General features: G+C 58.2%; 54 protein-coding genes, 2 pseudogenes and 1 other annotated feature (2 of these 57 cut by a window edge). Of the genes and pseudogenes, 32 read left to right on the plus strand and 24 right to left on the minus strand.

From position 1 onward, the window contains the following. From ABLV76_RS23885 to ABLV76_RS23900, 4 genes and pseudogenes are all read left to right on the plus strand, one after another. Positions 1 to 790, plus strand: a pseudogene (locus ABLV76_RS23885) (RecT family recombinase); it begins 370 nt to the left of the window's first position. A gap of 34 nt (positions 791 to 824) precedes the next feature. Then, the gene (locus tag ABLV76_RS23890) at positions 825 to 1,475 is read left to right on the plus strand and encodes a morphogenetic protein (protein ID WP_110549825.1); all 651 of its coding nucleotides are present in this window, start codon (positions 825 to 827) and stop codon (positions 1,473 to 1,475) included. Continuing rightward, positions 1,472 to 1,780 (plus strand): hypothetical protein, encoded by a 309-nt coding sequence (locus ABLV76_RS23895; RefSeq protein WP_040221864.1) that lies wholly within the window; start codon positions 1,472 to 1,474, stop codon positions 1,778 to 1,780. Before ABLV76_RS23890 ends, ABLV76_RS23895 begins: the two co-directional genes overlap by 4 nt. 7 nt (positions 1,781 to 1,787) lie before the next feature. After that, a complete protein-coding gene (locus tag ABLV76_RS23900) occupies positions 1,788 to 2,027 on the plus strand; it encodes a DUF4060 family protein (RefSeq protein ID WP_004892750.1) in 240 nt (79 codons plus the stop codon). Positions 2,028 to 2,247: 220 nt separating this feature from the next. Here ABLV76_RS23900 and ABLV76_RS23905 read toward each other — a convergent pair whose 3' ends face one another. Beyond that, complete coding sequence (locus ABLV76_RS23905) at positions 2,248 to 3,465, minus strand: site-specific integrase (protein WP_080935364.1); 1,218 nt, start codon at positions 3,463 to 3,465, stop codon at positions 2,248 to 2,250. 146 nt (positions 3,466 to 3,611) lie between these two features. Between ABLV76_RS23905 and sapC the strand changes: the two genes are divergently transcribed. From sapC to sapF, 3 genes are read left to right on the plus strand one after another with little or no spacing between them, the layout of a single operon-like run. Continuing rightward, a complete protein-coding gene (gene sapC / locus ABLV76_RS23910; RefSeq protein ID WP_348878514.1) occupies positions 3,612 to 4,502 on the plus strand; it encodes a putrescine export ABC transporter permease SapC in 891 nt (296 codons plus the stop codon). Next, positions 4,502 to 5,494 carry a putrescine export ABC transporter ATP-binding protein SapD gene (gene sapD / locus ABLV76_RS23915; protein ID WP_004203899.1) on the plus strand — a complete coding sequence of 331 codons (993 nt, stop codon included), beginning with the start codon at positions 4,502 to 4,504 and terminating at the stop codon, positions 5,492 to 5,494. The genes sapC and sapD overlap by 1 nt, the downstream gene beginning before the upstream one ends. 1 nt (position 5,495) lies before the next feature. Beyond that, complete coding sequence (gene sapF, locus ABLV76_RS23920; protein ID WP_004203898.1) at positions 5,496 to 6,305, plus strand: putrescine export ABC transporter ATP-binding protein SapF; 810 nt, start codon at positions 5,496 to 5,498, stop codon at positions 6,303 to 6,305. Between the two features lie 29 nt (positions 6,306 to 6,334). Here sapF and hutH read toward each other — a convergent pair whose 3' ends face one another. Genes hutH through ABLV76_RS23945 form a run of 5 tightly spaced genes read right to left on the minus strand, consistent with a single transcriptional unit; the run spans position 6,335 to position 10,944 of the window. Then, the gene (hutH, locus tag ABLV76_RS23925; RefSeq protein WP_080846584.1) at positions 6,335 to 7,834 is read right to left on the minus strand and encodes a histidine ammonia-lyase; all 1,500 of its coding nucleotides are present in this window, start codon (positions 7,832 to 7,834) and stop codon (positions 6,335 to 6,337) included. Further along, the gene (locus tag ABLV76_RS23930; protein ID WP_060657071.1) at positions 7,831 to 8,625 is read right to left on the minus strand and encodes an ATP-binding cassette domain-containing protein; all 795 of its coding nucleotides are present in this window, start codon (positions 8,623 to 8,625) and stop codon (positions 7,831 to 7,833) included. Before ABLV76_RS23930 ends, hutH begins: the two co-directional genes overlap by 4 nt. Before the next feature lies 1 nt (position 8,626). After that, entirely contained in the window at positions 8,627 to 9,358 is a 732-nt protein-coding gene (locus ABLV76_RS23935) for an ABC transporter permease subunit (protein ID WP_004203893.1), read from the minus strand. A 9-nt stretch (positions 9,359 to 9,367) separates the two neighbouring features. Beyond that, positions 9,368 to 10,087, minus strand: a complete 720-nt coding sequence (locus ABLV76_RS23940) for an ABC transporter permease subunit (protein WP_004203892.1) — start codon at positions 10,085 to 10,087, stop codon at positions 9,368 to 9,370. Between the two features lie 11 nt (positions 10,088 to 10,098). Next, positions 10,099 to 10,944: a transporter substrate-binding domain-containing protein gene (locus ABLV76_RS23945; RefSeq protein ID WP_348878515.1), complete on the minus strand. Its 846-nt coding sequence runs from the start codon at positions 10,942 to 10,944 to the stop codon at positions 10,099 to 10,101. A 209-nt stretch (positions 10,945 to 11,153) separates the two neighbouring features. Here ABLV76_RS23945 and ABLV76_RS23950 point away from each other — a divergent pair, with 209 nt between their 5' ends. The 7 genes from ABLV76_RS23950 (at position 11,154) to osmB (ending at position 17,700) form a co-directional block, all read left to right on the plus strand. Further along, entirely contained in the window at positions 11,154 to 11,696 is a 543-nt protein-coding gene (locus tag ABLV76_RS23950) for a HutD family protein (RefSeq protein ID WP_062913813.1), read from the plus strand. Between the two features lie 198 nt (positions 11,697 to 11,894). Next, the gene (gene fabI, locus ABLV76_RS23955; RefSeq protein WP_064189265.1) at positions 11,895 to 12,683 is read left to right on the plus strand and encodes an enoyl-ACP reductase FabI; all 789 of its coding nucleotides are present in this window, start codon (positions 11,895 to 11,897) and stop codon (positions 12,681 to 12,683) included. 188 nt (positions 12,684 to 12,871) lie between these two features. Continuing rightward, on the plus strand, positions 12,872 to 14,029 hold the full coding sequence (locus tag ABLV76_RS23960; protein WP_004203887.1) for a carboxymuconolactone decarboxylase family protein: 1,158 nt from the start codon (positions 12,872 to 12,874) through the stop codon (positions 14,027 to 14,029). Positions 14,030 to 14,110: 81 nt separating this feature from the next. After that, entirely contained in the window at positions 14,111 to 16,045 is a 1,935-nt protein-coding gene (locus ABLV76_RS23965) for an exoribonuclease II (protein ID WP_004203886.1), read from the plus strand. 158 nt (positions 16,046 to 16,203) lie between these two features. Then, positions 16,204 to 16,383 (plus strand): hypothetical protein, encoded by a 180-nt coding sequence (locus ABLV76_RS23970; RefSeq protein ID WP_004203883.1) that lies wholly within the window; start codon positions 16,204 to 16,206, stop codon positions 16,381 to 16,383. Between the two features lie 73 nt (positions 16,384 to 16,456). Further along, a complete protein-coding gene (locus ABLV76_RS23975; protein WP_004203882.1) occupies positions 16,457 to 17,206 on the plus strand; it encodes a DNA-binding transcriptional regulator YciT in 750 nt (249 codons plus the stop codon). A 275-nt stretch (positions 17,207 to 17,481) separates the two neighbouring features. Next, on the plus strand, positions 17,482 to 17,700 hold the full coding sequence (osmB, locus tag ABLV76_RS23980) for an osmotically-inducible lipoprotein OsmB (RefSeq protein WP_002901783.1): 219 nt from the start codon (positions 17,482 to 17,484) through the stop codon (positions 17,698 to 17,700). 129 nt (positions 17,701 to 17,829) lie between these two features. On the opposite strand, the gene yciH is transcribed toward osmB, so the two are convergent. The 5 genes from yciH to pgpB all read right to left on the minus strand — a co-directional run bounded on the left by yciH (position 17,830) and on the right by pgpB (position 21,471). Then, positions 17,830 to 18,156 carry a stress response translation initiation inhibitor YciH gene (gene yciH, locus ABLV76_RS23985; protein ID WP_004203881.1) on the minus strand — a complete coding sequence of 109 codons (327 nt, stop codon included), beginning with the start codon at positions 18,154 to 18,156 and terminating at the stop codon, positions 17,830 to 17,832. Continuing rightward, the gene (gene pyrF, locus ABLV76_RS23990) at positions 18,156 to 18,893 is read right to left on the minus strand and encodes an orotidine-5'-phosphate decarboxylase (protein WP_069135680.1); all 738 of its coding nucleotides are present in this window, start codon (positions 18,891 to 18,893) and stop codon (positions 18,156 to 18,158) included. Before pyrF ends, yciH begins: the two co-directional genes overlap by 1 nt. Positions 18,894 to 19,083: 190 nt before the next feature. Further along, on the minus strand, positions 19,084 to 20,253 hold the full coding sequence (lapB, locus tag ABLV76_RS23995; RefSeq protein WP_004203879.1) for a lipopolysaccharide assembly protein LapB: 1,170 nt from the start codon (positions 20,251 to 20,253) through the stop codon (positions 19,084 to 19,086). Between the two features lie 6 nt (positions 20,254 to 20,259). Next, positions 20,260 to 20,568, minus strand: a complete 309-nt coding sequence (locus ABLV76_RS24000) for a LapA family protein (RefSeq protein WP_002901780.1) — start codon at positions 20,566 to 20,568, stop codon at positions 20,260 to 20,262. Positions 20,569 to 20,703: 135 nt separating this feature from the next. Then, positions 20,704 to 21,471 carry a phosphatidylglycerophosphatase B gene (pgpB, locus tag ABLV76_RS24005; protein WP_348878516.1) on the minus strand — a complete coding sequence of 256 codons (768 nt, stop codon included), beginning with the start codon at positions 21,469 to 21,471 and terminating at the stop codon, positions 20,704 to 20,706. A gap of 163 nt (positions 21,472 to 21,634) precedes the next feature. Here pgpB and ribA point away from each other — a divergent pair, with 163 nt between their 5' ends. Continuing rightward, a complete protein-coding gene (ribA, locus tag ABLV76_RS24010) occupies positions 21,635 to 22,237 on the plus strand; it encodes a GTP cyclohydrolase II (RefSeq protein ID WP_004203877.1) in 603 nt (200 codons plus the stop codon). Between the two features lie 47 nt (positions 22,238 to 22,284). Here ribA and acnA read toward each other — a convergent pair whose 3' ends face one another. The 4 genes from acnA to topA all read right to left on the minus strand — a co-directional run bounded on the left by acnA (position 22,285) and on the right by topA (position 29,675). Continuing rightward, positions 22,285 to 24,957, minus strand: a complete 2,673-nt coding sequence (gene acnA / locus ABLV76_RS24015) for an aconitate hydratase AcnA (protein WP_048323907.1) — start codon at positions 24,955 to 24,957, stop codon at positions 22,285 to 22,287. A gap of 389 nt (positions 24,958 to 25,346) precedes the next feature. After that, positions 25,347 to 25,514, minus strand: coding sequence for a YmiA family putative membrane protein (locus ABLV76_RS24020; RefSeq protein WP_017898677.1), 168 nt, complete (start codon positions 25,512 to 25,514; stop codon positions 25,347 to 25,349). 245 nt (positions 25,515 to 25,759) lie between these two features. After that, a complete protein-coding gene (gene cysB, locus ABLV76_RS24025; RefSeq protein ID WP_004203875.1) occupies positions 25,760 to 26,734 on the minus strand; it encodes an HTH-type transcriptional regulator CysB in 975 nt (324 codons plus the stop codon). Positions 26,735 to 27,077: 343 nt separating this feature from the next. Continuing rightward, entirely contained in the window at positions 27,078 to 29,675 is a 2,598-nt protein-coding gene (gene topA / locus ABLV76_RS24030; protein ID WP_043521232.1) for a type I DNA topoisomerase, read from the minus strand. 406 nt (positions 29,676 to 30,081) lie between these two features. Between topA and ABLV76_RS24035 the strand changes: the two genes are divergently transcribed. Next, positions 30,082 to 30,333 carry a YciN family protein gene (locus tag ABLV76_RS24035; protein ID WP_002901761.1) on the plus strand — a complete coding sequence of 84 codons (252 nt, stop codon included), beginning with the start codon at positions 30,082 to 30,084 and terminating at the stop codon, positions 30,331 to 30,333. A gap of 62 nt (positions 30,334 to 30,395) precedes the next feature. Here ABLV76_RS24035 and sohB read toward each other — a convergent pair whose 3' ends face one another. Next, positions 30,396 to 31,442 carry a protease SohB gene (gene sohB, locus ABLV76_RS24040; RefSeq protein ID WP_004203873.1) on the minus strand — a complete coding sequence of 349 codons (1,047 nt, stop codon included), beginning with the start codon at positions 31,440 to 31,442 and terminating at the stop codon, positions 30,396 to 30,398. Between the two features lie 254 nt (positions 31,443 to 31,696). Between sohB and ABLV76_RS24045 the strand changes: the two genes are divergently transcribed. Then, the gene (locus ABLV76_RS24045) at positions 31,697 to 32,458 is read left to right on the plus strand and encodes a YciK family oxidoreductase (RefSeq protein WP_064183098.1); all 762 of its coding nucleotides are present in this window, start codon (positions 31,697 to 31,699) and stop codon (positions 32,456 to 32,458) included. Then, positions 32,455 to 33,045 (plus strand): cob(I)yrinic acid a,c-diamide adenosyltransferase, encoded by a 591-nt coding sequence (gene cobO / locus ABLV76_RS24050; RefSeq protein WP_064183097.1) that lies wholly within the window; start codon positions 32,455 to 32,457, stop codon positions 33,043 to 33,045. The genes ABLV76_RS24045 and cobO overlap by 4 nt, the downstream gene beginning before the upstream one ends. 60 nt (positions 33,046 to 33,105) lie before the next feature. On the opposite strand, the gene rluB is transcribed toward cobO, so the two are convergent. Together rluB and gcvA are read right to left on the minus strand one after the other, a co-directional pair. Beyond that, positions 33,106 to 34,008 carry a 23S rRNA pseudouridine(2605) synthase RluB gene (gene rluB / locus ABLV76_RS24055; RefSeq protein ID WP_004203870.1) on the minus strand — a complete coding sequence of 301 codons (903 nt, stop codon included), beginning with the start codon at positions 34,006 to 34,008 and terminating at the stop codon, positions 33,106 to 33,108. Between the two features lie 287 nt (positions 34,009 to 34,295). Continuing rightward, on the minus strand, positions 34,296 to 35,192 hold the full coding sequence (gene gcvA, locus ABLV76_RS24060) for a transcriptional regulator GcvA (protein WP_348878517.1): 897 nt from the start codon (positions 35,190 to 35,192) through the stop codon (positions 34,296 to 34,298). Between the two features lie 111 nt (positions 35,193 to 35,303). Between gcvA and ABLV76_RS24065 the strand changes: the two genes are divergently transcribed. After that, positions 35,304 to 36,212 (plus strand): DMT family transporter, encoded by a 909-nt coding sequence (locus tag ABLV76_RS24065; RefSeq protein ID WP_064183095.1) that lies wholly within the window; start codon positions 35,304 to 35,306, stop codon positions 36,210 to 36,212. Between the two features lie 21 nt (positions 36,213 to 36,233). Here ABLV76_RS24065 and ABLV76_RS24070 read toward each other — a convergent pair whose 3' ends face one another. Together ABLV76_RS24070 and rnm are read right to left on the minus strand one after the other, a co-directional pair. Next, positions 36,234 to 36,854, minus strand: coding sequence for an L-threonylcarbamoyladenylate synthase (locus tag ABLV76_RS24070; protein WP_002901738.1), 621 nt, complete (start codon positions 36,852 to 36,854; stop codon positions 36,234 to 36,236). A 16-nt stretch (positions 36,855 to 36,870) separates the two neighbouring features. Continuing rightward, positions 36,871 to 37,734, minus strand: a complete 864-nt coding sequence (gene rnm, locus ABLV76_RS24075; RefSeq protein ID WP_004203866.1) for an RNase AM — start codon at positions 37,732 to 37,734, stop codon at positions 36,871 to 36,873. A gap of 159 nt (positions 37,735 to 37,893) precedes the next feature. After that, positions 37,894 to 37,989 (plus strand) — a sequence feature (Trp leader region). Between the two features lie 33 nt (positions 37,990 to 38,022). On the opposite strand from rnm, the gene ABLV76_RS24080 reads away from it, so the two are divergent. The 5 genes from ABLV76_RS24080 to trpA are packed head-to-tail and all read left to right on the plus strand — an operon-like array spanning position 38,023 to position 44,554. Further along, on the plus strand, positions 38,023 to 39,585 hold the full coding sequence (locus tag ABLV76_RS24080) for an anthranilate synthase component 1 (protein ID WP_004203864.1): 1,563 nt from the start codon (positions 38,023 to 38,025) through the stop codon (positions 39,583 to 39,585). Then, positions 39,585 to 41,180, plus strand: a complete 1,596-nt coding sequence (gene trpD, locus ABLV76_RS24085; protein ID WP_135683090.1) for a bifunctional anthranilate synthase glutamate amidotransferase component TrpG/anthranilate phosphoribosyltransferase TrpD — start codon at positions 39,585 to 39,587, stop codon at positions 41,178 to 41,180. Before ABLV76_RS24080 ends, trpD begins: the two co-directional genes overlap by 1 nt. 3 nt (positions 41,181 to 41,183) lie before the next feature. Beyond that, positions 41,184 to 42,542 carry a bifunctional indole-3-glycerol-phosphate synthase TrpC/phosphoribosylanthranilate isomerase TrpF gene (trpCF, locus tag ABLV76_RS24090; protein WP_040026099.1) on the plus strand — a complete coding sequence of 453 codons (1,359 nt, stop codon included), beginning with the start codon at positions 41,184 to 41,186 and terminating at the stop codon, positions 42,540 to 42,542. Positions 42,543 to 42,551: 9 nt separating this feature from the next. Continuing rightward, positions 42,552 to 43,745 (plus strand): tryptophan synthase subunit beta, encoded by a 1,194-nt coding sequence (gene trpB, locus ABLV76_RS24095; protein ID WP_004203860.1) that lies wholly within the window; start codon positions 42,552 to 42,554, stop codon positions 43,743 to 43,745. Beyond that, positions 43,745 to 44,554, plus strand: coding sequence for a tryptophan synthase subunit alpha (gene trpA / locus ABLV76_RS24100; RefSeq protein WP_004203859.1), 810 nt, complete (start codon positions 43,745 to 43,747; stop codon positions 44,552 to 44,554). Before trpB ends, trpA begins: the two co-directional genes overlap by 1 nt. A 3-nt stretch (positions 44,555 to 44,557) precedes the next feature. Here trpA and ABLV76_RS24105 read toward each other — a convergent pair whose 3' ends face one another. After that, a complete protein-coding gene (locus ABLV76_RS24105) occupies positions 44,558 to 45,040 on the minus strand; it encodes a MarR family winged helix-turn-helix transcriptional regulator (protein ID WP_348878518.1) in 483 nt (160 codons plus the stop codon). 74 nt (positions 45,041 to 45,114) lie between these two features. On the opposite strand from ABLV76_RS24105, the gene ABLV76_RS24110 reads away from it, so the two are divergent. Then, on the plus strand, positions 45,115 to 46,062 hold the full coding sequence (locus tag ABLV76_RS24110) for a zinc-binding alcohol dehydrogenase family protein (protein WP_117131704.1): 948 nt from the start codon (positions 45,115 to 45,117) through the stop codon (positions 46,060 to 46,062). Between the two features lie 154 nt (positions 46,063 to 46,216). Here the strand turns inward: ABLV76_RS24110 and ABLV76_RS24115 are convergent. Then, positions 46,217 to 46,749 (minus strand): annotated as a pseudogene (locus tag ABLV76_RS24115) (LysR family transcriptional regulator); the annotation flags it as partial. A 364-nt stretch (positions 46,750 to 47,113) separates the two neighbouring features. Here ABLV76_RS24115 and ABLV76_RS24120 point away from each other — a divergent pair. After that, a complete protein-coding gene (locus tag ABLV76_RS24120; RefSeq protein ID WP_348878519.1) occupies positions 47,114 to 49,399 on the plus strand; it encodes a catecholate siderophore receptor Fiu in 2,286 nt (761 codons plus the stop codon). Between the two features lie 48 nt (positions 49,400 to 49,447). Beyond that, the gene (gene ybiX / locus ABLV76_RS24125) at positions 49,448 to 50,125 is read left to right on the plus strand and encodes a PKHD-type hydroxylase YbiX (protein ID WP_048294545.1); all 678 of its coding nucleotides are present in this window, start codon (positions 49,448 to 49,450) and stop codon (positions 50,123 to 50,125) included. Positions 50,126 to 50,203: 78 nt separating this feature from the next. On the opposite strand, the gene ompW is transcribed toward ybiX, so the two are convergent. Then, entirely contained in the window at positions 50,204 to 50,842 is a 639-nt protein-coding gene (gene ompW / locus ABLV76_RS24130; protein ID WP_004203849.1) for an outer membrane protein OmpW, read from the minus strand. 269 nt (positions 50,843 to 51,111) lie between these two features. Here ompW and ABLV76_RS24135 point away from each other — a divergent pair, with 269 nt between their 5' ends. The 5 genes from ABLV76_RS24135 to yciA all read left to right on the plus strand — a co-directional run bounded on the left by ABLV76_RS24135 (position 51,112) and on the right by yciA (position 55,839). Then, positions 51,112 to 51,525 carry a YkgJ family cysteine cluster protein gene (locus tag ABLV76_RS24135; protein ID WP_004203847.1) on the plus strand — a complete coding sequence of 138 codons (414 nt, stop codon included), beginning with the start codon at positions 51,112 to 51,114 and terminating at the stop codon, positions 51,523 to 51,525. Between the two features lie 25 nt (positions 51,526 to 51,550). After that, the gene (locus ABLV76_RS24140) at positions 51,551 to 52,294 is read left to right on the plus strand and encodes a YciC family protein (RefSeq protein ID WP_004203845.1); all 744 of its coding nucleotides are present in this window, start codon (positions 51,551 to 51,553) and stop codon (positions 52,292 to 52,294) included. Positions 52,295 to 52,348: 54 nt separating this feature from the next. Then, positions 52,349 to 52,888: a septation protein A gene (locus tag ABLV76_RS24145; protein ID WP_004203842.1), complete on the plus strand. Its 540-nt coding sequence runs from the start codon at positions 52,349 to 52,351 to the stop codon at positions 52,886 to 52,888. Positions 52,889 to 53,158: 270 nt separating this feature from the next. Beyond that, a complete protein-coding gene (locus ABLV76_RS24150; RefSeq protein WP_048295791.1) occupies positions 53,159 to 55,342 on the plus strand; it encodes a TonB-dependent siderophore receptor in 2,184 nt (727 codons plus the stop codon). Between the two features lie 98 nt (positions 55,343 to 55,440). Continuing rightward, on the plus strand, positions 55,441 to 55,839 hold the full coding sequence (yciA, locus tag ABLV76_RS24155; protein ID WP_002901629.1) for an acyl-CoA thioester hydrolase YciA: 399 nt from the start codon (positions 55,441 to 55,443) through the stop codon (positions 55,837 to 55,839). Between the two features lie 29 nt (positions 55,840 to 55,868). Here yciA and ABLV76_RS24160 read toward each other — a convergent pair whose 3' ends face one another. Next, positions 55,869 to 55,997: the 3' portion of a YniB family protein gene (locus tag ABLV76_RS24160; RefSeq protein WP_348878520.1), read on the minus strand. It continues 408 nt past the right edge of the window; only the last 129 of its 537 coding nucleotides appear in the window; the start codon falls outside the window, past its right edge; it ends in the stop codon at positions 55,869 to 55,871.

Here is a 55,997-nt window from a genome sequence, read left to right on the forward strand (position 1 = left end):
TTATCGCTACGGCGGCAACTGGGAACGTTGCACAAGGACGCAGGAAATTACCAGGGAAAAACACGGTAAAAATGGGAAATACAGCGTTACAGAACGGGTGCGCGGCTGGACTGATGAAGACGAAATCGGGTTATTCGTCCAGGTCGGCGCGATTCTGCGCGGTGAATCAGAAATCACCTGGGGGGAGCCACTTTATCTCTCTGGAGTCGTCACACGTAATTCTCCTTTGTGGGTTTCTAACCCGAAACAGCAGATCGCTTATCTGGGCGTCAAATACTGGGCACGGCTGTATTGCCCGGAAGTCATCCTGGGTGTTTACAGCCCGGATGAAGTTGAACAAAGGACCGAGCGAGAAATAAACCCGGCGCCGGCGCAAAGAATGTCTGTCGCAGAGATCACCAGCGGAACAGACATCACCACCAGCGCGCAGGATTCAGCTCTCAATATTGATTCCCTGGCAGATGATTTCCGTGACCGCATTGAGCGCGCCGAATCGGTCGATGCAGCAAAAGCCATCAGGGCGGATCTGGATAAAGAGAAAGCTGTGTTGGGCACTGTTCTTTTCACCGAACTGAAAGGTAAAGCCGTGCAGCGTTATTTCATGGTAGACGCCCGAAACAAAGTTGAGGCCGCCATAAATTCACTCCCTAATCCGGGGGATCCGGAAGCAGAAGCATTATTCGCGAAGGCAGAAAGCACCTTGACCTCATCGCGCCGCCACCTCGGTGATGAACTGTATGACCAGTTCCGCATCACCCTGGACGACATGAAACCAGAATACGTGGGCTAAGGGAGGCGGGAGGGCTCGCCCTCCCGGTAACGATATGACGAAAATTACTGAACGCGGAATGATTTTTAACGCTGAGATGGTGCGGGCGCTGCTGAGCGGCAGGAAGACGCAGACCCGGCGAATCATCAAGCCGCAGCCAGAGGCAACATTAAGCGGAAGTTTATCCGGTAAGTGGTTAAGCAGACCTCTTAACGGACTGTTGTTGCCGAAAATTGAAGATATCGCAATCCATTGTCCGTTCGGTGTCGTCGGTGATCGCATCTGGGTGCGAGAGACGTTTCAGGGGCCACTGTTCGACTACGACCTAATGGATAGCTATTGCAAAGACCCCACTCCGTTTGAGAAGCCTGAATTCTGCGTTTACAAGGCTGATGGAGTGCCAGCGCCAGAGTTTTACGATGCAGATGATGAACTGCATTGCTGCTGGCGACCATCTATCCACATGCCGCGCTGGGCCAGCCGCATTCTTCTGGAAATCACCAACGTGCGGGTTGAACGACTGAAGAGCATCAGTGACGGCGATGCGATACGCGAAGGGTGCAGTACCGCCGACATGAAGAGTGGCGACTGTGTAGCTGATGTGTTCGCGCGCCTGTGGGCGTCAATCTACGGCGACGAATCCTGGAATTCCAATCCGTGGGTTTGGGTTATTGATTTCAAACGAATTGAGGAGCTGACAGCATGAGTCTTAAACATCGATTACCTGAGCTGGAAGCCAGCATCGACCCGGCAGCATTGCGCGCTGCCGCCGATGAATATTCGGATCTGCTTCTGACTTTGTGCTTGTGCATGAAGATGGCCGGCCCCACCCGGGCTAACGTGCGCGCCTGCGCCAGCGAGCTTAAAAAGCGCATGACAACTTGGCACAGCCATAAAGAGCTCAATGCAATTCTGTCCAGTTGGGATCCCGTTGGCTATGTTCTCGGCCTCCGCCGTGAAGCGAACGACAACGCGCGCGCAGCTGGCGATCCAGTTGATGTTTTTGTGTGAGGTGAATATGCGACTGATTAACCGAAGCAAGCAATCACCGCTGGGCCGCCAGGCTTGTGATGCCGCACTGGCAAAACATGTTGAGCTTTATGGCGCCTACGGGCGACAGAAAACGAAGAGAACTTATACGGTGGTGGTTCAAGGCTCAAAGATCACTGTAGAAGTTGTAAACAGAAAAAGTAGCTATGTGGCCACAGCCATGAGCTGCGCGCGCCGGCTACACCATCTGCCTGGACAATGTAACTAAGAGGTTTTTATGACTAATACATCTCATAAATCAGATGAAATTTTGATAACCGATGACGTTCTGTCCAGATACAAAATTTCGCGCAGCACACTCTATTTCTGGAGCACCCCATCCCGGATGCCCTCTTACTTTGCTCAGCCATTCCCGCAGCCTAAAATAAATGGCAGCCCTAAAAGGTGGAGACTTTCAGACCTGCTGGCCTGGGAAGATAACGTGGGGATCAAACCAGAGGCTGACCAACCAGCTTCTCAAGGTGATCCTGCCAAACAGCAAGCCAGTGACGCTGATCATCCAGATAATCATGCAGGTTATAACGTGCCATGACACCTGCCATATGATGGCCAAGCAGTTTTTCCACAACATGTGGCGGCGCACCTAATTCAGAAAGGCGTGTCGCCACTGTTCGCCTGAGGTCATGGAGAGACCAGGGTTTCATGCCTGTTTTAGCTATAATCTGAGCAGAAAACAGAGCGATGTTTGGTTGTAGTGGCGGTCTGTCATCTTCTGGCCCTCTGTAGCGTGACAGTGTCACAACGTGTTTTGAAACTGACGTTTCCTTCTCTGCTAACATCATTCTTACTACTGCCTCGGGAAGTGCCCTTCTGACCGATTTCCCGGTTTTATAATCGCTTGCCGGAATGGTCCACGTTTGCTCATGGAAATCGAACCACTCCCATCTTGCTGTCCTGATCTCTGTACTCCGGCAGCCAGTCATGATGAGAAACTTCATTATCAGCTGTTGTCTGTACTTCAATTCAGGAAGGATATTCCAAACTGTTTTGATTTCCTCATCACTCAATCTGCGATCTTTTACGGATGCTGTGAGACCTACGTCAGAGCGCCTAAGGCTCTCAATTGGGTTCACATTAATTACCCCTCGATTGGAGCAAAAACGGAACGTACGCTGCATCAGCCCAAGCATCTGACCAGTGACAACTCTTCGCCCCATGCCATCAAAAAGGTTAAGCCAGTGCGCTTTAGTGGTCTGATCAACAATCATGTTCCCCAGCACAGGCGCTATATGGTTATTGAAGTCCCGTCGGTTAACCTTGATTTTCACAAGACCTTCAGGGATGCAGTAATACTTTTCCCAGTAATCGAAAGCCTCTTTAACGGTGAGTGCTTCGACTTTTTTCTGTTTCTCCAGAACTGTTTGCCGTCTCGGATCGAGTCCTTCTGTCAACCAGGCCCTGAACTGCTGTCTACGTTCGCGAGCTTGAGATAAGGAGGTGGTGGGATAATCGCCAATCGTTAGCTGAGCGGCTTTCCCGTTCCATCTGTAGCGGTAAAAGAATGTTATACTGCCGGAAGTAGACAACCGGACATTCAGACCATGAGCGTCCGATATGACCTCGATCTGGTCTCTCTTTTTGCCAAGAGCTTTTCTTAACTTTGTGTCGGTAAGCAATGTGTACACTCCGGAAGACGATATACACATCAGTGTACACATTTTACTTAAATTGATAACCTTCAAATCAATGCAGAACACACAAAATTAAAGCACTCTATGCTGGCAAGGTGTTGGTATTAGCGGAATTTTTGAAAAGACTTAAAGCATGACTAACAAACTTAAAACGGATTCATATGCCCTACGATAGCGTTTATCTGGAAAAGCGTCCGCCCGGCGCGCTGCGCACCGTATGGCGTAAATTCTATGGCGACACCACGGCGATGATCGGCCTGTACGGCTGCGCGGGGCTGCTGCTGCTCTGCGTCTTCGGCGGCTGGTTCGCCCCCTACGGCATCGACCAGCAGTTCCTCGGCTACCAGCTGCTGCCGCCATCGTGGTCGCGCTATGGCGAAGTCTCTTTCTTCCTCGGGACCGATGACCTGGGGCGCGATGTGCTCAGCCGGCTACTGAGCGGCGCGGCGCCGACCGTCGGCGGCGCTTTTGTCGTCACCCTCGGCGCCACGCTGTTTGGCCTGGTGCTGGGCGTCATTGCCGGATCGACCCACGGCCTGCGCTCGGCGGTGATGAACCATATCCTCGATACCCTGCTCTCCATCCCCTCGCTACTGCTGGCCATCATCGTCGTCGCCTTTGCCGGGCCGCACCTCAGCCATGCGATGTTTGCCGTCTGGCTGGCGCTGCTGCCGCGGATGGTGCGTTCCGTCTACAGCATGGTCCACGATGAGCTGGAGAAAGAGTACATCATCGCCGCCCGCCTCGACGGGGCGTCGACGCTGAATATTCTGTTGTTCGCCATTCTGCCCAATATCGCCTCCGTCCTGGTGACCGAGATCACCCGCGCCCTGTCGATGGCTATTCTGGATATCGCCGCGCTGGGCTTTCTTGACCTCGGCGCTCAGCTGCCTTCGCCGGAATGGGGAGCGATGCTGGGCGATGCGCTGGAGCTTATCTATGTTGCGCCGTGGACCGTGATGCTGCCCGGGGCCGCGATTATGCTCAGCGTACTGCTGGTCAACCTGCTGGGCGACGGTATTCGCCGGGCGATCATTGCCGGGGTAGAATAATGCCGTTACTCGATATTCGTCACTTAACCATCGAATTTAAAACCAACGAAGGCTGGGTGAAAGCCGTCGATCGCGTCAGCCTGACCCTGACCGAAGGCGAAATCCGTGGCCTGGTCGGGGAATCCGGCTCCGGGAAGAGCCTGATCGCCAAAGCTATCTGCGGCGTGACAAAGGACAACTGGCGGGTCACGGCCGACCGCATGCGCTTCGACGACATCGACCTGCTGCGGCTGTCGAACCGCGAACGCCGAAAACTGATCGGCCACAACGTGTCGATGATATTCCAGGAGCCGCAGTCGTGCCTCGATCCCTCTGAGCGCATCGGCCAGCAGCTGATCCAGAGTATCCCCGGCTGGACCTACAAAGGGCGCTGGTGGCAGCGGCTGGGCTGGCGCAAGCGTCGGGCCATCGAGCTGTTGCACCGCGTCGGGATTAAAGATCACAAAGACGCCATGCGCAGCTTCCCCTATCAGCTGACCGAGGGCGAGTGCCAGAAGGTGATGATTGCCATCGCCCTGGCCAACCAGCCGCGCCTGCTGATCGCCGATGAACCGACCAACGCCATGGAGCCAACGACTCAGGCGCAGATTATCCGCCTGCTGACGCGGCTCAACCAGAACAACAACACCACCATTTTGCTGATCAGCCACGACCTGCAGATGCTCAGCAAATGGGCGGATAAAATCAACGTCATGTACTGCGGGCAGACGGTGGAGAGCGGGCCCAGCGAAGAGCTGATCACCCTGCCGCATCACCCCTACACCCAGGCGTTAATCCGCGCGATCCCGGATTTTGGCAGCGCCATGCCGCATAAAAGCCGCCTCAACACCCTGCCGGGGGCGATCCCGCTGCTGGAGCAGCTGCCCATCGGCTGCCGGCTGGGGCCCCGCTGCCCGTACGCCCAGCGCGAGTGTATTGAAACGCCGCGTCTTACCGGGGTGCGCAATCACCTGTACGCCTGTCATTTCCCGCTGAACATGGAGAAAGAGTGAAATGGTCGAAACATTGCTGGAAGTGCGCCAACTCAGTAAGACCTTTCGCTACCGCACCGGCTGGTTTCACCGCCAGACGGTGGAGGCGGTTAAGCCGCTGAGTTTTACCCTGCGCGAACGGCAGACGCTGGCGATTATCGGCGAGAATGGCTCCGGAAAATCCACCCTCGCGAAGATGCTGGCGGGCATGGTGGAGCCCACCAGCGGCGAGGTGCTGATCGACGACCATCCGTTGACCTTCGGGGATTACTCCTACCGCAGCCAGAAAATTCGCATGATCTTTCAGGATCCGTCGACGTCGCTAAACCCGCGCCAGCGCATCTCGCAGATCCTCGATTTTCCGCTGCGGCTGAATACCGATCTCGACGCCGAAGCGCGACAGAAGCAGATCATCGACACCCTGCGCATGGTCGGCCTGCTGCCGGACCACGTCAGCTACTATCCCCATATGCTGGCCCCGGGTCAGAAGCAGCGTCTTGGCCTCGCCCGGGCGCTGATCCTGCGCCCGAAGGTCATCGTCTGCGATGAGGCGCTGGCCTCGCTGGATATGTCGATGCGCTCCCAGCTCATCAACCTGATGCTGGAGCTGCAGGAGAAACAGGGCATCTCCTACATCTATGTCACCCAGCATCTGGGCATGATGAAGCACATCAGCGATCAGGTGCTGGTGATGCATAACGGGGAAGTGGTTGAGCGCGGCAGCACCGCCGATGTGCTGGCCTCACCGCTGCACGACCTGACCCGACGTCTGATTGCCGGCCACTTTGGTGAGGCTCTCACCGCCGACGCCTGGCGCAAAGACGGCAAATAGCGTCGTCTCATTCACCTCGCCCGCTGACCTCACGCCGGCGCGTGGCCAGCGGTTCGCTTAAGGATGGCCACCGCGCTGGCAATGTCCGGCGCCAGCCAACGATCGTCCTCCCAGCCAGGCACGCTTTCGCGCAGCAGGTCTCGCGCCCGGCGCGTGCCCGCGGCCAGCTTCTGCGGCTCGTGAAAATCGAGCCCCTGGGCAGCGAGTAAATATTCGATGCCGAGGATCTGATAGAGGTTGCCCAGCAGGCGCTGCAGTTTCAGCGCAGCGCTGGTGCCCAGACTTAAATGATCCTCCTGCAACGCCGAGGTAACAAAATTATCCAGCACCGCTGGCTGCGCCAGCTGCTTGTTTTCCGCGCACAACGACGCGGCGACGTACTGGGCAATCATCATCCCTGAATTCACGCCCGGTCGGGCGACCAGGAACGCCGGCAGCCCGCTCACCAGAGGATTCACCAGCCGGTCAAGGCGTCGTTCAGCGATAGCGCCCAGCTCTGCCATGGCAATGGCCAGCAAATCGCAGGCCATTGCCACTGATTCGCCGTGCGGATGCGCCTGGGAGACCACCCGCCACTGCTCAACGGTCCCCAGGATCAGCGGATTATCGGTACAGGCGTTGAGTTCGATATTTATCTGCGTCTGCGCGTGGCTAAACTGATCCCGGCAAGCGCCATGCACCTGAGGCATCGAGCGAAGGCTTAGCGCATCCTGGGTGCGAAGTCCTTGACTTTCGGCCAGCAGAGGGCTGTCCGCCAGCAGCTCACGCAGCCGCTGGCCGCTGGTCTGGATACCGGGGCTGGCTTTCAGCGCCAGGATCTCGGCATCGAATGCCACAAGCTGGCCGCGCAGCGCTTCAAAGCTCATCGCGCCGGTTACATCGGCCCAGTCCATTAAGCGCTCGGCGTCGTCTAACGCCAGACAGGCCAGACCGGTCATGCACGGCGTACCGTTGACCAGACTCAGCCCCTCTTTCGCTCCCGGCGCGATGGGCTGCAGATTCAGCTGCGACAGGACCTCTGCCGCAGGCCACGTTCGCCCCTGCCACAGCACATCGCCAACCCCCATCAGGGCCAGGCCAATATGCGCCATATGCGTTAAATAGCCAACTGACCCCTGGGAGGGCACCTGAGGGGTGACGCCATGCTGCAAAAACGCCAACAGCTGCTGCACTATCCCGGCGGAGATCCCGGATTTACCGTGGCTGAAATTGGCCACCGCGGCGCACATAATTGCCCGGGTTGGGGCGACCGCCAGCAACGGTCCCACCCCGCAGGCATGGCTGAGCAACGTATTGCGCGACAGCTGGTGCAGCTGTGCTTCCGGCAGCGTAATATTGCACAGCGCCCCCAGCCCGGTATTGATCCCATAGGCTACCTGGCCGGCTTTAACGATATGCTGGACGATCGCCCGTCCTTGCGCGATACGCGCCCAGGCGCTGTCGCTGAGGCTCAAGGTCGCCTCGCCCCGGGCGACGCAAGCCACCTCCTGCCAGCGTATCGGCGCATCGCCCCACTGGATCATTTTCATACGACCTGTCCTGGCTGTTGATGGCTGGAGATAAATTGCTTAAAGCGCGCGGATCCCTTGCTGCCAAACAGCGCCTCAGGCGCGCCGTCGCAGTCAATCGTCCCCTGGTGCATAAAGACCACCCGGTTGGAGACATGGCGGGCGAATCCCAGCTCGTGGGTGACCACCAGCATCGTCCGTCCCTCCTCCGCCAGGCTGCGCATCACCTTTAGCACCTCGCCGACCAGTTCAGGATCCAGCGCTGAGGTGGGTTCATCAAAGAGCATGACGTCCGGCTCCATCGCCAGCGCGCGGGCTATCGCCACGCGCTGCTGCTGGCCGCCGGAGAGCTGCGCCGGATAAAAATCCTTTCGGTTCAACATCCCCACCCGCTCCAGCAGCTGCTCGGCCTGTTCAATGCAGGTCCGTTTATCGCGTTTGAGCACATAATGCGGCCCCTCAATGACATTCTGCAGAACCGTCATATGCGACCACAGGTTAAAACTTTGGAAGACCATCCCCAGCCGCGAGCGCAGGCGTTCTATCTGCCGGGGATTCGCCGCCAGCCGATGCCCGCGAGCGTGGTGTTTCATTTCAATCGTCTCCCCGCCGACGCTGACCACTCCGGCATCGGGCGTTTCCAGCAGGTTAATGCAGCGCAGCAGCGTACTTTTACCGGAACCGCTGGCGCCAAGGATCGAAATAACATCGCCCTGCTGCGCCTGGATGGTGATCCCCTTCAGGACATCCAGGGAGCCAAAGGACTTATGAATATCGCTGACCGATAAGGTCACCGGACGTGAATCGAGCATCTTACTCTCCTTTGGTTATCGGCTTGAGCGACACGGTCGCAGGATTTGGCCTGGTATGCGGGGTTAAACGCCGTTCAAGCAGGGCGTACAATTGCACAATGATGAAATTGAGCAGCAGGTAGATGGCCGCCGCGCAGAGAAATACCTCCATCGTCCGGTAGGTACGCTGAATAATCTGTTGGGCCACCCCCGTGACGTCCCAGACGGTCACCAGGCTTGCCAGCGCCGTCGACTTGACCAACAAAATGGCCTCCGTGGAGTAGGCTGGCAGCGCATAGCGCAGCATCACCGGGGCAATGATCCGCCGCAGCAGCAGCCAGCGCGACATACCGCAAGCCTGGCCGGCTTCAATCTGGCCCGGCGGTATCGCCAGCAACCCGCCGCGCAGAATTTCCGCGGTATAGGCCGCCGTACAGAGCGCCAGCGCCAGAACGGCGCAGATGAAGGGTTCACGCAGCAGCGGCCACAGGAAACTGTGGCGGATCACCCCAAACTGACCCAGCCCGTAATAAATGAGAAACAACTGGATCAGCAATGGCGAGCCGCGAAAGATCAGGATATAGCCTTTGGCGAAGCCGCTTGCCAGCGGCCAGCGGCTCATTCGCAGCGCCAGAACGCCAAGGGCCAGCACGCCGCCAAGCATAAAAGAGCAGATAAAGAGCCCCAGCGTCACCGGCAGCGCCGCGCCGAGCTTCAACAACGTCTCACCGAGGAAGGCAAAATCGATAATCATACGGGCTCCTTACGCCTGCGCGGCGCTGCGACGCAGCCAGGCGCGGTTCAGATGGCTCTCCGCCCGGGTAAACGCGCGGTTAGAGAGCAGCGTCAGGATCAAATAGCAACCGCCGCCGATGAGATAGAACAGGAAATAATCGCGGGTAGAGCCAGCGGCAATCTGGCTGGCGCGCATCAATTCAACCATCCCGGTCACTGATACCAGCGCCGAATCTTTGAGGCTCATCTGCCAGACGTTGGACAACCCCGGCAGCGAATAACGGACAATCTGCGGCAGCAGGATGCGCTGCAGGATCCGCCAGCGCGGCATGCCAATGGCGGTAGCTGCCTCCACTTCACCGGGCATCAACGCCAGGCGAGCAGCACGGTAGACTTCCGCCTGATACGAGGAGGAGATCAAACCAATCGCCAGGGCGCCAATCAGAAATGGCGGCACCTCAATAAAGCCGTCTGCGCCAAACAGGCGACCCAGCCATGAAATCATCCCTGAGCCGCCAAAATAGAACAGATAGATCACCAGTAATTCAGGGATACCGCGGAATACCACCGACCAGGCGGCGCCGAACCAGCGCGCTGGCGCGTGCCGGGACAATTTCGCGGCGGCGATGACGCCGCCTACGCCCGCACCGACGGCCAGCGCTGCAAGCGACAGCAGCAACGTGGTCAGCGTTGCGCTGAGGATCAGCGTCCCCCACCCGTTTTCACCCAAACTCAGAAGATTTAACATGGTTGCCTCGCTCAGGGAGTCACGTCGCTTTTAAACCATTTCTCACTCAGTTTTTTTACCGTCCCATCGGCCAGCGCCGCCTGAATGGCGCTATCCAGTTTCGCTTTGAGATCGGTATCGGTAAGGCGCACACCCATCGCCTCACCGCCTCCCCAGATTGAGCCGCTCATCAGCGGACCGCTCAATGCCAGATTGCTATTCTCCGGACGCGACAGGGTGGTGTTGGCAAAGGTAATATCATCAAACACCGCATCGATGCGCTCAGCCTGCAGGTCGAGGATCGCATCCGCTGAGTTGTTATATTCCCGGACGTCAGCGATATCCTTGAAATACTTATCAATAAACGGGGTGTAGACGGTGCCGGAAGCGATGCCGATGGTTTTCCCTTTCAACGCCGCGCGCAGAGGCGCAATCGCCGCCTGAATCTCTTTCTCATCATCATGAAGTTTGACCGCCGGGGACGGCGGTAGCAGCGACCCTTTTACCGCAATGAAAGAGGCCGGCGTGGCAGCGTATGCCTGGGTAAACGCCACTACTTTCGAACGCTCTGGGGTGACGACGATAGCATCCATGATCACGTCATATTTTCCGGCGTTAAGTCCGGCAATCATGCCATCCCAGTTCTGCACCACCAGTTTGCATTCGATCTGCATTCGCTGGCATAAATTCGCCATTAGCTCGGGCTCGAAGCCGCTGAGTTTCCCTCCGGGAAGCGTCAGATTCCAGGGCTCATAGCCGCCTTCCGTAGCGATGGTGATCGATTTCCACTCTTTAGCGTATGTTGAGCCACCAGACAGCAGTAGCCCCGAAAACAGGGTGACCAGGCAGGCCTGGCGGAAAGTAATACGCTGTTGCATTTTCATTCTCCCGATCGCGTTTTGTCATGATGGCTCTGGTCACGGCGATAAGATAATTCGCAGATGACTGCTCATGTATATACAAGCATTGACAAACCCGCACACGCGCTCAATGATGGATTTGTGAGCCCTGTTGTAAATAATTTGTAAGCACATTGAGACAAGCGTGTAACAAATACTATCCACTCCAGATTTCCGCCGAGCAAACTATGATCACGTATTTTGATTACGCTACTTTACCCGTCACGCCGTGGAAGAACGGTGCCGGCGCCACGCGCGAAATTATCGCCGTTCCTTCCGTAGATGCCCCTTTTCTCTGGCGCGCGAGCATTGCCACCCTGCAGGCCGATGGCCCTTTCTCCCCCTTCCCCGGGGTCGACCGGACGATCGTCTTGCTGGCGGGGCGACCGCTACGGCTGCGCGGGGAGGAGATCGACCATCCGCTGGCGCTCTGGCAGCCGTGGGCATTCCCCGGCGAATGGGAGCTGTCCAGCGTCGGGATCGTTGAGCCTGGACTGGACTTCAATGTCATGACCCAGCGGGGTCGAGCCTCAGCGAAGGTTGAAGTGGTGAGCGACCGGCAGCGAGCGGCCACCGAAGGCGTCGCTTATGTGCTGCAGGGGGAGTGGGATCTGGCCGGGCGGCGCTGCGCCGCCGGCAGCGGTCTCTGCTGGCGCGGCAACGCCCCGGGCGAGCTGCGGCCTCTCGGTGCCGATGGGCGCCTCCTGCTGGCAACGATTGCGCTCAAATAATCAGCTGAGAAAAGGGTATACTTGAGCCATCACGATCGGCTTTTGCCCCGCGCGGCGCGGGCCGGCTGAAAAATATCGTGACACAAGGGGTCGTCAGTGGGATATAATTCCTGGCTAAATTTGAGTTATTTTGAAATAACAATGTTAACGTTATGATTGTTAAAGTAAAAATAAGCAATAACGATAAGGATTAAAGCTATGGGTTTTCTTTCCGGTAAGCGCATTTTGATCACTGGCGTCGCCAGCAAACTGTCCATCGCCTACGGTATTGCGCAGGCAATGCACCGCGAAGGCGCGGAACTGGCATTCACCTATCAGAATGAAAAACTGAAAGGTCGCGTTGAAGAGTTTGCTGCCGCGCTGGGTTCTAACATTGTGCTGCCGTGCGACGTTGCTGAAGACGAGAGCATCACCGCGCTGTTCACCGAGCTGGAAAAAGTCTGGCCAAAATTCGATGGTTTCGTCCACTCTATCGGTTATGCCCCGGCTGACCAGTTAGACGGCGACTACGTCAACGCGGTCACCCGCGAAGGTTTCAAAATCGCGCACGACATCAGCGCCTACAGCTTCGTGGCGATGGCCAAAGCCTGCCGCACAATGCTGAACCCGGGCTCTGCTCTGCTGACGCTCTCCTACCTGGGCGCCGAGCGCGCGATCCCGAACTACAACGTCATGGGTCTGGCGAAAGCCTCTCTGGAAGCTAACGTGCGCTATATGGCGAACGCGATGGGTCCGGAAGGCGTTCGCGTCAACGCTATCTCCGCCGGTCCGATCCGTACCCTGGCCGCGTCCGGTATCAAAGATTTCCGTAAAATGCTGGCGCACTGCGAAGCGGTCACCCCGATCCGTCGCACCGTCACCATTGAAGACGTGGGTAACAGCGCAGCCTTCCTGTGCTCCAACCTGTCTGCGGGTATCTCCGGTGAAGTCGTTCACGTTGATGGCGGGTTCAGCATCGCCGCCATGAACGAGCTGGAACTGAAATAAGTTCCTTACCCTCCTCGCCCCGGTGAGGAGGGCTCTCCCTTCCCAGGCCTTGTGCCCCCCCTGTTATTCCAATCGGCTATTTGTTAGCACGTATCAATATTTTCTCCTGCTTCCGGGTTACGCCAGGATAGTTCTGCATAAACGATCCGCGGAACGGCGGTTCGCCACATACCGAACAAGGAAAGCCCATGGAGCCACGCCGCGTGAATGGCAAAAACCACTGGTATCACGAAACCCAGTCAACAATCTGCCCGGTGGATGTCCTGCCGCTCGTCCCTGAAGCCGCCCATGTTGAAGACCGCTTTTTGCTGGACCTGACGCTGCCGGACGCCTGGCTACACGCCCACGCAGGCTGGCTACGCCCCGCGCGCCAGCTGGCCGAGCGGCTGTTTCCCGACCAGGTGGCGGTGAGCCGCCTGCAAACCTTTACCGCCTACGATCGCCTGAGCACTGCGCTCACCGTCGCCCAGGTCTACGGCGTCCAGCGGCTGTGTAACCACTATGCCGCCCGCCTGGCGCCCCTGCCGGGGCCCGACTCTTCGCGCGAGAGCAACCGTCGTCTGGCGCAGATCACCCAATACGCTCGTCAGCTCGCCGGTTCACCCTCCGTCATTAACGCCCTTTCCCGCAGCCAGCTGGACGAAGTGGGCCTGACCAGTCGGGATATTATCCTGATCAACCAGATTATCGGTTTCGTCGGCTTCCAGGCGCGGGCGATTGCCGTGCTGCAGGCGGCCCAGGGCTTCCCGGTGCGCTGGATCCCCGGTATGCCGCAGCAAGAGGAGGCGCCCGCCGACCTGTTCGTCAACCCACCAGGAGAGTGGGTAACCGACATTGAGGATCCCGATCTGCAGTATGCCGATGACGAGCGCCAGCGGCGTATCGCCAGCTGGCAGTCACTGCCCGGCCTGGGCCCGCTGGCTCCGTTGCTGGCCTGCGACCCGCAGCTGATGGCGCCTCTGGAGACGCTGTTACGCCAGCTCAGCGGCAACGGTACCTTTGGCCCGCAGGTCGCCTTACTCACCGCGCGCACCAATGGCAGCGCCACCTGTTTTGACGCCTGGCTCTCCCACTGGCACGGTGAAGAAGCGTTCGGCAGCCATTTGCGCGAGGGCGATCAGGCTCTCCATCGCTGGCTTGGGCAGCATCCGCGGTCGCGCGCGCTCGTTACCGCGGTACAGTTGTTAACCCGCTCCCCGGACCGGTTTAGCGCCGCCCAGTTAACACCCCTCGGCGAATATGGACTCTCAGCGGAACAGGCGATCGATCTGTTAACCTGGAGCGGACTATGCGGCTGGATGAATCGTCTGAAAATCGCCCTCGGCTATGTGCGTCAGCAGACGTAAATTGCTGAAACAGCGCTTGCTGCGACAGGCATAATCGCGTAAAAATGTCAGCCGCTCTTTTAGCCACGAAAATACCTAATTATGTTTCAGGATAACCCGCTGCTAGCGCAGCTTAAACAGCAACTGCATTCCCAGACGCCGCGTGCGGAAGGGGTCGTTAAGGGCACGGAAAAGGGCTTTGGCTTCCTCGAAGTGGACGCTCAGAAGAGCTACTTCATTCCGCCGCCGCAGATGAAAAAAGTGATGCATGGCGACCGTATCGTTGCGGTGATCCATTCTGAAAAAGAACGCGAAAGCGCCGAACCGGAATCGCTGGTTGAGCCCTTCCTGACCCGTTTCGTCGGTAAAGTCCAGAAGAAAGACGATCGCCTCGCTATCGTTCCTGACCATCCGCTGCTGAAAGACGCCATTCCCTGCCGCGCCGCCCGTGGCGTTGAGCATGATTTCAAACAGGGTGACTGGGCCGTCGCAGAAATGCGCCGTCATCCATTAAAAGGCGACCGCGGATTTTACGCGGAGCTGACCCAGTTCATCACCTTCAGCGACGATCACTTCGTCCCGTGGTGGGTGACGCTGGCGCGCCATAATCTTGAGAAAGAGGCACCGGACGGCGTCGCCACCGAGATGCTTGACGAAGGGCTGACTCGCCGCGATTTGACCGCCCTCGACTTCGTCACCATTGACAGCGCAAGTACCGAAGATATGGATGATGCGCTGTATGTCGAATCTGGCGCCGACGGCAAACTGTTGCTGACGGTGGCGATCGCTGACCCGACCGCGTGGATTGCCGAAGGCAGCAAGCTGGATAACGCCGCAAAAGTACGCGCCTTTACCAACTATCTGCCGGGCTTCAACATCCCGATGCTGCCGCGCGAACTGTCAGACGACCTGTGTTCCCTGCGTGCCAATGAAGTGCGCCCGGTGTTGGCCTGCCGGATGACTCTGGCGGCCGATGGCACCATCGAAGACAATATCGAGTTCTTTGCCGCTACCATCGAATCAAAAGCCAAACTGGCCTATGACGATGTCTCTGACTGGCTGGAAGGCCGCGGCAGCTGGCAGCCGGGCAGCGAGGCGATCGCGCAGCAAATTACGCTGCTGAAGGACGTGTGTCAGCGCCGCAGCGAATGGCGTCAGACCCACGCGCTGGTGTTTAAAGACCGCCCGGATTACCGTTTCGTCCTCGGCGAAAAAGGCGAAGTGCTGGACATCGTCGCGGAGCCGCGTCGTATTGCCAACCGTATTGTCGAAGAGTCGATGATCGCCGCCAACATCTGTGCCGCCCGCGTGCTGCGCGACAAGCTTGGCTTCGGCGTTTATAACGTCCACACCGGCTTCGACCCGGCGAATACCGAACAGCTGGCGGCCCTGCTGAAGACCCACGACGTACACGTTGATCCAACGGAAGTGCTCACCCTGGAAGGTTTCTGCAAGCTGCGCCGCGAACTGGACGCTCAGCCGACCGGTTTCCTCGACAGCCGCATACGTCGTTTCCAGTCGTTTGCTGAAATCAGCACCGAGCCGGGCCCCCACTTTGGTCTTGGTCTTGAGGCCTACGCCACCTGGACCTCGCCGATTCGTAAGTATGGCGACATGATCAATCACCGTCTGCTGAAGGCCATCATCAAAGGCGAAACCATTGCGCGCCCACAGGATGAAGCCACCGTGCAGATGGCGGAGCGCCGTCGTCTCAACCGCATGGCCGAACGCGATGTCGCCGACTGGCTGTATGCCCGTTTCCTCAATGATAAAGCCGGTACCGACACCCGCTTTGCGGCGGAGATCATCGACATCAGCCGCGGTGGAATGCGCGTACGTCTGGTGGACAATGGCGCGGTCGCCTTTATTCCGGCCCCGTTCCTTCACGCCGTGCGCGACGAACTGGTCTGCAGCCAGGAAAACGGCACCGTGCAGATCAAGGGAGAAGTGGTCTACAAAGTGACCGATGTTATCGATGTCACTATCGCTGAAGTCCGCATGGAAACGCGTAGCATCATTGCTCGTCCGGCAGCCTGACGTCTCTTCACAGCGGTTCCTTCGGGAACCGCTCCTTCTTTCCTCCCTGTCCCGTCATTTCCGTCGCAACGATTAAGGTTGTGCGTTTTTTTCGCTTCTCTTTTTCACCCATTTTTAGCATCATTGATTTCATTCGTTTTTGTTACCAGGATAATGCCATGTCAGATGTGAATGCCCACCTGCTCGCCCAACGTATCGATACCGTGCTGGATATTCTGGTTGCCGGTGATTACCACTCTGCGATCCATAATCTGGAAATCCTCAAAGCGGAACTGCTGGCGCTGGCGGCAGACGACGCCGAGCAAAACAAACCACCCAAAGCGCCCTGGGAAATCTGATTATCGCCCACATGCCGCAACCGGCGATGCTGACCGGTTGCTCGCCGTATAGCCCCCTAACAGTGATGTTGCTATGAACGCCCGACAACAAAGTATTTTGCAAGTGGTCATCGATAAAGGCCGCATGAGCGTCGCCGATCTGGCGAAGATGACCGGTGTCTCAGAGGTCACCATCCGTCAGGATCTAAACCTGCTGGAGAAGCAGAGCTATCTGCGCCGCACCCATGGCTACGCCGTCCCATTGGACAGTGAAGATGTCGAAACCCGCATGATGACCCATTTCGCCATTAAGCGTGAACTGGCCAGCCGCGCCGCGGCGCTGGTGAATGCCGGCGAAACGGTATTTATCGAAAACGGCAGCAGCAACGCCCTGCTGGCGCGCACCCTGGCTGAACGTGGCGATATCACCATCATCACCGTCAGCAGCTATATCGCCCATCTGCTGAAAGAGACGCCGGGAGAGGTGATCCTGCTGGGCGGGATTTACCAGAAACGCAGTGAAAGTATGGTTGGCCCACTGACCCGCCAGTTCATTCAACAGGTGCATTTCAGTAAGGCCTTCATCGGGATCGATGGCTGGCAGGCGGAAACCGGCTTTACCGGCCGCGATATGATGCGTGCGGACGTGGTTAACGCCGTTCTGGAGAAGCACTGCGAAGCGATTATCCTCAGCGACAGCTCAAAATTCAGCGCGGTGCACCCCTATCCGCTTGGCCCAGCCGGCCGCTTTAATCGCGTTATCACCGACGATCGTCTGCCGAACGACTGCCGTGAGCAGTTGTTGCGCAGCGGCCTGACCGTCGATATTGTGCCGTACATCTGATATTCCACCCGCCCCGTGCCCTGCCACCGCGCCGAACGGGGCGAAATTACGCTCTGAGAGTATTCCGAGCCGGTAATTAAGATTTTTTACCTGACGATAAATTTAAAAAAAAGTAGAATTATTATTAGCGATATAACAGGAAGTGACTATCACCTGCGTGATTTTCGTGATACCTGCGCACCCTAACTTCATGGAATTGCCCTAAAGCTGCTTTATCAGGCTATGCTTAAAGGAGCGCTGTAATCCATGAATGGATTATTCAGGAGAAAAAAATGATGACTTCAACGAGCAAAAAAATGGCTGCTGTTGTTCTGGCTGTCACTGTAGCAATGTCTCTGAGCGCTTGCTCTAACATGTCTAAACGCGATCGTAACACTGCAATCGGTGCAGGCGCCGGCGCCATCGGCGGTGCGGTGTTAACTGACGGTAGCGCACTCGGTACCCTGGGTGGCGCAGCAGTCGGTGGTATTATTGGTCACCAGGTCGGCAAATAATATAATTACCTGACGAAATAAAAGAATAATTCATACGAATTGACTTACGCACGTTAAATCATTCAAGGCCGCGGCATTCACCGCGGCCTTGTTATTTCACCTGGCCATTAATTAGGGTTGAAAAAACGATTAGCCGCCGGCTAACTTCACTTTCATCCCTTTCGCCTCTAGCAGCGCCTTAAGTAAATCCCGTTTGTCGCCCTGGATCTCAATCACACCCTCTTTCACCGCGCCGCCGCAGCCGCATTTCTTCTTCAGCTCCGCCGCCAGGGCAGTGAGTGCCGCATCGTCGGCATCAATCCCGCTAATCAGACAGACGCCCTTGCCCTTGCGGCCGCTGGTCTGGCGCTGGATCCGCACTATGCCGTCGCCTTTCGGGCGCACCGGCGCCGGTTTCGCCTCGTCGATACGCCCGGTTTCGGTGGAGTAGACCAGGCGGCTGTTGGAATCGCTCATTATGCCCCCTTGCGCAGAGAATCGTTGATCGCCCGCAGCGTCGCGGCAGGATCGATCGACTGGGTAACCGGGCGGCCAATGACCATATAGTCCACCCCTGACGCCTGAGCCTGCTCAGGCGTCATGATCCGCCGCTGATCGCCAGCGTCGCTGCCCTGCGGACGGATACCCGGGGTGACCAGCTTAAACGCCTGTCCCAGCTCATGCTTAAAGCGTACCGCCTCCTGAGCTGAACACACCACCCCGTCGAGGCCGCAGCGTTGGGTCAGCGCCGCCAGCTTCGCCGCGTAATCAGCCGGAGATAAGGTAATGCCCAGATCCTGCAGATCGCTGGACTCCATGCTGGTAAGGACGGTGACGGCGATGAGCAGCGGCGCGTCTTGACCAAAAGGCAGCAGCGCTTCGCGTGCCGCGGTCATCATCCGCGCGCCGCCGGAGGCATGGACATTCACCATCCATACGCCAAGCTCGGCCGCCGCCGCCACCGCGCGGGCGGTGGTGTTGGGAATATCGTGAAACTTAAGGTCCAGGAACACCTCAAACCCACGCTGATGCAGATCGCTGACAAACTGTGGTCCCAGCAGAGTGAACATCTCTTTGCCCACCTTCAGGCGGCAGTCGCGCGGGTCGATGCGGTCGACAAATGCCAGCGCTTTATCGCGATTATCATAGTCAAGCGCAACCACAACGGGAGAGGAAGTGACAGCGCGGGAAGATGGGATAGCTGTTGACGTCATGACCAGACCTTAGTGTTGATGGGCGCCAGAGGGCGCAAAAAAGGTAAACGGGCAGCATTCTACCTGTGAAGCTAACAAAATAACAGGCTGCTGTTTTGCCCTGCGCGGACGACGGCGATGCCGGGGCTGCAGACGGCGACGGGAAAGAAATGATAAGTATGTTGTAACTAAAGCGTCTGTTTTTTTGACCTTACTGGCCGTCGAGGCCGCGAATAGGTTTGATGGTCGCCCAGGAGCGGCAGGACGGACAATGCCAGTAGAGAGTATGAGCGGTAAAGCCGCATTTCTGGCAACGGTAGCGCGGTTTGCTACGCACCTGTTCGCCGACCATGTTTCGCAGCACCCCAAGACTTTCTTTCGCCCGTCCTTCTTCCGCTTCATTGAGATGGTAGTCCATCAGCTTATGGAAGACGCGCATGGTGGGATGGCGTTCCAGCTGCCGGGTCACGTAGTTTTGCGCCGCTTCGACCCCTTCCCGCTGCTCAAGGATCTGTGCCAGCATCAGTTCGGCGGTCGCCCCGGCGTTCTCCTCCACGCAGCGGCGCAGGAAAACTTCCCATTCATCGGCTTTGCCGAGCTGCTGATAGCAGGTCTGCAGCATCTCCAGCGTCTCACCCACCAGCTCTTTATCCTGATCGATAACCCGCTCGAGGCTTTCCACCGCTTTGGCGTAGTCGCCCTTCTCCATCCACACCCGACCCATCATGATCGACACCCGGGCGCTGTTGCGGTCCGCGGCGGCGCCTTTCTTCAACAGCGCCATCGCCTTATCCAGATCGTTGGCCGCCATCTGCTGCAGGGCCAGTTCGCACCAGAAGTTGGCGATTTCGCCACGATGCTTCTCTTTGCCCAGCTTCACCAGCCGCTCAGCCACCTCAATCGCAGACTGCCAGTCGCTGGTCGCCTGGTAGATCTGCAACAGTTGCTGCAGCGCGCCGAGGCGAAAATCAGTCTCATCCACCAGCTGTTTGAACATGTCTTCCGCACGGTCATACAGCCCGGCGGCCATATAGTCGCGCCCCAGCTGCTGGACGGCCAACAGGCGCTGATCGTAGGTTAACGATGCGCTTTCCATCAGACTCTGGTGGATACGGATCGCGCGGTCGACCTCACCGCGCGAGCGGAACAGGTTGCCGAGCGTCAGGTGGGCCTCAACGGTACCGGTATCCTCTTTCAGCATATCAAGGAACAGATCGACGGCTTTATCCTGCTGGTTGCTAAGCAGGAAGTTCACCCCCGCCACGTAATCCCGTGACAGGCGGCTCGCGTCGTCCTGTTTGGACTGTTGTGCACTTCTGCGCCCCATGTACCAGCCGTAGGCGGCGGCAACGGGTAAAAGCAGAAACAACAACTCCAGCATAAGAGGTTATTCCTTCACCGCAGGCACGCCTGCGTCGACAGCCGCCGGGCTGACAGGGGCAATCTGGTGCTCAAGGCGCTTAATTTTCCGCTCCGCGCGCGCCAGCGAGACGCGCACCCGCAGCCAGAACAGGCCGCAGATCAGCCAGCCGATGGCAAAGCCTGCGGCAAACAGCACCGCCAGCAGCGTCGAAATGCGGAATTCACCCTGAGCGAGCAAATAGTTGAAAGTGACCTGTTGGTCATTCTGCGCCCCCAGCGTCACTGAAATGACGAAGATTGCTAACACCAGTAAGAAAATGAGTAAATATTTCACATGACTTCCCGTTCTGTGGGTTGCGCGAAAAAAGCCCGCTTTCAGCCCTATAAAGTATCATTTTCGCCGCAGCGGTGGAACGAAAAAGCACGGCAACTCTACAGGATATGCGGTCGGATGCCGCTAAAATCAACATTATTCCGCTTCAGGCATCCGTTTTTTAATATTCTGCGCCTCTTCCCCCGGCGGCGAGAGCGGCCCGCAAAGACGCTGCGTCAGCCAGCAGGCCACCGTGACCAGCACCCAGGAAATCAACGTAGCGACAATAAGATCCAGCGGCCAGTGCATGCCGAGCGCCAGGCGACTGCCCATCACTGCCGTCGCCCACGCCAGCAGCACCGCGATCGTGCCCCAGCGCCGACGCGGCCACAACAGCCCGGCAGCGAGCAGCGCCCAGCTGGCGGCGAACATCGTATGGCCTGACGGGAAGGCAAACCCGGTCTCTTTCTGCCAGTGTTTGCGTAAAAACGGCGGGATGTCCTGCGCCTGCGCCAGCTGCTCATGCACCAGTTTAGCGCGTTCTTTGCGCTTTAACGCGTAGAATTGCGTCACCGGCACCTGCCTTGTGTTTTCCAGCCAGATGACAAACGGTCTCGGCTCCTGAACCCGCGCCTTGACCCAGGATTTGGCCCCCTGTCCCACCAGGATGGCGGCGGCAAGAATGAGGAACAGGATCAGCGCCGCGCGCAGGCGAAAGCGCAGGCACCAGAGAAACCAGGCGCACAGCACAACATGGGTGATGATTCCCCACGGCTGGGTCACCGTTTCCGTCACCCACCAGAGGCTTTTCAGCCATGCCACCGGTAGTCCTGGCTGCCACAGCCAACCAGACAGCCAGACAGTGAGGGGCATGACCAGCAGCAGCGCCGCCGCAAGAGCGGTTCGTCGGGCAATCAACAGCATTTTCTCTCCTTCTCCTTGTAGATGAACATCATAGCGGAAAGTAGATCGTTTGTGCGCTTTCCGCGCGGCTAACCGTTCGCGATTAGGAGAACGTCCCGGCGTTGTGGCAAAATAGCGGTAAACAGAAAGCACATTCAGGTGCTGACAGAATCTGGAGAATCACATGCAGCTTAAACGTGTGGCAGAAGCCAAACTGCCAACCCCCTGGGGCGATTTCCTGATGGTGGGTTTTGAAGAACTGGCAACCGGACAGGATCATGTCGCGCTGGTGTACGGCGATATCTCAGGGCAGGCGCCGGTGCTCGCCCGCGTTCATTCAGAGTGTCTGACGGGCGATGCCCTGTTTAGCCTGCGCTGTGATTGCGGCTTTCAGCTGGAGGCGGCCCTGTCGCATATCGCCGAAGAAGGCCGGGGGATCCTGCTCTATCATCGTCAGGAAGGTCGCAACATTGGTTTATTGAATAAGATCCGCGCCTACGCGCTGCAGGATCAGGGGTATGACACTGTCGAAGCGAACCATCAGCTTGGCTTCGCCGCCGATGAACGCGACTTCACCCTGTGCGCCGATATGTTCAAACTGCTCAACGTAGAGCAGGTGCGACTGTTAACCAATAACCCGAAAAAAGTGGAAATCCTCAGCGAAGCCGGGATTAACATTGTGGAGCGCGTGCCGCTGATCGTCGGACGCAACCCGAAAAACGCCCACTATCTCGACACCAAAGCCGCCAAGATGGGCCACCTGCTCAACAGCAAGCCGGCGGAATAATACCGGCGACAGAGTAAAGAGAGGGCCAGCGATGCTGGCCCTTCGTTTTACAGCATATTGCGGATGACGTAGTGCAAGATGCCGTCGTTGCGGTAGTAGGTGAGCTCGGTCGCCGTGTCGATACGGCACCGGCAGGCGATCACCTCCTGCGAGCCGTCAGCGCGGGTGAGGGTCACCGGCACCGTGGCGCCAGGCTGTAGCGACTGCAGATTACTGACATCAATCCGCTCTTCACCGGTCAACTGTAGCGTTTTACGGGTGACGCCCTGCGGGAACTCCAGCGGCAGAATACCCATCCCGATCAGGTTGGAGCGGTGAATACGTTCGAAGGACTCGGCGATCACTACCCGGATCCCCAGCAGGCGCGGCCCCTTCGCCGCCCAGTCGCGGCTGGAACCCGAGCCATACTCCTTACCGGCAATCACCGCCAGCGGTATCCCCTCGGCTTTATACAGCATCGCCGCATCGTATATCGCCACCGGTTCGCGGTCCGGCAGATGGCGGGTCATCCCCCCTTCCACCCCCGGCACCATTTCGTTGCGGATGCGGATATTGGCGAAGGTGCCGCGCATCATCACCTCATGGTTACCGCGACGGGAGCCGTAGGAGTTAAAGTCGCGCCGGGCAACCCCATGCTCCTGCAGATAGCGGCCTGCCGGACTATCGGCTTTGATGCTTCCTGCCGGCGAAATGTGGTCAGTGGTCACTGAATCGCCCAGCATGGCGAGGATCCGAGCGCCGTGAATATCCTCCACCGGCAGCGGCTCGACGCCCATCTCGTCAAAGAACGGCGACAGGCGAATGTAGGTCGAATCTTCCTGCCAGTCGTAGGTATCTGACGCCTCCACCTTGATCGCCCTCCACTCCTCAGTACCGGAAAACACTTCCGCGTACTCTTTGCGGAACATCTCCGTGGAGACCTGTTCCACCGCCCGGGCAATCTCCTCCCCGCTCGGCCAGATATCTTTCAGATAGACCGGCTCACCGTCGCTGCCCTGCCCCAGCGGCTCGCGGGTGAGATCGATGTTCATGTTCCCCGCCAGCGCGTAAGCGACCACCAGCGGCGGCGAGGCCAGCCAGTTGGTTTTCACCAGCGGGTGGATACGCCCTTCGAAGTTACGGTTGCCGGAGAGCACCGCCCCGACGGTGAGGTCGCCTTTTTTGATTGCTTCTTCAATAGGTTCCGGCAGCGGACCGGAGTTACCGATACAGGTGGTACAGCCATACCCCACCAGATTGAAGCCGAGCTGGTCGAGGTAAGGCGTCAGGCCGGCATGGGCCAGATAATCCGACACCACTTTCGAGCCAGGGGCCAGGGAAGCTTTCACCCACGGCTGCGGCTGCAGGCCGCGTTCGACGGCTTTTTTCGCCAGCAGGCCAGCGGCCATCAGCACGCTGGGGTTGGAGGTGTTGGTACAGGAGGTGATCGCCGCAATGGCCACCGCGCCATCCGGCAGCGAATAGTGATGCCCGTTCAGCGTATACGCCACCGGCTGGCGCTGACGCTGAAGGTGGTTAACCTCCAGCTCACCGCTGGCGGCAAAGGCTTTCGGCACATCGCCGAGCGCCACACGATCCTGCGGCCGCTTCGGCCCGGCGAGGCTCGCTTCAACGCTGCCCATATCCAGCGCCAGGGTACTAGTAAAGACCGGCTCATCGCCCGGGTAGCGCCACATGCCCTGCGCTTTGGCATAAGCTTCCACCAGCGCTACCTGTTCTTCGCTACGTCCGCTGAGACGCATATAGCTGAGCGTCACGTCATCGATCGGGAAGAAACCGCAGGTGGCGCCATACTCTGGCGCCATGTTGGCGATGGTAGCGCGATCGGCCAAGGGCAAGGTATCCAGACCGTCACCGTAGAACTCGACAAATTTTCCGACCACGCCGTGCTGGCGCAGCATCTGGGTGACCGTCAGCACCAGGTCAGTAGCGGTAATGCCTTCGCGCAATTTGCCGCTGAGCTTAAAGCCGACCACATCCGGGATCAGCATCGACACCGGCTGGCCGAGCATGGCGGCTTCCGCTTCAATCCCGCCCACGCCCCAGCCCAGCACGCCGAGCCCGTTAATCATGGTGGTATGGGAGTCGGTGCCCACCAGGGTATCCGGCCACGCCATCCACTTCCCGTTCACCTCTTCGCTCCACACCGCCCGTCCGAGATATTCCAGGTTGACCTGGTGGCAAATCCCTGTGCCCGGCGGCACCACGCTGAAGCGGCTGAAGGCCTGCTGCCCCCAACGCAAAAATGCATAGCGTTCGTGGTTCCGCTCCATTTCCAGGCGGACGTTGTCTTCGAAGGCCTCGTCGTCGCCGAAGCGGTCGACGGTCACCGAGTGGTCGATCACCAGGTCGACCGGCGAAAGCGGGTTCACCTTCGCGGTATCCCCGCCCAGGCGTTTCACCGCCTCGCGCATGGCGGCCAGATCCACTACCGCCGGCACGCCGGTAAAGTCCTGCATCAGGACGCGAGCCGGACGGTAGGCGATCTCCCGGTCGGCATGGGCCTTTTTCAGCCAACCGGCAAGGGCACGAATATCTTCTTCAGTTACCGAGTCACCGTCCTGCCAGCGCAACAGGTTCTCCATCAGCACCTTCAGCGACTTGGGCAGTCGACTGATATCGCCCAGCTGCTTCTCCGCCAGCGGCAGACTGTAGTAATGCCAGGTTTTCTCATTGACCTGCAGCGTGTCCTTACTGGCTTCTCGTAGGGTTGACGACATAGCTCCTCCTTTATCTCAGGGATGGCATACCCCGATTCTCCTCAGGGTCTCCATTAAAGATAACACATGCTGGGCATAACACTTTGATAACAACCCAAATTGCTAAATGCGATAGGACGGAGAGGGATAAAAAGGCAATTATCAGAGCGCAGAGGAAATAGCACCAAAATAGTGCAGAGGAGTCGTTTAAGCGATATTGTATTAGTACACGAGGACAAAAAAAGAGCTAATCATTGCCTGTTGGCTGATTAGCTCTTGTGATTGATTTCAGGTTGGATGAATCCCACGGCAAAATATATTCTCCCTGTATTGCCGGTCACTGATTTTATATTACAGTTTCCTTTCACTGTCATAAAAATGACATGTATCTACAACGATGACCTACAGCTTTAGCTGACAATCCAGATGTTGCAGATGGTGAGCGCGATGATACTCCAGAACATCGCCAGCCCTACCAACACTACGCCCCATACGCGACTACGCAGAACGGGATCGATTTCGGTTTTGTCATTTTCGTATGACATCGCCAGTTTCATGTAATCGAGATTACTTATCATATTGTCACCACCAATTGCTCAAATCATCAGGTACAGATAAATCTTAATTATGGATAAAAGATTAATCCAGCTAAATTAAGTCTTATGGAATATATTTAACCGGTTATTTGATCGCGGTGGGCATAATGACAAACGTGTTGCGAGAAATTATTAATTTTGTGATTGGTTCGAGGTTTAAGTTGTTAAATAAAGACCATGCTAGTTAATGGCACTCCCCACAGGGAATGCCATTATTTTTTACAGGGTTATTTTTCCGGTAGTTTTATATCTTTGAACATCGCTTCAATATCTTCATTCGACCGCAAGGCCACCGCGGTATCCACCACATCCCGGGTCAAATGGGGTGCAAAACGTTGAATAAAATCATACATGTAGCTTCGTAAGAAAGTGCTACGGCGGAAGCCTATTTTAGTGGTGCTGTGGCTGAAGATACCGTTCGCATCCAGCTTCACCAGGTCCGGATCGGAGACCGGATCCACCGCCATACTGGCAATCACCCCTACCCCGAGTCCCAGGCGAACATAGGTTTTGATGACATCGGCATCGGTGGCGGTAAAAACAATGCGCGGCGTCAGGCCCGCACGGTTAAACGCGGTATCCAGTTCCGAACGGCCGGTGAAGCCAAAGGTATAGGTTACCAGCGGATACTGCGCCAGCTCTTCAATTGACACCGAGCCCCTGGAGGCCAGAGGATGCTCCGGCGTCACCACGATCGACCGGTTCCAGTGATAGCATGGCAGCATCACCAAATCGTCATACAGATGCAGCGCTTCAGTAGCAATAGCGAAGTCGGCGTTGCCTTTCGACACGGCTTCAGCGATCTGGGTTGGCGAACCCTGATGCATATGCAGCGACACCCGCGGATAGCGTTCAATAAAGCCCTTGATCACCCCCGGCAAGGCATAGCGCGCCTGGGTATGGGTGGTCGCCACATACAGCGACCCCTTGTCCGGCCAGGTATGCTCCCCGGCGACAGATTTGATGGCATCGACTTTTGACAACACCTCGCGGGCAATACGGATGATCTCCTGCCCGGCAGGGGTCACCTGAGTCAAATGCTTGCCGCTGCGGGCAAAGATCTGGATGCCGAGCTCATCTTCCAGCATACGCACCTGCTTACTGATGCCTGGCTGGGAGGTATAAAGCCCTTCGGCGGTGGATGAAACATTCAGGTTATGGTTAACCACCTCAACGATGTAGCGAAGCTGTTGTAGTTTCATGCTGATATCCGTTTGCGCGTAAAATGAAGCCGCTTAATACACTTTACGTTCAGGCAACTTGTCGCCTGTGAAGGCCAGGCCTCCCGGCAGTTGGCCATAGTGGCGCCGCAACGCATCCTGAAAGCGATGATGTATAAGACGTTTTAATAATAAAAAAGGCATTAACTATAACCACTATATCATTTATACCAACAGTGTATAGCCGGTAACGAAAAATAATATAGGTGGTTATAAGGGGGCGGAAAGCGCGGAGAGAAAGGAAAACGACACGGCAGAGGCATCCATGGCCCCTGCCGGCCGCCAGAGCAGGAAAAGCGCCCTTTTCCTGCCTGATAATGGTCAGTTACTTTTTAGCTTCCGTCCATTTGCCGTCGATAAAGAAGGCTGACCAGCCGGTCGCTTTGCCCTCTTTTTCGGACGCCACATACTGCTGCTTCGTTTTACGGCTAAAGCGCACCAGCGTTTTATTGCCTTCCGGATCCTGCTGCGGCGCATCGGCGAGATAACGCAGTTTTTCCGGCAGACGGTCGCGGAAGCGGTACAGCTCTTCCACCAGCGGCGCACGCGTTTCCCGTGATTTCGGGAAGGTGTTTGCCGCCAGGAAGACGCCCGCGGCCCCGTCACGCAGCACGAAATAGGCGTCAGACTTCTCGCACGGCAGCTCCGGGAGCGGCACCGGATCTTCCTTCGGCGGCGCCACTTCGCCATTGCGCAGGATCTTACGCGTATTCTTACACTCGTCGTTGGTACAAGCCATGTACTTCCCAAAACGCCCCATCTTCAGGTGCATCTCGGAGCCGCACTTCTCGCACTCCACTACCGGACCGTCATAGCCCTTGATGCGGAACTCGCCCTCTTCAATCTCATAGCCATCGCAGGTCGGGTTGTTACCGCAGACGTGCAGTTTACGCTTGGGATCGATAAGGTAGCTGTCCATCGCCGTACCGCACTTCTGGCAGCGGCGTTTGGCGCGCAGCGCGTTAGTTTCGGCGTCATCGCCTTCCAGCACGTTGAGGACTTCGTTTTCCGGCACCAGGTTAATGGTGGTTTTGCAGCGCTCTTTCGGCGACAGGGCATAGCCCGAACAGCCGAGGAAAACGCCGGTGCTGGCGGTACGGATGCCCATTTTACGGCCGCAGGTTGGACAGTCGATACTGGTGAGCACCATCGGGTTCGGCTGCATGCCGCCCTCTTCCGGATCTTTCTCCGCCGTCTCCAGCTGGGCGGTAAAATCGCCAAAGAAGTGGTTCAGCACTTCTTTCCACTCGGCCTGGTGGTTAGCCACCTGATCGAGACGATCTTCCATCTGCGCGGTGAAGTCGTAGTTCATTAAATCGCGGAAGTTCTCTTCCAGTCGGTCGGTGACGATCTCGCCCATTTTCTCCGCGTAGAAACGACGGTTTTCCACTCGCACGTAACCACGATCCTGAATGGTGGAGATAATCGAGGCATAGGTGGACGGACGACCGATACCGCGTTTTTCCAGCTCTTTAACCAGCGAGGCTTCGCTGAAGCGAGCCGGCGGTTTGGTAAAGTGCTGGGCAGGCGTCAGCTCGACCAGGCTCAGCTGGTCGCCCTGTTTGACCAGCGGCAGAGTCCGGTCCTCATCGCCCTTGCGCAGGGCCGGCATCACTTTGGTCCAGCCGTCAAAGCGTAAGGTACGACCGCGCGCTTTCAGTTTGTAATCGCCCGCCGCCACGGTCAGCGTCGTGGAGTCGTACTGCGCCGGCGTCATCTGACAGGCGACAAACTGGCGCCAGATCAGCTGATACAGCTTCTGCGCATCCGCTTCCATATCTTTCAGCGTTTCCGCCAGCACGTTCACATCAGACGGACGAATCGCTTCGTGTGCTTCTTGTGAGTTTTCTTTGCTGGCGTACTGATTGGCGCTTTCCGGCAGATATTTTTTACCAAACTTGTCGCTGATGTAGCCGCGAACCATGTTCAGCGCATCCTGACTCAGGTTGGTGGAGTCGGTACGCATATAGGTGATGTGCCCCGCCTCATAGAGGCGCTGAGCCATCATCATGGTCTTTTTCACGCCGAAGCCGAGACGGGTGCTGGCCGCCTGCTGCAGGGTGGAGGTGATGAACGGCGCGCCCGGCTTGCTGCTGGTCGGCTTGTCTTCCCGCTCCAGTACGCTGTAGCTGGCTTTTTCCAGCAGCGATACCGCCGCCATGGTCTCATCGCGGCTGACCGGGCGGAACGGCTTATCGTCCTTATGGGTCACCTGCAGCGGCAGCGCGTCGCCGCCCGGCGTGGTGGTGCTGGCATCAACTTCCCAGTATTCTTCCGGGACGAATGCTTTGATTTCACGCTCACGCTCCACCACCAGGCGGACCGCGACGGACTGTACGCGCCCGGCAGAAAGACCACGGGCGATTTTTTTCCACAGCAACGGCGAAACCATATAACCCACCACGCGGTCCATAAAGCGACGCGCCTGCTGGGCGTTAACCCGATCGATATTCAGTTCGCCCGGCTTTTCGAAAGCCTGACGAATGGCGTTTTTGGTGATCTCATTGAACACCACGCGGCTGTAACGCTGTTCATCGCCGCCGATAACTTCCCGCAGGTGCCAGGCAATGGCTTCCCCTTCGCGGTCAAGGTCGGTTGCGAGATAGATGTGGTCAGCTTTTTCCGCCAACTGTTTGAGTTCTGAAACTACCTTTTCTTTACCCGGAAGTACTTCATAGTGCGCATTCCAGTCATGCCATGGGTCCACGCCCATGCGGTTAACCAGAGCACCACGTTCGTCCTTTTTAGGCTTTTTAGCCCCTTTGGTGGCGGTAGAGTCGGTGCTCTTTTTGGAAGCTGATCCACTGGTCGGCAAATCGCGGATATGACCGACGCTGGATTTCACCACGTAGTCATTACCCAGATACTTATTGATCGTTTTGGCTTTTGCCGGGGACTCAACGATAACGAGAGCTTTACCCATATTCACCTTTACCTAATTTGATTCATCCAGGAATACATCGCACATTCATACACCCTCCACTGGCGACTGCCTCATATGTTGCGGCACCGTCGGTGAATATCAACCCAGAACACCTGTTTCATCTCCGTAAAACCAGGCGCTTGAGTTTACTGACCTTTTTTCGTCAGGTGACATAGCACGAAGAATTTTTGGCCGAATGTCAAGCAAATCTGTTGCCAGATCGCCGAAAGCGTCACACTGTACCTGATAAAATTCGTTACGCAACTTTATTAGCATGCAAAAGCGAATCACGCCAGTAAACGGCTGTTTCTCCACTGGTTACGATTACCCCTGTTTTGTCCATGGAAAATTTGCCCCGCGCCGCCGCGCGGCGTAAACTACGCGTGGAGAAAAAGAGGAGTCCGTTATGCAAGGTACAACCCAACCAATCGATCGCCAGACGCTGCTCGAAAAAGCCAACAAACTTATTCGCGAACATGAGGATACGTTAGCCGGTATCGAAGCTACCGACGTCGTTCAGCGCAACAATGTCCTGGTGTTTAGCGGTGAGTTTTATCTTGATGAGCAGGGTCTGCCGACGCCGAAGAGTACAGCGGTATTTAATATGTTTAAGTACCTCGCCCATGAGCTGTCGGACAAATATCACCTGGTCGATTAAGACCGGCGGAGATTAAGACCGCCCTAAATGAGAACGCGAGGCAGAGCCTCGCGTTTTATCATCTATATCAGCGGCTTCTGTCCGCGCTGCCACCAGCGCAGCAGCAGTCGATCGGCGCTCTCCGCCGCGCTACCGGTGAAGCGGTCGAGCATTTTCTTACGCTGTTGATAACGCACTCCGATCACCTCGTGGCTCTCCATGAGTCCCAGCAGCAGCTCATCACTGGTTTCAACCGCATCCACCAGCCCTTTTTCCAGCGCCTGTACCCCGTACCAGTGCTCGCCAGTGGCCACCTGCTCAATATCAAGGCCCGGGCGCATCCGCTGGACGAAATCCTTGAACAAATGGTGCGTCTCATTAAGGTCTTCGCGAAACTTGCGCCGTCCTTCTTCAGTGTTTTCACCCAGCATCGTGAGCGTTCGTTTGTACTGTCCGGCGGTATGCAGTTCGATATCAATATCTTTGTTCTTCAGGAAACGGTGCAGGTTTGGGATCTGCGCCACCACGCCAATAGAGCCGAGGATCGCAAACGGCGCCGAGACAATTTTGTTCGCCACGCAGGCCATCATATAGCCGCCGCTGGCCGCCACTTTGTCGACCGCCACCGTCAGCGGGATCTGTTTGTCGCGCAAGCGCTGTAGCTGCGAGGCTGCAAGCCCGTAGCCGTGCACCACCCCGCCGGGGCTTTCCAGACGAATCACCACCTGATCGCGCGCTTTCGCCGCCGCCAGCACCGCGGTGATCTCTTCCCGCAGGCTGGTGACTTCATGAGCATCCATACTGCCTTTGAAATCCAGCACCCAGGCGCGCGGCTTGCCTTCCGGCTCGGTATTACCCAGCTTCGCCCGCGCTTTCGCCGCCTTCGCCTCTTGTTTTTGCTTTTTCTTCTGCGACTTATGCCACTGCTTCTGCTGCGGGCCGTCCAGCAGGGCCACCGCCAGCGATTCCTTCATCTCTTTATAATGCTCGCTAAGATTCGTTACCCGCAGCTCGCCGCGCTGTTTCTTGCGCTGGGCCAGGTTGACGATAATAGCGGCAATCACCGCGATAGCGACGACAACGGTCGCGATCTTGGCTAAAAATAAGCCATATTGAGCAAGTAATTCCACGTTTTCACCTTGTGTAAAGCACTGACGTTGCTTCACAGTGTACATCAGCCCCTGGCGAGAAGTCTTTGTGCTTTGTGTCCTCTGCGCAGCGGATTCCGTTTTTTTAAGCGAGGCTGAAATCGTTGCAAGATATTAATTTTGTGAATACTTTCCGCTTCGCCGATTGCAATGGCGGGCGCTTTCAGGCATAACAGCGCAAAAGTGAGATACCAAAGATGAAGCGCGATCGAGAGCCGATCGCCAAAGGAGTCGCCGTGCATTATCAACCGCAACGCCACTTGCTGAAAGATCGCATCATTCTGGTCACCGGGGCCAGCGATGGAATTGGTCGTGAAGCGGCCCTGACCTACGCCCGCTACAGCGCCAGCGTTATCCTGCTGGGTCGCAACGACGACAAACTGCGCGCCGTCGCCGAGGAGATTGAGCGTGAGGGCGGTATTCCTCCCCGCTGGTTTACTCTCGACCTGCTCACCTGCACGCCGCAGGCTTGCCAGCAGCTGGCGCAGCAGATCAGCATCCACTATCCCCGCCTTGACGGCGTGCTGCACAATGCTGGCTTGCTCGGCGACATCTGCCCGATGGATGAACAGAAACCGGAGGTCTGGCAGCAGGTGATGCAGGTGAACGTCAATGGCACCTTTATGCTGACCCAGGCGCTTCTTCCTTTATTACTCCGTTCCGAATCTGGTTCGCTGGTCTTTACCTCATCCAGCGTCGGTCATCAGGGGCGCGCCAACTGGGGCGCCTATGCCGTCTCCAAATTCGCCACCGAAGGGATGATGCAGGTGCTGGCCGACGAGTACCAAAGCCGCCACCTGCGGGTGAACTGTATCAACCCCGGCGGCACCCGCACCGGCATGCGCGCCAGCGCGTTCCCGACGGAAGATCCGCTGAAACTGAAAACCCCCGCTGACATTATGCCCGTCTATCTGTGGCTGATGGGCGACGACAGTCGTCGCAAGACGGGAATGACCTTCGACGCCCAACCGGGGCGTAAACCAGGAATTGCCCAATGAGTGATGAACGCTACCGCGAACGCCAGCAGCGGCTGAAAGATAAAGTGGATGCCCGGGTGGCGGCGGCCCAGGACGAGCGCGGCATTGTGATGGTCTTTACCGGCAACGGCAAAGGAAAAACTACCGCCGCCTTTGGCACCGCGACCCGCGCCGTCGGCCACGGCAAAAAAGTCGGCGTGATCCAGTTTATCAAGGGGACCTGGCCTAACGGCGAGCGTAATCTGCTGGAGCCCCACGGCGTCGAATTTCAGGTGATGGCGACAGGCTTTACCTGGAACACTCAGGACCGCGACAGCGACACCGCCGCCTGTCTGGCGGTTTGGGAGCATGCCCGCCGTATGCTTGCCGACGACCAGCTCGATCTGGTGCTGCTGGACGAGCTGACCTATATGGTGGCCTACGATTACCTGCCGCTGGAGGCGGTGCTGAGCGCTCTGAGTGAGCGTCCTGCCCACCAGTCGGTGATCATCACCGGCCGCGGCTGTCATCGCGATATTATTGAAATGGCGGATACCGTCAGCGAGCTGCGCCCGGTGAAACATGCCTTTGATGCCGGCATTAAAGCGCAGATGGGGATTGACTACTGAGGACCGGATACGGCGAAAGGAAGTCCGCGTTCCGGCGCAAAACCACCGGAACGCGCAACATTAACCGTTGGTCTTATTGCGGGTACTGGAACGGCGGTTGCTGTTATTACCCTGGCGCGGGTTAGCGCTGGTCTGGCTGTGACGCTTCACCGCCCGGCGGATCTGATTGGCTTTCAACCGGCGACGATCTTTTTCAACGGCGACCTTGGAGCTGGTTTCCGGAGTGAGCTCCACCAGTTCGCGCAGGTAGTTGGTCTGCGCCAGGTCCAGCTCGGTATAGCCGCCGCGCGGCAGGCCTTTCGGCAGCAGAATATCGCCATAGCGCACGCGGATCAGGCGGCTGACCTGCACGCCGACCGCTTCCCACAGACGACGCACTTCGCGGTTACGCCCTTCGGTCAGGGTGACGTTGTACCACTGGTTAATCCCTTCACCGCCGGTGAATTTAATGGTTTTAAACGCCGCCGGGCCATCTTCTAACTGCACGCCGCGAGACAGCTGACGCAGCTTATCTTCATCTACCTGGCCGAAAACGCGAACGGCGTACTCACGCTCGACTTCACGGCTCGGGTGCATCAGGCGGTTTGCCAGTTCACCGTCGGTGGTGAACAGCAACAGGCCACAGGTGTTGACGTCCAGACGACCAACGGCAATCCAGCGCGCGCCGCGCAGTTTAGGCAGACGATCGAACACCGTCGGGCGCCCTTCCGGATCGTTACGGGTGCACAGTTCGCCTTCCGGCTTGTAGTACGCCAGCACGCGGCAGATCTGCTCAGCGGACTCTTTCACCGAGATCAGATGGCCATCGATACGAATTTTTAAACCAGGGACAATTTCCACACGATCGCCGAGGGTGGCGATTTTGCCGTCGACGCTGACGCGGCCAGCTTCGATTTTCGCTTCAATTTCACGGCGGGAGCCGTGGCCGGCGCGGGCCAGCACTTTTTGCAGTTTCTCGCTCATTGAGCTTCCTTAAGGTGTCGCCTTCCCAGGCGTCTGGTATGCTTTATGAAACAATGAGGCCTGTATCAGCAACTCATTGTTACGTATATACTTTTTACGTAAAGTCTCGCCGGCATGCGCAAAACATTCGCCGCGAGCCCGTATTCGTGGCCGAACATACTACACTAACTTCGCCGGGAAAGCTTCTGTTCGCCACACCGCGCCTTTAGTATGGAACAGATTTTCCTTATTCTCCTGTCTACCCTCACCTGTGTTGGTCTTAGTCGGACAGAGAGCGCCTCCCTGCGCTACGCCTGCTCTTGCGCGACGGCAGAGCGCTGGGCGAGCAGCCAGTCACGAAAACAGCGGTTGGCAGGGGCCAGCAGCGCGGTCTCGTGGTAAACCAGATGATAGGCCAGCGGACAGGCGATGGGCTGCGCCAGAGGATTCACCAGCCGCCCCTGCGTCAGCGCTGGCGCTATGAATGAACGTCGCAGTAAAGCCATCCCCATACCGGCTAATGCCGCCTCCGTTACGCCGTTGCAATCAGTGAACACCGGGCCACGGCGCGCGCGGTGCGCTTCCAGCCCCACGGCCTCGCACCACAACGCCCAGTCCTCACGATGTTCATCGTGCAGCAGCGGATACTCTAGCAGCTCGCTGGCATCGGCGAGGGTCCGATGCGGAGCAATCAGCTGCGGACTACAGACCGGCATCAGATCGTCATCCAGCAGACGATAAGCCTGCAGTTCCGGCCAGCCCCCGACGCCATGCCGCACGGCAAAATCGATCTCTTCGCTCAGCAAATCCACTCGCCGGTTGGTGGTGCCGATCAGGATCTCTATCTGCGGATAGCGCCGTTCAAAATCAGCCAGCCGCGGCAGCAGCCATTGAATAGCAAAGCCGCTGGTACAACTGACAGTCACTTTTTCCGGCCCCGTGGGCACCTGCAGACGCCGGGTGGCGGCAGCTATCTGATGAAACGCGGGCTGCACGGCCCGGAGGTAGATCTCCCCCACCTCCGTTAACTGTAACCGTCGGGGGGTACGGATAAATAGCGGGACATTCAGCGCCTCCTCCAGGCGGGCAATCTGCTGGCTGACAGCGCTGGGTGTGACGCAAAGTTCACTGGCGGCCAGCTTCAGGCTGAGCAGCCGCGCCGCCGCCTCAAAACAGCGCAACGCATTCAGCGGCGGGAGTTTCATGGCTATAGAACCTCAGTTAAGAAAAACTTAATCATGTAAGCATAACGCGTTTGTCGGCCATTGCACGAGAGCTCTACAGTTAGCTTCCTTACCGTTCACAAGGAGTCAATCATGCGTGTTATCGACTGTGGTCGCCTGCTGCTGCTTGCCGCCCTCTGGGGTGCCAGCTTTCTGTTTATGCGCATCACCACCCCGGCTTTCGGCGCGGTAAACAGCGCCTTTCTGCGCGTGCTGTTCGCCGCCGTCGCTTTAGGGTTGCTGGCCGGCGCGCGCGGAAAATGGGGCGGGTATGAGGGTAAATTCATCGCCACTCTGAAGCTGGGGGTCATCAATTCCGGCCTCCCTTTTCTGATGTACTGCCTTGCCGCGCAATGGCTACCGGCAGGGTACTCCGCCACGCTCAACGCCACGGCGCCGATGATGGGGGTGCTGATTGGCGCACTCTGCTTTGCGGAACCGCTGACCCTGCGCAAAGGCGCTGGCGCGGCGCTGGGCGCTATTGGCGTGGCGGTGATCGCGCGCCCGACTACCGGCCTCGGCGCCGCCCAGCTGCTGCCGGGCGTCGGCGCCTGTCTGACCGCCACCGCCTGCTATGGCCTGGCCGGCTTTCTGACCCGCCGCTGGATCCAACAGCGCGGCGGCCTCGAAGCGGAGCGCGTCGCGTTGGGCAGCCAAATCGGCGCCACGCTGTTTTTATGCCCCTTCTTTCTCTGGTCCTGCGGGCATGGGCTGGCTGTGGACTGGGGTCAGGGCCTGCCGTGGATGGCAATGCTTATGCTGGGTGTCGTCTGCACGGCGGCAGGGTATATCCTCTATTTCCGCCTGATCGCTGATATTGGACCGCTGCGTTCACTGTCCGTGACCTTTTTGATCCCGCCTTTTGCGGTGCTGTGGGGCTATCTTTTTCTTGGAGAGATTGTGGAGAGTGGGTTAATTCTCGGCGCGCTGCTGGTCTGCGTGGCGCTGTGGATGATGGTCGTGCCGTCGGGGAGAAAAGACAGGATACCAGGCGGCGCATGAGGCACCGCCCGGCAGGTAGTGTCAGAGAAACGGCCTCACGTCGCCCACGCCTTCGCGCAGCACCACCGGGGTATCTTCCGTCAGGTCGATAACCGTGGTCGGCTGCTGCCCCAGGAAACCGCCGTGGATAATGAGGTCCACGACTTTCTCCAGACGATCTTTGATCTCTTCCGGGTCGGATTCGGTAAAGTCGCTGCCGGGCAGCATCAGCGAGGTAGAGAGCATCGGTTCGCCTAAGGTCTCAAGCAACGCCTGAGCGATGGGGTTGGACGGGACGCGCATACCAATGGTTTTACGCTTCTCCTGCAGCAGCCGGCGCGGTACCTCTTTCGTTCCTTTGAGGATAAAGGTGTAGTTGCCCGGGGTATTGTTTTTCATCAGGCGAAACGCCACGTTGTCCACAAAGGCGTAGGTTGACAGTTCGGACAGATCGCGGCACATCAGGGTGAAGTTGTGGCCGTCCGGCAGCTGACGGATGCGGCAGATCCGCTCCATCGCGCCCTTGTCTTCAATTTTGCAGCCCAGCGCGTAGCCGGAGTCGGTAGGATAAACGATCACCCCGCCCTTACGCACAATCTCCACCGCCTGGTTAATCAACCGCGCCTGCGGGTTATCCGGATGGATATAAAAAAACTGGCTCATACTTCCCTCTCAATTTTTATTCGGTGGCCGCTTCCCAGCTGTGCCAGACGCCTTCCACGCCGGCAGGGAGCCAGAGCTTACGGCCAAGTTCGATCCACGCGCAGGGCTGATGGAAATCGGAACCCTGCGACGCCAGAAGACCAAACTGCACGGCCAGGGCGGCCAGCTGGGCGCGTTCATGGGGCGCCTGCTGACACTGGGCCACTTCCATGGCATCACCGCCCTGCTCGCTGAAGTGGGCCAACAGCCGCTTAAGCCACTTGGCGGAAAGATCGTAACGCCCGGGATGGGCTATCACCGCCTTACCGCCAGAATGATGAATGACATCAATTGCTTGTTTTATTGTACACCACTGCGGCGGCACGTAACCGGTTTTCCCGCGGGCAAGGTATTTTTTGAAGACCTCCGCCATGTTCTTCGCGTGGCCGGCCTCCACCAGAAAACGGGCAAAATGGCCGCGGGTGACGGCGCCACCGTCCGCCAGCCGCAGCGCCCCTTCCCAGGCGCCGGGGATGCGCGCCTTCTCCAGACGCTCGGCAATCATCTGGCCGCGCTGCTGGCGCCGCGCTTTCTGCTCCTCCAGCAGGGCGGTCATCGCAGGGTGCGCAATATCAATATTGAGACCCACAATATGAATCTCGTGATTCTCCCAGAGGGTGGAAATCTCGACGCCGTTCACCAGGGTCAAGGGTAATCCGGCGCGGGCGATCTCCTCCCGGGCCGCGGGGATCGCCGCCACGCTGTCATGGTCGGTGATCGCCAGCGTGCCTACGCGCATTTCATGGGCGCGATGGACCAGTTCCTGCGGAGTCAGCCGCCCGTCAGAGGCGGTGGTATGGCTGTGCAGATCGTAAATCACTGCGTATTGGCTGTCGCTCAAAAGGACTCCTGCTGGACATCAACGTAAATAAGCGCATTATCATACCGACAGGCAGAGAAAATCTGCAAACAAGGGTTGACTTTATTCCATTGAACTAGTTAACTAGTACGCAAGTTCACATGAAGGGGTATCACGATGAAAATGCACTTTATCACTCTGCACAGCTGGTGGCGCACCTCCTGATAACGGGCGGCGTGATCGCGTTTTGCATTCAGCATACAGATACCCGGCCCGCCAATGAGCGGGCTTTTTATTGGACAAAAATAATACGAACAGGCGAGAACAATAATGCAAACATCCAAACCGGCACTCGAGCTTCTCACCAGCGACGCCATCTACCGGGAGAACCCGACGGCGTTATTCCACCAACTGTGCGGCGCCCGTCCGGCCACGCTGCTGCTGGAATCGGCTGACATCGACAGCAAAGATGACTTAAAAAGCCTGCTGCTGGTGGACAGCGCGCTGCGCATCACCGCTCTTGGTGACACTGTCACCATTCAGGCCCTCTCCGCCAACGGCGCCGCGCTGCTGGAGCTGCTGGACGGCGCGCTGCCCTCCGGGATCGCCAATCAGCGCCAGCCCAACGGCCGGATCCTGACCTTCCCGGCAGTCAGTTCCCTGCTCGATGAAGACGCCCGCCTCTGCTCGCTGTCAGTGTTTGACGCCTTCCGTCTCCTGCAGGAGCTGGTGACCGTCCCGGCCAACGAGCGTGAAGCGATGTTCTTCGGCGGCCTGTTCGCCTATGACCTGGTGGCCGGCTTTGAAGATCTGCCGCCCCTGCAGAGCGACACCGCCTGCCCGGACTACTGCTTCTATCTGGCGGAGACCCTGCTGGTCATCGACCATCAGACCAAGCATACCCGCATCCAGGCGAGCCTGTTCACGCCGCTGGAGAGTGAAAAACAGCGCCTGGAGCAGCGCCTGAGCCAGCTGCGCCAGCAGCTGAACGAGCCGCCGGCGCCGCTGCCGGTCACTACCGTGGCCGAAATGCGCTGCGACGTTGACCAGAGCGATGAAGAGTACGGCGCGGTGGTGCGCAAAATGCAGCGCGCGATCCGCGCCGGGGAAATCTTCCAGGTGGTCCCTTCCCGCCGCTTCTCGCTGCCCTGCCCGTCGCCGCTGGCCGCGTATGATGTGCTGAAGAAGAGCAACCCCAGCCCGTATATGTTCTTTATGCAGGACAACGATTTCACCCTGTTCGGCGCCTCGCCGGAAAGCTCGCTGAAGTACGATGCCGTCAGCCGTCAGATTGAGATCTACCCCATCGCCGGCACCCGGCCGCGCGGCCGCCGCGCCGACGGTTCGCTGGATCGCGATCTCGACAGCCGTATCGAACTGGAAATGCGTACCGATCACAAAGAGCTTTCCGAGCACCTGATGCTGGTGGACCTGGCGCGCAACGATCTGGCCCGCATCTGTACCCCGGGCAGCCGCTATGTCGCCGATTTAACCAAGGTTGACCGTTACTCCTTCGTGATGCATCTGGTCTCCCGGGTGGTGGGTGAACTGCGTCAGGATCTCGATGTGCTGCACGCTTACCGCGCCTGCATGAACATGGGCACTCTCAGCGGCGCGCCGAAGGTTCGCGCCATGCAGCTGATTGCCGCCGCCGAAGGTAAACGACGCGGCAGCTACGGCGGCGCGGTGGGCTATTTCACTGCCCACGGCGACCTCGACACCTGCATCGTCATCCGTTCCGCCTACGTGCAGGAGGGTATCGCTACCGTCCAGGCCGGAGCCGGCATTGTGCTCGACTCGGTTCCCCAGTCGGAAGCGGATGAGACCCGAAATAAAGCCCGCGCGGTGCTGCGCGCCATTGCCCAGGCCCATCACGCGAAGGAGATTTTCTGATGGCTGACATTCTGCTGCTCGATAATATCGATTCTTTCACCTATAACCTGGCAGACCAGCTGCGCGCCAACGGCCATAACGTGGTGATTTACCGTAACTCCGTTCCGGCGCAGGCGCTGATTGAGCGTCTGGGCACCATGGACAATCCGGTGCTGATGCTCTCCCCTGGCCCGGGTACGCCAAGCGAAGCCGGCTGCATGCCGGAATTGCTGACCCGCATGCGGGGCAAGCTGCCGATCATCGGCATCTGCCTCGGCCACCAGGCCATTGTCGAAGCCTACGGCGGCTATGTCGGCCAGGCGGGCGAGATCCTTCACGGCAAAGCCTCCAGCATTGAGCACGACGGCCAGGCGATGTTTGCCGGTCTGGCTAACCCGCTGCCGGTGGCGCGCTACCACTCGCTGGTCGGCAGCAATATTCCCGCCGGGCTGACGATTAACGCCAATTTCAATGGCATGGTGATGGCGGTGCGTCACGATGCGGATCGGGTGTGCGGCTTCCAGTTCCACCCGGAATCGATCCTCACCACCCAGGGCGCGCGACTGCTGGAGCAGACCCTGGCCTGGGCGCTGCAGAAGCTGGAGCATACCAACACCCTCCAGCCGATCCTTGAGAAGCTGTACCAGGGGGAAACCCTGAGCCAGCAGGAGAGCCACCAGCTGTTCTCCGCCGTCGTGCGCGGCGAAGTGAAGCCTGAACAGCTGGCCGCCGCGCTGGTCAGTATGAAAGTGCGCGGCGAGCAGCCGCAGGAAATTGCCGGCGCCGCCACCGCGCTGCTGGAAAACGCCGCGCCGTTCCCGCGCCCGGACTACCTGTTTGCCGACATCGTCGGCACCGGTGGCGACGGCAGCAACAGCATTAATATCTCCACCGCCAGCGCGTTTGTCGCCGCCGCCTGTGGATTGAAAGTGGCGAAGCACGGCAACCGCAGCGTTTCCAGTAAATCAGGCTCTTCTGACCTGCTGGCGGCCTTCGGCATTAATCTCGATATGAACGCCGATAAATCCCGCGCGGCGCTCGATGAGCTGGGCGTCTGCTTCCTGTTCGCGCCGAAGTACCACACCGGTTTCCGCCACGCGATGCCGGTCCGTCAGCAGCTGAAGACCCGTACCCTGTTTAACGTGCTGGGGCCGCTGATCAACCCGGCGCATCCGCCGCTGGCGCTGATTGGCGTCTACAGCCCGGAACTGGTGTTGCCGATTGCGGAAACCTTGCGCGTACTCGGTTATCAGCGCGCTGCCGTGGTGCACAGCGGCGGGATGGATGAAGTCTCGCTGCATGCGCCCACGGTGGTCGCCGAGCTGCATAACGGGGAAATTAAAAGCTATCAGCTGACCGCCGACGATTTCGGCCTGACGCCTTACCATCAGGCGCAGCTGGCGGGCGGCACGCCGGAAGAAAACCGTGACATTCTGACGCGCTTGCTACAAGGTAAAGGTGAAGCCGCTCACGAAGCCGCCGTCGCCGCCAACGTCGCCATGTTGATGCGTTTACACGGGCATGAAGATCTGAAAGCTAACGCTCAGCAGGTACTGGATGTGCTGCACAGCGGCGCGGCCTATGACAGAGTGACCGCCTTAGCGGCAAGAGGGTAAAGAATGCAGACCGTTTTAGCAAAAATCGTTGCCGACAAAGCGATTTGGGTGGAAGCCCGCAAACAACAACAACCGTTAGCCAGTTTTCAGAATGAGGTCGTCCCGACGCAGCGCAATTTCTATGACGCGCTGGCCGGCACCCGCACCGCGTTTATTCTCGAGTGCAAAAAGGCTTCGCCGTCGAAGGGGTTGATTCGCGAAGATTTCGATCCGGCGGCGATCGCCAGCATCTACAAACACTACGCCTCGGCGATCTCGGTGCTGTGTGATGAGAAATATTTCCAGGGCAGCTTCGATTTTCTGCCGATCGTCAGCAAGGTCGCGCCGCAGCCGATCCTGTGTAAGGACTTCACCATCGACCCTTACCAGATCTACCTGGCGCGCTACTATCAGGCCGACGCCTGCCTGCTGATGCTGTCGGTGCTCGACGATGAACAGTATCGTCAGCTCTCGGCGGTGGCTCACAGCCTGAATATGGGCGTGCTGACCGAAGTCAGCAATGAAGAGGAGCTGGAGCGCGCCATCGCCCTGAAGGCGAAGGTGGTGGGCATTAATAACCGCGACCTGCGCGATATGTCGATTGACCTCAACCGCACCCGTCAGCTGGCGGCGCGTCTCGGCCCGGATGTCACGGTGATCAGCGAATCCGGCATCCATACCTATGCCGAAGTGCGTGAGCTGAGCCACTTCGCCAATGGCTTCCTGATCGGCTCCGCCCTGATGGAGCAGGCGGATCTGGAAGCGGCGGTCAAGCGCGTGCTGCTCGGCGAGAACAAAGTGTGCGGCCTGACGCGCCCGCAGGATGCGCAGGTGGCCTGGGAGTCTGGCGCCATCTACGGTGGGCTGATCTTCGTCCCGACCTCGCCGCGGGCGGTAAATGACGCCCAGGCTAAAGCGGTGATCGCCGCCGCGCCGCTGCAGTACGTCGGCGTCTTCCGCAATGCGCCGCTGGATGAGGTGGTCGCCCGCGCCCAGGCCCTGGAGCTGGCCGCCGTACAGCTGCACGGTGATGAAGACCAGGCCTATATCGACGCGCTGCGCGACGCCCTCGCGGATAGCGTCCGCATCTGGAAAGCGCTGAGCGTTGGCGAAACCTTACCGTCCCGTACACTCCGCCATGTCGATAAGTATCTGCTCGACAACGGCCAGGGCGGCAGCGGCCAGCGTTTTGACTGGAGCCTGCTGCATGGCCAGGACCTGCGCAACGTCATGCTGGCGGGCGGCCTCGGCGCCGATAACTGTGTGGAAGCGGCCAAAAGCGGCTGTGCCGGACTCGATTTCAATTCAGGCGTAGAGTCGCAACCCGGGATTAAAGACGCCAGCAAGCTGGCCTCCGTATTCCAGACGCTGCGCGCATATTAAGGAGCAATAATGAGCACTTTACTGAACCCCTACTTCGGCGAATTCGGCGGCATGTATGTGCCGCAGATCCTGATGCCCGCCCTGCGCCAGCTGGAAGAGGCCTTTGTCAGCGCGCAGAAGGACCCGGCCTTTCAGGCGGAATTCACCGACCTGCTGAAAAACTACGCCGGTCGTCCGACGGCCCTGACCAAATGCCGGAACCTGACCGAAGGGACCCGCACTACCCTGTACCTGAAACGCGAAGATCTGCTGCACGGCGGCGCGCACAAAACCAACCAGGTGCTGGGCCAGGCTCTGCTGGCCAAACGGATGGGCAAAACCGAAATTATCGCCGAGACCGGCGCCGGTCAGCACGGCGTCGCCTCAGCGCTGGCCAGCGCCCTGCTCGGTCTGAAATGCCGTATCTACATGGGCGCCAAGGACGTCGAGCGCCAGTCGCCGAACGTCTTCCGTATGCGCCTGATGGGCGCCGAGGTGATCCCGGTGCATAGCGGCTCCGCCACGCTGAAAGATGCCTGTAACGAGGCGCTGCGCGACTGGTCCGGCAGCTACGAGAAGGCGCACTATATGCTGGGCACCGCCGCCGGTCCGCACCCGTTCCCGACCATCGTACGTGAATTCCAGCGCATGATCGGCGAAGAGACCAAAGCGCAGATCCTCGAAAAAGAGGGCCGTCTGCCGGACGCGGTGATCGCCTGCGTCGGCGGCGGGTCAAACGCCATCGGCATGTTCGCTGATTTTATCGAGGAAACCCGCGTCGGCCTGATCGGCGTGGAGCCTGCCGGGCACGGTATCGAAAGCGGGGAGCACGGCGCGCCGCTGAAGCATGGTCGTGTGGGGATCTACTTCGGGATGAAGTCGCCGATGATGCAAACCGCCGACGGCCAGATCGAGGAATCTTACTCCATTTCCGCCGGGCTGGACTTCCCGTCCGTTGGGCCGCAGCACGCGTTTCTGAACAGCACCGGGCGCGCCGACTATGTGTCGATCACCGATGACGAAGCGCTGGAGGCGTTTAAAGCGCTCTCCCGCCACGAAGGGATCATCCCGGCGCTGGAGTCCTCTCACGCTCTGGCCCATGCGCTGAAAATGATGCGCGAGAACCCGGAAAAAGAGCAGCTGCTGGTGGTTAACCTCTCCGGCCGCGGCGATAAAGACATTTTCACCGTACACGACATCCTGAAAGCGCGAGGGGAAATCTGATGGAACGCTATGAGACGCTGTTTGCCCAACTGAAAAACCGCCAGGAAGGCGCTTTCGTCCCCTTTGTCACCCTTGGCGATCCGGGACCGGAGCAGTCGCTGAAAATTATCGATGCGCTGATCGAAGGCGGCGCCGATGCCCTTGAGCTGGGGATCCCCTTCTCCGACCCGCTGGCGGACGGCCCGACCATCCAGGGCGCGGCCCTGCGCGCCTTCGCCGCGGGGGTAACCCCGGCGCAGTGCTTTGAGATGCTGGCGGCGATCCGCCAGAAGCATCCAACGATCCCAATCGGCCTGCTGATGTACGCCAACCTCGTCTTCAGCCCGGGTATCGATGAGTTCTATGCCCAGTGCGCCCGCGTCGGCGTCGACTCGGTGCTGGTAGCCGACGTGCCGGTGGAAGAGTCCGCCCCGTTCCGCCAGGCGGCGATGCGCCATAACATCGCGCCAATTTTCATTTGCCCGCCCAACGCGGATGACGATTTACTGCGCCAGATCGCCTCTTATGGCCGCGGCTACACCTATCTGCTGTCGCGCGCCGGGGTGACGGGTGCGGAAAATCGCGCTGCGCTGCCGCTGCACCATCTGGTGGAGAAGCTGGCGGAATATCACGCTGCGCCGCCGCTGCAGGGCTTTGGCATCTCCGCGCCGGAGCAGGTGAGCGCCGCCATTGACGCCGGGGCCGCCGGGGCGATCTCCGGTTCCGCCATCGTCAAAATCATCGAACGTCATCTTGATGAGCCGCAAACCATGCTCGACGAGCTGAAAGCCTTCGTCCAGAGCCTGAAGGCGGCGACCAAAACCGCCTGACCGTCAGCCGCCTGGCATCGCGCCAGGCGGCGATGATTTCTGCAAACTGTCGGCGTATTTGCGCGTTAAGCGAAACAGCGCCTGCACTTCATCTTCCGGCCACTGCGCCAGCATCTGATTCATTAACCGCCGCCGCGCGACGGCGATCCTGTCGATCATCTGTTGTCCCCTGGCGCTAAGCGTCACTTCGCTGATCCGTCGGTCATGACGGTTCGGTTGCTTACCGGCAAGCCCCTGGGCTTCCAGTTTCTTCACCTGACGACTGACGGTGGTGTAATCGCGCCCTAAATGATCCGCCAGCTCAACCACCCCCACCGGGCCATAGCGCCCTACCGCCACCAGCAGCGGAAACAGCATCTGTTCCAGCTTGACGCCAGCTGCCTGGAGGATCTGCTCGTCGCGCACCGGCTGGTTCATCACGCTGATGATATCCAGCAGCGCGCCGTGAAAGTCGGTAATGTCGTAGCCATTATGTGCATCTTGCATGTATTAATTTTCCGCGTATAGTGCTGCAAAACAATATGTGTATTTTACACATAATTCCCGACAGGAGATAATTTATGAAAGCAGGCGTGGTTTTTGATCTCGCAGAAGGCCCGGTTTGGGCCGATTTCATCGAGCCGCAGCCCGCGCCCGGCCAGACGCTTATTGACGTCCGCGCCGCCGCGATGAGCCATGTGGTCAAGGCCCGGGCATCAGGACGCCATTACAGCTTCGACGGCAATCTGCCTTTTGTACCCGGTATCGATGGTGTCGGCACTACATCCCAGGGCCAGCGCGTCTACTTCGCCTTCCCCACTGCCCCCTTCGGCAGTATGGCGCAGCGGGCGCCGGTCGCCCTGCAGAATTGCCTGCCGCTGCCGGATGAGCTCGATGATATCCCGGCGGCGGCGATGGCCAACCCCGGCATGTCCGCGTGGGCGTCTCTGGTGACTCGCGCCCAGCTTCAGGCCGGCGAAACGGTGCTGATTAACGGCGCCACCGGCAGCGCCGGTCAGCTGGCGGTGCAGATTGCCCGCTACCTGGGCGCAAAAAAAATCATTGCGGCCGGACGCAATGCGCAGTCGCTGGCGGCGATCGGCGCCGATGAATGTATTCAGTTAACGGCGGATGATAAGACGTTAACTGCACAGTTTTCAGCGGTCAGCGCCGCGCAGATCGATGTGGTCATCGATTATCTGTGGGGACACAGCGCGGAATTATTATTGCCGGCCCTGGCCAAATATACCCCGGCCGGCAGGCCGGTGCGCTATGTGCAAGTGGGGTCCCTGGCTGGCGCCGATATCGCGTTAAATGGCGCGGTTCTGCGTTCCGCCCCGCTCCTGCTGATGGGTAGCGGGATCGGTAGCCTGACGATGCCGCAGCTGCTGGCGGCGACCGGCGAAATGCTGCAGGCGGCGGTGCAGGGGAAATTGACCATCGCCACCACCCCGCGGCCGCTGCAGGAGATCGCGGCGGCCTGGCCGCAGGACGACAGCCAGAAGCGTACGGTTTTCACCCTCGGATAAAAAATCGCTTCCGCACAAAAGATGGGGTTGATATCTCAAATGAGAAATATTATCTTTCTCATCACTGAATAGTTGAGTAAATAACTCAGGTATTCAGTACGACATTGCTCACATTGCTTCCAGTATTTTTGCCCGCACTTGTGCGGGCTTTTTTTTACTCGCGACACACCTCTCGCACCCGCTGCCACAGCCAGCGGTGGCCGGGGCCTGCTCCAGGCGCGGACGCCACGCCTGCCACACCGTAATCACCCCGGTGCTGACCGGCAGCGGAAAACTTACTATCCCCTGCGGCGAAGGATGACGCACGCAGGAGGCCGGCACCAGCCCCAGCGCGGCGCTGATGCCCGGCACGACGGCGGCGATGCGCCGGTACAGCCCCCGCCCCGCTCTGCCAGCTGGTCATCCACCAGCCCATATACGATCCCATGCCGGGAAACGATAACATGTCCCCAGGCGACATAGCGCTCTGCATCTATCGCCGCCGCGGCGGTAAACGGGATTGAGCACCGCGCGCAAATCGCTCAGCACACTGTGCGTTTTGCTGCGGATCCGCTGCGCATGCGGGGTGAACACCATTTTGCGTCCGGCCCGCACCAGCAGGGGATCGCCGGTCACGTGCCGCAAGCGAGTTAACGTTCGGATCATCGCCGAAGTGCTAAGGCCGAAACGGCGGGCGGCGCCCGGGACTGGAGTATCTGGATGGCCACGGCCGCACGGTGCCCTGGTAAGCCCGCCGGGACGCCAGCCTCAGGGCGCCCTTCGGCGCCCGCCCGGCGTCTGTTATCCAAGGTCACCGCGCTATATTCCGCGTTGCCCTGCCGCCTTTACCGAGGTCACCCGCCTTTTTTGTTCAAAATTTATGAAATTTGTAAACGGTGGTGAAGAAATCAGTTTAAACGTCAACTTTTCTGTGTAAATATTAAGGCGAATGATAACTATTCTTTTTATCATTTATAGAATCACGCCGGGTCAGCGCAAGCCAGACGACGAATAACGTCGCTTTTGCGCGGCGTGATATGTGCTAATAACAAAAAATAAGCCTGCATTTATCATGGAAAAAAACGCTTCTCTGCCGTTTGGCAGTTTCAACTCATTGGCATTGTTTACGGGTCTGTGTCTGGGAGCCGCGCCGGCAACCGGCATGGCAGCCGAAAAATCAGTCAAAAATAATGAAGAGACGCTGGTGGTGGAAGCCTCCCCGCCTTCGCTTTATTCTCCCGAAGCCTCCGCCGATCCCAAGTTCAATAAACCACTGGTGGATACCACTCGCACCATCACCGTGATCCCCGAACAGGTCATTAAAGATCAGGGCGTCACCAACCTGACTGACGCCCTCAAAAACGTCCCCGGCGTCGGGGCGTTTTACGCCGGGGAGAATGGCAGCTCAACCACCGGGGACGCCATCTTTATGCGCGGCGTGGACACCTCCAACAGTATTTATGTCGACGGCATTCGCGATATCGGCAGCGTGACGCGGGATACCTTCAATACCCAGCAGGTGGAAGTCATCAAAGGGCCCGCCGGCACGGACTATGGCCGCAGCGCCCCTTCCGGCTCGATCAATATGATCAGCAAGCAGCCGCGCCTTGACTCCGGGATCGACGGATCCGCCAGCATCGGCAGCGCCTGGTCGCGTCGGGGTACCCTTGACCTTAACCAGGCCTTCGGCGACAACGCCGCGTTTCGCCTCAACCTGATGGGCGAAAAAACCCACGACGCCGGCCGGGATAAGATTGAGAACGAGCGCTACGGCATTGCCCCGTCCCTGGCCTTCGGCCTCGATACGCCCACCCGTCTGTATCTGAACTATCTCCACGTCCGGCAGAATAACACCCCGGATGGCGGGATCCCCACCGTCGGCCTGCCGGGCTATTCGGCGCCTTCGCCGAAGTATGCCGCCCTCAATTCCGCCGGTAAGGTCGATACCAGCAATTTCTATGGCACCGACTCCGATTACGATAAATCCACCACCGACAGCGGCACCCTGCGCTTTGAACACGATCTGACGGACAATACCACCGTGCGCAATACCACCCGCTGGTCGCGTGTGAAGCAGGAGTATCTCCTGACCGCGGTGATGGGCGGCGCGAGCAATATCACCGCCCCCGACATCAATGACGTCAATACCTGGAGCTGGTCACGTCTGGTTAATACCAAAGATGTCAGCAACCGCATTCTGACCAACCAGACCAATATCACTTCGACCTTCAATACCGGTTCGATAGGCCATGACGTCAGTGCCGGCGTGGAGTTTACCCGGGAAAACCAGACTAACTATGGCGTCAACGCCCTGACCGCTCCGGCGGTGAATCTCTATCATCCGGTGAGCAGCCTGTCGATTGGCGGGCTGGACAGAAACGGGGCGAACGCCAACGGCCAGACCGATACCTTCGGTATCTATGCCTTTGATACGCTGGCGCTGACCGATCGGGTTGAGGTCAACGGTGGGCTGCGTCTCGACAGTTACCATACCAAATATGACAGCGCCACCGCCTGCGGCGGCAGCGGACGCGGGGCTGTCGCCTGCCCGCCAGGACAGTCGACCGGCAGCCCGGTCACCACTGTCGATACCGCTAAATCCGGTAACCTGGTTAACTGGAAGGCCGGGGCGCTGTATCGCTTAACCGAGCAGGGCAATATCTACGTCAACTATGCCATCTCGCAGCAACCGCCGGGGGGCAGCAGCTTCGCGCTGGCTGCCAGCGGTAGCGGCAACAGCGCCAACCGGACCGACTTTAAACCGCAGAAAGCGAAATCCAGCGAACTGGGCACCAAGTGGCAGATCCTCGACAAGCGCCTGCTGCTCAGCGCGGCGTTATTCCGCACCGATATTGAAAACGAAGTGGCCGCCAACGATGACGGAACCTGGTCGCAGTACGGCAAAAAGCGCGTGGAAGGCTATGAGCTCTCCGCAACCGGGAACCTGACCCCGGACTGGACAATCATCGCCGGCTACACCCAGCAACATGCCACGGTGACAGAGGGTCAGAATGTGGCGCAGGATGGCTCTTCCGCGCTGGCCTACACCCCGAAACATGCCTTTACGCTGTGGACGCAGTATCAGGCCACCAGCGATCTGTCCGTCGGCGGCGGCGTGCGCTATGTCGGAAGCCTGCGCCGGGGCAGCGATGGCGCGGTGGGTACCCCGGATCACACCGAGGGCTATTGGGTCGCCGACGCCAAACTGGGCTATCGGGTCAACAGCAATCTCGATCTGCAGCTCAATATGTACAACCTGTTTGATACCGATTACGTGGCTTCCATCAACAAGAGCGGCTATCGCTATCATCCGGGCGAACCCCGTACCTTTATGTTGACGGCGAACGTCCATTTCTGAGTCTGCACGTGGGGCCATCGCGCCCCACCTTTTTGAGAGAACACCGCAATGATGTATCACATTCCTGACGTGCTGACGGCGGACCAGGTGGCTGAATATGGCCGCCTGCTGGCGCAGGCCGAATGGGTTGACGGGCGGGTTACCGTCGGCAGCCAGGGGGCGACCGTCAAACAAAACCAGCAGATCGATACCCGCACGCCGCTGTATGCCCGTCTGCAGGCAGCCGTACTCGACGCGCTGCGCGGCCATCCGCAGTTTTTTTCCGCCGCGCTGCCGCGGACAATTTCCGCGCCGTTGTTTAATCGCTACGGGCCGGGAGAGACCTACGGTTTTCATGTCGATGGCGCGGTGCGCCAGAACGGCGAGGCGGGCTGGATGCGGACCGACCTCTCGGCGACGCTGTTCCTCTGCGAGCCGGAAAGCTATGAAGGGGGCGAACTGGTGATTGAAGATACCTATGGCCAGCACCGGGTGAAGCTCCCGGCCGGACATCTGGTGCTCTATCCCGCCAGTAGTCTGCACTGCGTCACCCCGGTCACCGGCGGGGTTCGCCAGGCCTCTTTCCTGTGGATCCAGTCGATGGTCCGCGACGATAAGCAGCGCGCGATGCTCTACGACCTGGACCGCACGATCCAGTCTCTCAAAACCCGCTTTGGCGACGGGGAAGAGGTCCTCTCCCTGCTCAATATGTATCACAACCTGCTGCGCCAGTGGACTGAAGTGTGATCCGCAGGCGAAGGTTTATCGCAGGGAGGGGTGAGGAGGCAACAGACTGGCCGTCCGCTGGCCAGTTTGCAGCAGGCGTTAGAACCGATAGCCTGCGGAGAACATAAACACCCACGGATCCAGGCGGGTGCTGACTTTCTGGTCCACGCCGCCGGCTTTGAATTTCACATCGGTATCGATATCCATGTACCACACCGACATATTCAGCAGCCAGTCACGGTTAATCAGGTAATCGAGGCCGACCTGTCCTGCCGCGCCCCAGGAGTCCTTCAGGCTCAGATCGGAAAGCCCGGCCGCCTTGCCGGTATCGTTAAAGTCTTCATTAAAGAAGGTGGTGTAGTTAATCCCCGCCCCCACGTACGGACGCACCTTGCTTTGCGCATCGCCAAAGTACCACTGCGCCATCAGGGTGGGTGGCAACTGATGCACGGTAGCGATGGTGCCGGTTGGCCCGGTACCAACCTTATGGCGGAACGGCGTAGCCGCCAGCAGTTCCACGCCGATGTTATCGGTCGCCATATAGGTAAAGGTTAAACCCAGCTGAGTATTGTTACTGACGTTGAAACTGCCCAGACTGCCCAGCACATTGTCAGAGCCTTCCGTCGGTCGGACGGTGGCGGTCCCGGCACGAATGAAAAATTCACCCGCTTCATGCGCCCAGACGCTGCCGGTAGTAAGAGTGCTTAGAATCAATGCCGCCGCTGCTAACTTCTTCATATCCACTTCCTCATTATGGTTTTTCAGCGCGGCCAAATATACCTATAACGAGTTACGTTTGATCTGTTTTAGATCACACTAAAACCTTAGATTTAACATTTATTGATCCAGATTAATTTTTGATACCGATCGCAATACGCTAAATCCTTCGCACATCAATTTTCACTTTTCGCAAAAAAAATTATTTCTGCCCCTCTTGCCGCGGCTGAGGCGGCTGGATAAGTTAACTGCCGACAATCTGTGTTGATGCGTTTTTTTCAGGTGTAATTATGAGTGAAATCAACCCGTGCATGACGTGCGGTGCCTGTTGTGCGTATTTTCGAGTCTCTTTCTACTGGGCGGAAGCCGACGACGCGGGCGGCCTGGTGCCCGCCGCGCTGACCGAGCCGCTGACCCCCTTCCTGCGCTGTATGAGCGGCACTAATCAACGTCAGAGCCGCTGTGCGGCGCTATCGGGCGAGATCGGCGACGCCGTCCACTGCACTATCTATGAAAACCGTCCTTCGCCATGTCGCGAATTCGCCATGTCCGGGGAAAACGGCGAGGAAAACGACGCCTGCAACCGGGCGCGAGCGCGCTATGGGCTGCCGCCATTGCGGCCTCTTTACAAAGATATACCTGCCCTGACCGGCGCAGAGAGTGCTACGACGGAAGGATTTGCGGTACAATCGCCGGCTAGTTAACACCTGCGACACTCAAGGAGAATGCATGTCTATCACGGCGAAGTCCGTCTACCGTGACACCGGGAATTTTTTTCGTAATCAGTTCATTACCATTTTGCTGATTGCGCTGTTGTGCGCGTTCATTACGGTAGTACTTGGCCATGCCTTTTCACCCAGCGACGAGCAGCTGTCGATACTCAGCGAAGGCGACAACCTCGCCGGTAGCGCAGGCCTGTTCGAACTGGTGCAGAATATGACGCCGGAGCAGCAGCAGGTTCTGCTGCGCGCCTCGGCGGCATCAACCTTCTCGGGTCTGGTGGGCAATGCGATCCTCGCCGGCGGCGTTCTGCTGCTCATCCAGCTGGTCTCTGCCGGTCATCGTGTCAGCGCCCTGCGCGCCATCGGCGCCTCGGCGCCGGTGCTGCCGAAGCTGCTGCTGCTGATCCTCTTCACCACTTTCCTGGTGCAGATGGGGATGATGTTAGTGCTGGTGCCCGGCGTCCTGTTGGCCATTGTGCTGGCCTTTGCGCCGATCATGCTGGTGCAGGACAAAATGGGCATCCTCGGCGCCATGCGCAGCAGCATGCGCCTGGCGTGGGCCAATCTGCGGCTGGTGGCGCCGGCCATTATCGGTTGGCTGGTGGCGAAAACTCTGCTGTTACTGTTTGCTTCCAGCTTTGCCGCCCTGACGCCAAACGTCGGCGCGGTGGTGATTAATACCCTCAGCAACCTGATTTCCGCCCTGTTGCTGATCTATTTATTCCGCGTGTATATGCTTATCCGTAGCTAATTTTAACCTGGACCGGGGAATTTCCCGGTCCGTCCTGACAGACGGGATCGATGTATGAAGCAGTTTCTGGATTTTTTACCGCTGGTGGTCTTCTTCGCCTTCTACAAGCTTTACGATATCTACGCCGCCACCACGGCGCTGATTGTGGCGACCGCCATCGTGCTGATCTACAGCTGGGTGCGCTACCGTAAAATCGAAAAAATGGCGCTGATCACCTTCGTGCTGGTGGCCGTCTTCGGTGGATTAACCCTCTTCTTCCACAATGATGAGTTCATTAAATGGAAGGTGACGGTGATCTATGCGCTGTTCGCCGGCGCGCTGCTGTTCAGCCAGTGGGTGATGAAAAAGCCGCTTATCCAGCGCATGCTGGGTAAAGAGCTGACCCTGCCGCAGCAGGTCTGGTCGCGCCTTAACCTGGCCTGGGCGGCGTTTTTTATCCTCTGCGGACTGGCTAATATCTATATCGCCTTCTGGTTGCCGCAGAATATCTGGGTTAACTTTAAGGTCTTCGGTTTAACTGCCCTCACGCTGGTCTTTACCTTGCTGAGCGGGATCTACATCTACCGTCATATGCCGCAGGACGACCACCACTAACGCCTCCACCGGCGCGCCACCCGCGCGCCGCGCTCGCCCCGGGTACCCTTGCTGCGCTGGCCAACCGTCCCTGCCACCACCACCTCCGCGCGTAACCTGACAGCTTCCCGGCCCCACAGCGCAGGCTCCCTTCACGATTTCAATCGGCAGCGTAAAAAATTGCGCTAATTGTGAGGATTTTATGGAGATTTATTTCGTTACATTGTAATGATAATTGTTATCATTAATATTCTCGATCTCATTTTGAATTGTTTTGAAAAGGATATTTACATGAGATCGCCGCAATATTATGTCCCCACGATCCTGGCGCTGGTCATATCCAGTCTCCTTGCCCCTAACGCCTTTGCAGAAGAGTCAGAACAAGATACCGAAACAATGATTGTGCGCAGTACGGCGGAAGAGGCGCTCAAGCAACAGCCCGGGGTGTCGATTATCACGGCAGATGATATTGCAAAACAGCCACCGGTCAACGATCTCTCAGACATCATCCGTAAAATGCCCGGGGTGAATTTGACCGGCAACAGCGCCAGCGGTAGTCGGGGCAACAACCGCCAGATTGATATCCGCGGCATGGGGCCGGAGAACACCCTGATCCTGATAGATGGGGTACCGGCCACGTCACGTAACTCGGTTCGCTATAGCTGGCGCGGCGAACGCGATACCCGGGGCGACAGCAACTGGGTCCCTGCCGAGATGGTCGAGCGAATTGAAGTCCTCCGCGGCCCGGCAGCCGCGCGTTATGGTTCCGGTGCGGCCGGCGGAGTGGTCAACATTATTACCAAACGCCCGACCAACAACTGGCACGGTTCCCTGTCTTTTTTTACCAATCAGCCGGAAAACAACAAGGAAGGCACGACTAATCGCGCTAACTTCAATCTCAGCGGCCCACTGGCCGGCGAGGCGCTGACAATGCGCCTGTATGGCAATATCAATAAAACGGAACCCGACGCCTGGGATATTAACCATGCGCAAAACGGCTCCTACGCTGCGGGACGCGAAGGGGTACGCAATAAAGATATTAACGCCCTGCTGTCATGGAAAATGACCCCGCAACAAATTCTCGATTTCAGCTACGCCTATAGCCGTCAGGGGAATATCTATGCCGGTGATACCCAGTACAGCAACGGCAATCTTAGCCCGAACGGGCTGGTGGATTCCCTGTACGGCCACGAAACGAATCGCCTCTATCGCCAGTCCTGGGGATTGACCTACAACGGTCTTTGGGATTGGGGCCAGTCCAAAGCGGGGGTTTACTACGAGAAAACCAACAATACCCGCCTGCAGGAAGGCTCCACCGGCCGCGTCGAAGGCATGATCAACAGTGAGGATTATGCCACCAGCCGACTGGAATCCTGGCGTACTACCTCCGAATTCAATGTGCCTTTCTTCTGGCTGGCGGATCAGACGCTGACGCTGGGCATGGAATGGAACCATGATCAGCTCGACGACCCGGCATCGATGCAGGCCACTAACAGCAATGGGGAGACTATCCCTGGGACCTCCGGCGACCCTGCGCAACGTCGTACCAAAAACAGCGCCACCCTCACCGGTATCTATCTGGAGGATAATATCGAAGCCGTGCCCGGCACCAACCTGATCCCCGGCATTCGTTTCGATTATCATAATCAGTTTGGCAGCAACTGGAGCCCAAGCCTCAATTTGTCTCAGGCGCTGGGCGATATGTTCACGCTGAAGGCCGGTATCGCGCGGGTGTTTAAAGCGCCTAACCTTTATCAATCCAGTGAAGGCTATCTGCTCTCCACCCGCGGCAACGGTTGTCCAAACACTATCGCCGAAGGCAGCTGCTATCTGCTGGGCAACCCTGACCTCGACCCGGAAATCAGTATTAACAAAGAGATCGGTATCGAATTTAACCTTAATGGCTACGCTGCCGGGGTCACCTGGTTCCGCAACGATTACAAAAACAAAATCGTCTCCGGAACCGAGGTGCTGGGCTATACCTCCAGCGGCAATAATATCCTGCAATGGCAGAACGGCGGCAAAGCAGTAGTCGAGGGGCTGGAAGGCAATATGCTGATCCCGGTGCTGGCTGATATCCTAAGCTGGCGGACCAATGCCACCTGGATGTTCAAATCTGAAAGTAAAGAGACAGGCAACCCGCTGTCGGTTATCCCGAAATATACCGTTAACACGATGCTCGACTGGCAGGTAAACGACGCCCTGTCTGCGAATGTCAACTGGACGCTTTATGGCCGTCAGAAGCCGCGTCAGTATGCAGAGATCCGCAACGAAACCGGAACCCTTGCTACCACCGAGGTTGGCGCCTATTCCATCGTGGGGATCGGCACCCAGTATCAGCTCAACCGGGATATTCGCCTGAATGCCGGCATAAGTAACCTCTTTGATAAGCAACTGTATCGCGAAAATGCCGGCGCCTCGACCTACAATGAGCCTGGACGCGCGTATTACGCCGGAGTGACCCTCTCTTTCTGAACCACTGCGCCCGCCTCCGCGGGCGCCAGCCCTATTCTCTCTACGCCGTTTTCATAGTAGCATCCCGCTGATCGTCTTTGACCACAACAGAGTAGAGCATGACAACAACAGATCTCGCCCCGAAGGGCGAAATGGTTTTACGCACCCTGGCAATGCCGGCAGATACCAATGCCAACGGGGACATTTTTGGCGGCTGGCTGATGTCGCAGATGGATATCGGCGGCGCCATTATGGCCAAAGAGATCGCCCAGGGTCGCGTGGTGACCGTGCGCGTGGATGGGATGACCTTTTTACGCCCGGTGGCCGTAGGCGACGTGGTGTGCTGCTATGCCCGCTGCGTGAAGCGCGGCAATACCTCAGTGACCATTAACATCGAAGTGTGGGTGAAAAAAGTCTCTTCAGAACCGATTGGCCAGCGCTACAAGGCGACGGAAGCGCTGTTTATCTACGTTGCCGTCGATAATCAGGGTAAACCCCGCCCTCTGCCGGCCGAATAAGATGGCGCCCGGCTAACCGGGCACCTGGCTTAGAGAAAGCCCAGCAGCGAGAAGAAGAAGTAGCCGATAACAATCACCATCACCGGCAGCACGTACAGCGGGAAATACTGCACCAGGATCGTATGTCGCGGCACCACAATGCGTTCGGCGAGCTGCTC

The sequence above is a fragment of the Klebsiella sp. GB_Kp047 genome, assembly GCF_040065235.1.
GTDB lineage: Bacteria > Pseudomonadota > Gammaproteobacteria > Enterobacterales > Enterobacteriaceae > Klebsiella > Klebsiella quasipneumoniae.

What these genes read in the sequence shown, in the direction of transcription:
- ABLV76_RS23940 (WP_004203892.1), bottom strand. Translation starts at nt 10,087, where the DNA reads ATGTTAAATCTTCTGAGTTTGGGTGAAAACGGGTGGGGGACGCTGATC.
- ABLV76_RS23930 (WP_060657071.1), bottom strand. Translation starts at nt 8,625, where the DNA reads ATGCTCGATTCACGTCCGGTGACCTTATCGGTCAGCGATATTCATAAG.
- fabI (WP_064189265.1), top strand. Translation starts at nt 11,895, where the DNA reads ATGGGTTTTCTTTCCGGTAAGCGCATTTTGATCACTGGCGTCGCCAGC.
- ABLV76_RS24110 (WP_117131704.1), top strand. Translation starts at nt 45,115, where the DNA reads ATGAAAGCAGGCGTGGTTTTTGATCTCGCAGAAGGCCCGGTTTGGGCC.
- ABLV76_RS24140 (WP_004203845.1), top strand. Translation starts at nt 51,551, where the DNA reads ATGTCTATCACGGCGAAGTCCGTCTACCGTGACACCGGGAATTTTTTT.
- rluB (WP_004203870.1), bottom strand. Translation starts at nt 34,008, where the DNA reads ATGAGCGAGAAACTGCAAAAAGTGCTGGCCCGCGCCGGCCACGGCTCC.
- ABLV76_RS23895 (WP_040221864.1), top strand. Translation starts at nt 1,472, where the DNA reads ATGAGTCTTAAACATCGATTACCTGAGCTGGAAGCCAGCATCGACCCG.
- ABLV76_RS24145 (WP_004203842.1), top strand. Translation starts at nt 52,349, where the DNA reads ATGAAGCAGTTTCTGGATTTTTTACCGCTGGTGGTCTTCTTCGCCTTC.
- ABLV76_RS24105 (WP_348878518.1), bottom strand. Translation starts at nt 45,040, where the DNA reads ATGCAAGATGCACATAATGGCTACGACATTACCGACTTTCACGGCGCG.
- ABLV76_RS24120 (WP_348878519.1), top strand. Translation starts at nt 47,114, where the DNA reads ATGGAAAAAAACGCTTCTCTGCCGTTTGGCAGTTTCAACTCATTGGCA.
- pyrF (WP_069135680.1), bottom strand. Translation starts at nt 18,893, where the DNA reads ATGACGTCAACAGCTATCCCATCTTCCCGCGCTGTCACTTCCTCTCCC.
- trpCF (WP_040026099.1), top strand. Translation starts at nt 41,184, where the DNA reads ATGCAGACCGTTTTAGCAAAAATCGTTGCCGACAAAGCGATTTGGGTG.
- acnA (WP_048323907.1), bottom strand. Translation starts at nt 24,957, where the DNA reads ATGTCGTCAACCCTACGAGAAGCCAGTAAGGACACGCTGCAGGTCAAT.
- sapD (WP_004203899.1), top strand. Translation starts at nt 4,502, where the DNA reads ATGCCGTTACTCGATATTCGTCACTTAACCATCGAATTTAAAACCAAC.
- cobO (WP_064183097.1), top strand. Translation starts at nt 32,455, where the DNA reads ATGAGTGATGAACGCTACCGCGAACGCCAGCAGCGGCTGAAAGATAAA.
- osmB (WP_002901783.1), top strand. Translation starts at nt 17,482, where the DNA reads ATGACTTCAACGAGCAAAAAAATGGCTGCTGTTGTTCTGGCTGTCACT.
- lapB (WP_004203879.1), bottom strand. Translation starts at nt 20,253, where the DNA reads ATGCTGGAGTTGTTGTTTCTGCTTTTACCCGTTGCCGCCGCCTACGGC.
- trpA (WP_004203859.1), top strand. Translation starts at nt 43,745, where the DNA reads ATGGAACGCTATGAGACGCTGTTTGCCCAACTGAAAAACCGCCAGGAA.
- ABLV76_RS23970 (WP_004203883.1), top strand. Translation starts at nt 16,204, where the DNA reads ATGTCAGATGTGAATGCCCACCTGCTCGCCCAACGTATCGATACCGTG.
- yciA (WP_002901629.1), top strand. Translation starts at nt 55,441, where the DNA reads ATGACAACAACAGATCTCGCCCCGAAGGGCGAAATGGTTTTACGCACC.
- ABLV76_RS23890 (WP_110549825.1), top strand. Translation starts at nt 825, where the DNA reads ATGACGAAAATTACTGAACGCGGAATGATTTTTAACGCTGAGATGGTG.
- yciH (WP_004203881.1), bottom strand. Translation starts at nt 18,156, where the DNA reads ATGAGCGATTCCAACAGCCGCCTGGTCTACTCCACCGAAACCGGGCGT.
- ABLV76_RS24020 (WP_017898677.1), bottom strand. Translation starts at nt 25,514, where the DNA reads ATGATAAGTAATCTCGATTACATGAAACTGGCGATGTCATACGAAAAT.
- sapF (WP_004203898.1), top strand. Translation starts at nt 5,496, where the DNA reads ATGGTCGAAACATTGCTGGAAGTGCGCCAACTCAGTAAGACCTTTCGC.
- topA (WP_043521232.1), bottom strand. Translation starts at nt 29,675, where the DNA reads ATGGGTAAAGCTCTCGTTATCGTTGAGTCCCCGGCAAAAGCCAAAACG.
- ABLV76_RS24135 (WP_004203847.1), top strand. Translation starts at nt 51,112, where the DNA reads ATGAGTGAAATCAACCCGTGCATGACGTGCGGTGCCTGTTGTGCGTAT.
- ABLV76_RS24035 (WP_002901761.1), top strand. Translation starts at nt 30,082, where the DNA reads ATGCAAGGTACAACCCAACCAATCGATCGCCAGACGCTGCTCGAAAAA.
- ybiX (WP_048294545.1), top strand. Translation starts at nt 49,448, where the DNA reads ATGATGTATCACATTCCTGACGTGCTGACGGCGGACCAGGTGGCTGAA.
- gcvA (WP_348878517.1), bottom strand. Translation starts at nt 35,192, where the DNA reads ATGAAACTCCCGCCGCTGAATGCGTTGCGCTGTTTTGAGGCGGCGGCG.
- ABLV76_RS23965 (WP_004203886.1), top strand. Translation starts at nt 14,111, where the DNA reads ATGTTTCAGGATAACCCGCTGCTAGCGCAGCTTAAACAGCAACTGCAT.
- ABLV76_RS24150 (WP_048295791.1), top strand. Translation starts at nt 53,159, where the DNA reads ATGAGATCGCCGCAATATTATGTCCCCACGATCCTGGCGCTGGTCATA.
- trpD (WP_135683090.1), top strand. Translation starts at nt 39,585, where the DNA reads ATGGCTGACATTCTGCTGCTCGATAATATCGATTCTTTCACCTATAAC.
- ompW (WP_004203849.1), bottom strand. Translation starts at nt 50,842, where the DNA reads ATGAAGAAGTTAGCAGCGGCGGCATTGATTCTAAGCACTCTTACTACC.
- ABLV76_RS23975 (WP_004203882.1), top strand. Translation starts at nt 16,457, where the DNA reads ATGAACGCCCGACAACAAAGTATTTTGCAAGTGGTCATCGATAAAGGC.
- ABLV76_RS24070 (WP_002901738.1), bottom strand. Translation starts at nt 36,854, where the DNA reads ATGAGCCAGTTTTTTTATATCCATCCGGATAACCCGCAGGCGCGGTTG.
- ABLV76_RS23900 (WP_004892750.1), top strand. Translation starts at nt 1,788, where the DNA reads ATGCGACTGATTAACCGAAGCAAGCAATCACCGCTGGGCCGCCAGGCT.
- cysB (WP_004203875.1), bottom strand. Translation starts at nt 26,734, where the DNA reads ATGAAACTACAACAGCTTCGCTACATCGTTGAGGTGGTTAACCATAAC.
- ABLV76_RS23960 (WP_004203887.1), top strand. Translation starts at nt 12,872, where the DNA reads ATGGAGCCACGCCGCGTGAATGGCAAAAACCACTGGTATCACGAAACC.
- ABLV76_RS23945 (WP_348878515.1), bottom strand. Translation starts at nt 10,944, where the DNA reads ATGCAACAGCGTATTACTTTCCGCCAGGCCTGCCTGGTCACCCTGTTT.
- ABLV76_RS23950 (WP_062913813.1), top strand. Translation starts at nt 11,154, where the DNA reads ATGATCACGTATTTTGATTACGCTACTTTACCCGTCACGCCGTGGAAG.
- trpB (WP_004203860.1), top strand. Translation starts at nt 42,552, where the DNA reads ATGAGCACTTTACTGAACCCCTACTTCGGCGAATTCGGCGGCATGTAT.
- ABLV76_RS24065 (WP_064183095.1), top strand. Translation starts at nt 35,304, where the DNA reads ATGCGTGTTATCGACTGTGGTCGCCTGCTGCTGCTTGCCGCCCTCTGG.
- ribA (WP_004203877.1), top strand. Translation starts at nt 21,635, where the DNA reads ATGCAGCTTAAACGTGTGGCAGAAGCCAAACTGCCAACCCCCTGGGGC.
- ABLV76_RS23935 (WP_004203893.1), bottom strand. Translation starts at nt 9,358, where the DNA reads ATGATTATCGATTTTGCCTTCCTCGGTGAGACGTTGTTGAAGCTCGGC.
- ABLV76_RS24080 (WP_004203864.1), top strand. Translation starts at nt 38,023, where the DNA reads ATGCAAACATCCAAACCGGCACTCGAGCTTCTCACCAGCGACGCCATC.
- ABLV76_RS23905 (WP_080935364.1), bottom strand. Translation starts at nt 3,465, where the DNA reads ATGTGTATATCGTCTTCCGGAGTGTACACATTGCTTACCGACACAAAG.
- hutH (WP_080846584.1), bottom strand. Translation starts at nt 7,834, where the DNA reads ATGAAAATGATCCAGTGGGGCGATGCGCCGATACGCTGGCAGGAGGTG.
- sapC (WP_348878514.1), top strand. Translation starts at nt 3,612, where the DNA reads ATGCCCTACGATAGCGTTTATCTGGAAAAGCGTCCGCCCGGCGCGCTG.
- pgpB (WP_348878516.1), bottom strand. Translation starts at nt 21,471, where the DNA reads ATGCTGTTGATTGCCCGACGAACCGCTCTTGCGGCGGCGCTGCTGCTG.